Below are 56,327 nucleotides of genomic sequence, written 5' to 3' on the forward strand. Positions count from 1 at the left end.
GTCGTCGCGAGGAACCGCAGCGACTGCGCGATATTCCGAAGCCGCGCGTGCGGGGGCGATGTAGACGACGAAAGGCATCTGCGACGGCCTCGTCGGCGCGAAAACGCGCCGCGATCTCAGGATCTTCTTGCCGCGCTCGCGGCTCTTGTTTTTTCGCTGTTCAGTTTTGCGCGGCATGCCGTAGCGCCAGCGCGAGTGCCGCGAACTGAGGGCTACGCTATCGAAAAGCCGCCAAGCTCGATTTCGCCTGGCGCGCGTACGGCGCCACCGGAGATCCACAGCGGATTTCCCACGCACTCAATCTTTCCACCCGCAACAACGACACCGTCGCCATCGTTGCATGCTACGATCGGCCTCGCCGTGCCGGTGCTGTAACGCAGCAGGTCGGGCAGGTAGGTGTCCTCGTCACTAAGATGCGGGAAGAACTCGAATGGCATGAGGTCGAGGGCATTGCCGTCCGTTATCTCCTCCGGTCTGCGGCCGATGAAGAGCGCGTCGGTGGCGATCGTCGGGCCCATGAGAATGGCGCCGGCGCTGACGCCGATGAGGATGCCGCCGGAGGGCGCCCAATTGCGGAGCGGCCCGAGCATCCCGCTTCGTTTCAGCCGTTGCAGAAATTCACCGGTGTGGCCGCCCGCGAGGTGAATGGCGTCTGAGGCGAAGAGCCCGGCGATATCTTCGGCGGGATGCGGCTCGTCGAGATCGTAGAACAGCGCGAGATCGAGATCGTGTCTGCCATAATAGGATTGGCCGGCCAGAAAGAAGCTGCGGTCCGGTTCCGGGCCGGAGGCGACATAGGCGATGCGGTTTCCGCCGCCGCGGGCCTTCAGCAAGTCCACGAGCCGGAGGTCGATTGCCGAACATTCGGGGAAAAGCTGGTCGCTGTAGAATATGAGGTTGAGCAAGTAATCCTCTTGGTTTGTCAAGCGATCCGGTCAGAATGCAAAGATTGGCAAAGTCTCGGTGGCTACATGATGCCGCTTCAACTCTCGTCATACGGCTGTGTGAAGCGTTCCCCGTTGAAAGTGTGTGTACAGCATCTGCAAGTGGGCTTCATATTGTCGACGGTGAGCGTCGGGTCCACCAATGCCAGGTGCTTGTTCTCATCAACATATAGGCCGCTGTAGTATGAGCTCTCGCCGAGGCGCACATACGGCTGTCGTTCATCTTCGCTTCGGGCGACCAGCCAAAAGATGGGATCAGAGCGATCAATCCGAGCGACGGCTTCGCTGTAGGTTTCGTTCCAATCGTTGCCAACGCGTGAAAGGAGAAACCGGAACAGCGGTGTGTAGTCCAATCCATGCCGGTGGTGAGAGTGCATCGAGCCGTTATGAGACAGATCCAGTTTGACGGCCTTTGTGCCTCGTGACTCTCGCCACTCGCCGCCGTCACCGTGCCGCACACCGTGCGTTCGGGTGTTCACCTTGCGATAAAGCGGTTTCTTGCGTTGCATGCCGAGTGCTAAATGCGCCTGATAAGGGATTTCGCGTTGTTGTTGCATGACACAAGAGTGTCGGCAATGGGCGGATTTCGTTGAAAAATCTCCGCTTGCCTCAATCGGCACTGAGTGCCACCGCCGGCTGCAGGCGGGAAGCATTGCGGGCGGGGAGGAAGCCGAAGACGAGGCCAGTCAAAAAGGCGCAGGCGAAGGCGAGTGCGACGGGGCCGAGCGTGAACGAAACGGGCATGCCGAACTGGCCGGCGAGCGCTCCGGTGCTGAGACCGAGGACGACGCCGAGCGTGCCGCCGATCGCCGAGACGACCAGCGCCTCGATGATGAACTGCAGGAGGATGTCACGCTGGCGCGCGCCGGTTGCCATGCGCACGCCGATTTCGCGGGTGCGCTCGCTGACCGAGACCAGCATGATATTCATCACGCCGATGCCGCCGACGAGCAGCGAGATGGCGGCGACCGAGCCGAGAAACAGCTTCATCGTATTGGAGGTTTCGGTGAAGGCTTCGCGCACCGACGACATGTTGGTGATCTGGGTGTCCTCGCGCTTGTGCCGCTGGTTGAGAAGCGCCTGGATGGTCTGCTGCGTGATGTCGATGGCGGCCGCGTCCTTCACCTGCACGGTGATGGTGCGCACGTTGCGCTGGCCGAAGAGGCGCATGCTGCCCGTCGTCAGCGGCACGAGCACGACGTCGTCCTGGTCGTTGCCGAAGGAGGTGGCGCCCATTTCCGCCATCACGCCGATGACCTGGAAGGGGATCTTGTTGACGAGCACATACTGCCCGAGCGGATTGTCTCCTTCAGGAAACAGCGTCTTGACCACGGTCTGACCGAGGACCGCCACCGGCGCATAGGTGTCCATGTCGTCCTGGGTGAGGAATTCGCCCTGCTGTATCTTCCAGGATTTGGCGGTGGTGAACTGCGGCACCGTGCCGTTGGCACTGGTCTGGTAGTCGACATTGCCGCGCCGGACCGTGACGGTGCTGGTCAACTCGGGCACGGCGAAGGCGACATTCGGTACCTCGAGGATGGCGTCGGCATCGGCAGGAACAAGGGTGACATTGCTGCCGCCGGCGCTGCCGCGGAAATTGGCCATGCTCGGCCTGACCACCAGGAGGTCGGAGCCCATGGAGGAAATGCGGCTGAGCACGGAATCCTGCGCGCCGGTGCCGATCGCCAGCATGGCGACGACCGAGCCGACGCCGATGACGATGCCGAGCAAAGTGAGGATGGTGCGGAAGAGATTGGCGCGCAACGCCCGGAACGCCATCTTCACCGCTTCGGTGACGTCGGCGATCGCAGCCGAGCCCTCGCTCACCGTCCGGCTGAGCGCATGGGCTGCGTCCGGATTGCTGCGGCTCTTCTTGGTGCGGTCGGCGACGATGCGGCCGTCATGGATCTCGATCAGCCGGTCGGCCTGTTCGGCGACCTCGCGTGAGTGGGTGATGACGATGACCGTATGGCCATTGTCGTTCATGTCGCGCAAGAGCGCCATGACGTCGGAGCCGCTCTGGCTGTCGAGCGCGCCGGTCGGTTCGTCCGCCAGCACCACGCGGCCGCCGTTCATCAGCGCGCGGGCGATCGATACCCGCTGCTGCTGGCCGCCGGAAAGCTGGTTTGGGCGGTGGTCGAGCCGCTCGCCGAGCTTCAGCTGATGCAGCAGGGCGCCTGCGCGATCGTGACGGTCTCGTGCCGACATGCCGGCATAGACGGCCGGCACCTCGACGTTTTCCTGTGCGCTTGCGGTGGGGATGAGATTGTAGCTCTGGAAGACGAAGCCGAAGGTGCGCCGCCTGAGCGCCGCCAGTTCGTCGGTGTCGAAGCCCGACACCCGCTCGCCGTCGATGAGATAGTCGCCCTCGGTCGGCTGGTCGAGGCAGCCGAGAATGTTCATCAGCGTCGACTTGCCCGAGCCGGACTGGCCGATGATCGCGACGAACTCGCCGGCCTCGATGTCGAGCGAGACGCCATGCAGCACCTCGACGGCGAGATCGCCGTTGAAATAGGTCTTGCTGACGTGCCGGAGCGAGAGGAGCGGGGTCATGGCCGGTCTCAGAACATCGGCGGCATGCGCATGCCGCGCTGGCTGCCACGGGTGCTCGCCGCCGGGGTATCGGTGCCGGTGGCGACGACGACGGTGTCGCCTTCATTGAGGCCGCTCGTGATCTCGGCGTTGACGCGGTTGCGGATGCCGACGTCGACGGCGCGGGTTTCGGGCGCGCCCGAGGGTGTGACCACGGTGAGCTCGGCGCTGCCGCCGGCAGCGCCTGCCTTGCCACCGGCGGCGTTCGCATTGCCGCCACGCTTGCCGGCCGCTTGGCCGCCATCCTTCTCGCCGGTCATGCGCAGCGCAGCACTCGGCACGATCAGCACGTCCTTGGCTGATGACTGAACGAAGAACACCTGGGCGCTCATCGACATCATCAACTCGCCATCAGGATTGGGAACGTCGAACAGGGCGTAATAAAGCACGACGTTGTTTGCCGTGTCCGGCATCGGCTGGATCTGGCGCAGCTTGCCTTCGAAGCGTTTTCCCGGCTGGCCGAGCAGGGTGAAATAGGCGTCCATGCCGACCTTGAGCTTGCCGACATCGGCCTCAGACACCTGCGCCTTGACGGTCATGGTCGAGAGATCGGCAATGGTGACGATGGTCGGCGTCGTCTGGTTGGCGTTCAGCGTCTGGCCTTCCTTGGCCGGGTTGGCGACGATGGTGCCGCCCATCGGCGCGAAGATCTTGGTGTAGCCGAGATCGACCTTGTCGCCGGCAAGGGTCGCCTGCTGCTTGCGGATCTGCGCTTCGATGGCGTTGACGTCGGCCTCGGCGGCGGCAAGATCGGCGATTGCCTGGTCGAGCGTCGACTGGGCGATGCTGTTGGCGGCGACCAGATTGCGCTGGCGATCGATATTGGCCTGTTTCAACACGAGCTGGGCCTTCTTCGACACGAGCTGCGCCTGGAGATTGGCAAGCTCGGCCTGGTCGATCTCGATCCGGTTTTCGATGGTGGCGGGGTCGATTTCGGCAACGAGCTGGTTCTGCTCGACCTTGTCGCCGATATCGAAATGCAGGGCCTTCAACTGGCCGGAGACCTGGGCGCCGGCATCGACCGATTTGACCGCATCAAGTGTGCCGACGGCGGTGACGCTGTTTTCGATGTCGCCGCGCATAACGGCCTGGGTGACCATGGCAGCCCCGGTCGGATTGGTCGCATAGCGCGTCCAGCCATAATAGCCGGCGCCGAGGACGGCGAGGACGACGGGGATCCACAGCCAGGTGCGCGTGCGTCGCTTGCGCCGGATGGGGGTGGCACCGGGAATGAAGGTGACGTTGGGCGTCGCTTCCTCGCGTGCGGTGGTCTCGGTGCGTGCCGTCTTGCCTGTCTTGTTCATGCCCATACCCGGCCCCATACCTGGCCTTGCCAGCGCCATCGTTCCAGGCGCGATTCATCCTAGCAGCAAATAGGCACAAACGGCCGGAGCGGGAAGCATTGAGATCATTATATTATTGTAATGTTTTGGCTGCGGGGAGGCGGAGCGCTCCCCTCAACCAGGATGCCCCTGGTGTTACCCCTTCAGCCCCGAGACCGTCAGATGCGGGATTGGAACGCCGGCGAGGCGGCGGCCTGGCTCGAGATCGTCGGCGCCAGCCACCGCAGCGAGCGGATTGCAGCGATCTTCTCCGCCCGGCTGGCGCGGGGGACCGAGGCGCTCGCGGCAGTTTTGCAGCGGTTGGGTGGCGATGGCGTGAGCGAGGGCGGGGCGCGCGTCCACGCGCAAGCCTTGCTCGCCGGTTTGGAGGGGCTATCGCTGGTTCAGCTTCTGGAGCGTTCAGCGGATGATGCTGGCCGGGCGCAGGCGGTACGCATTCTGGTGCGCGGCATCCTTGGCGGCGTCATTCCAGCCCACCGGCGCACCGGCGCCTGAGGCGCGGGCGCGCTTCAAAAGCCTTGCGAGATTTGCGCTGGCCTCAGGCGGGAAGAGGGGACGCGGCTGTCCTCTGCGCTCAGGTTGCGAGGATCTGGCGACAAGCTCGCCACACTCGTTGTAGAAGATGCCGGCAGGCGGATCAGGGGTACAAACGCCGAGCCCCAGGCGCATGAATGCGGTCCTGCCTGGCAAATGCCTCCAATGACCGTTGACGGCCTGAAGGAGACTTCTTTCGTTGTTCCCGACCAATGAATATGGTTGCCTCATAGCCGAGGATATCGACCGTCATGAAACTTGCCCACATCAACTTGGTAGCCCGAAATGCGGAAGTGCTCGCAGCGTTCTACATGAATGTCATGAAATGCGAATCCCTTCGTGAACCCAAGATGGTGTCCGGGGAAAAAGTGTCGCGCGGCAATGGTATTTCGAACTCTGAGATATATACGATCTGGCTGACATTCCCCGAACTCGAACGCCCATTCTTGGAGATACATGAGCACAAGGTCACTCATGATCGAGACCAGCCAAGGGTGAATGAGCCCGGTTTCGGGCACCTGTCATTCCAGATGGAAGATATCAGCGTGGTGCTCGCGGAAATCATCCAAGCCGGCGGGGCGCAGATCGGCGAAATCACGGACTTTGGGACGCCGGATAAGCCATTTCTTATTGCTTATGCGCGCGATCCGGAGGGAAACGTCCTTGAGCTTGAGCAGATAGGTAATCGACCGAGATGCTGACGACCGCTTGTGGAGCCCAAACCGGTCATTGGGCTGCCGCAAAAATCAGTCTCGAAGCACAGGCCTCTGCGGCAGATAAATCTTGATTTCTCCCGACGTTTTCGCCCTATTGCGCAAGCAATGCGAGGTGCCGTGTTGCGAGTCTGGGGGAAGGCTCTGAAGGTGCCCCGCGAAACTGGAAGGTCTTTTCCTCTCGAAGGCCCCTTGAAACAGGATCGCGCTGATGAAGCTGGTGACCGGTAACTCGAACCGCGCCCTGGCCCAGGCTATTGCCAGCCACCTGGAACTTCCCCTCATAGACTGTACGGTCAAGCGTTTCGCCGACCAGGAAATCTACGTTCAAATCCATGAGAATGTGCGCGGCGAGGACGTGTACATTCTCCAGTCAACGAGCGCCCCCGCCGACGGCAATCTGATGGAGTTGCTGATCCTGACCGATGCACTGCGCCGCTCGTCTGCCCGCCGGATCACGGCCGTGATCCCGTATTTCGGCTATGCTCGCCAGGATCGCCGCGCCACCGGCCGCACTCCGATCTCGGCCAAGCTGGTCGCCAATATGATTGCCGGTGCAGGTGTTAACCGCGTTATCACCGTCGATCTCCATACCGACCAGATTCAGGGCTTTTTCGATATACCGACCGATAATCTTTATTCAGCGCCGGTGATGACCCGCGATATTGAAAAGCACTACGACACCAAGAACTTGACGATCGTTTCGCCCGACGTGGGCGGCGTGGCGCGGGCTCGCGCCATCGCCAAGCGCATTGGTGCCGATCTTGCCATTGTCGATAAACGGCGACCCCGCGCCGGTGTCTCGGAAGTGATGGGCATCATTGGCGATGTGTCCGGGCAAAGTTGTCTTCTGATCGACGACATCGCAGATAGCGGCGGCACGCTGATCAATGCGGCGGAAGCCCTGCTGGAGGCTGGTGCCAAGGAGGTTTCTGCCTACATCACCCATGGTGTGCTTTCCGAAGGCGCCTGTGAACGCATTGGCGCCAGCAACCTCAAGGAATTGGTCGTGACCGATTCCATTCAGGAAACCGAAGCTCACCGCCAGACCGCCAATATCCGACGCGTCACAATTGCGCCGCTGATCGGCGAAGCCCTCGCTCGCACCGCCAGGGAGCAAAGCGTTTCAACCCTTTTCAACTGATCCGGCTCATGGCGCGATTGCAACCGTCAGCCAAGATCACGCTCGTTTTCCGGGCATGCAGTGCGCAGCGTTCCCACGCGGCCCGGCTTGGCCCGTCCGTTGCAATTGGCGCTCACGCGACTATTTTCGTATGCTTCGCCACCCTCCTGTCAGTGACACGCCCGGGAGCAAGTCATGTGCCGGAATATCAAACCCTTGTTCAATTTTGATCCGCCTGCGACGAACGAGGAGATTCGTGACGCCGCGCTACAGTTCGTGCGCAAGGTGAGCGGCACGAACAAACCATCGAAACGCAATGAGGCTGCGTTCGAGCGCGCGGTCAATTCAGTCGCGGCATGCGCCCGCGAGCTGCTGGATTCGCTGGAGACTTCTCAACCCCCTCGCGATCGCGAGGAAGTCGCGGCAAGGGCGCGCGCGAGAACAGCGGCCCGGTTCGCGTAAGGGGAGTCCTGTCACGCACCGGAGATCGACGGGAGCTCTTTCACAGTCACCGCACCAGCGACGAAGCGATCTGCTTCGCATCAGGCGGGATCGCCTTGCGGTCTGGCGAGAGGGCCGCGAACCGGAATGCGAACGGCCAGCCGCGCGGAAATCGGCGGTGCTGGACTCGTTGCCGTCGACAGGGCTTAATGCTGCGCGGGGATGGCGGGATTGCCGGGGGCGATTATGGGATCACCGCAGCAGATGACTGATGACGGCGATGTTCTCGATGCTGTCGTCATCGGGGCCGGCTGGGCCGGCCTGGGTGTCAGCTATTGGCTGGCACGACGGGGCCTGCGCCACAGTGTCTTGGAGCGGGGCCGCATCGGAGAGACCTGGCGCACACAGCGATGGGACTGCTTTCGGATGAATACTCCCAATGTGCAGACCGTCATGCCGGGCGACTGCTATGACGGTCCGGATCCGGATGGTGCCATGACGGGCGAGCAGTTCGTCGCTCTGCTTGAGGATTTCGCCCGGCGCAACACGCTGCCGATCGAACCGGATACCGCGGTAAGCGAACTCGCGCACGAGAATGGCGCCTATCGGCTCACCACTTCACACGGCACGCTTTGGGCGCACAACGTTATCGTCGCAAGCGGCTGCTTGAATTGCCCGGTGCGCCCGGTCTGGGCGCCCGCGTTGTCGCCGGCTCTCCATCAGATCGACGCTTCCGGCTACCGCAGCACTGCTGATTTGCCAGATGGATCGGTACTGGTGGTCGGAAGCGGCCAATCGGGTGCTCAGATCGCCGAGGAATTGGCGGAAGCGGGCCGAAAGGTCTTCCTTGCGACCAGTCGTGTCGGGCGGCTCCCGCGGCGCTACCGGAGTCGCGACATCATGGTCTGGCTGCTCGAAAGCGGGTTTCTCGACGTGCGGCGAGAGGAGGTCATTCGACTTGCGGGACGCATCCCGCCGCGCGGTGTGCTCGGCTCGGTGCATACGATAAGCCTTCAGGCGCTGAGCGCCCAAGGTGTCGCGCTTCTTGGGCGTCTCACCGGCATCGAGGATGGCGGCAACCTCTCGTTTGCCGACGATCTCGAAGCGAATGTCCGCTTTGCGGATGAAGCCTCCGACACTGTCAAACGCCATGTCGACGACTATATCAGCCGCGCCGGGATCGATGCGCCCCCTGCCGAGCCCGACCCGGCGGAGACGGTCGCGCTGCGTCGACAGAACCCGCCGATCGGTTCGCTCGATCTCTCCCGCTCCGGCATAGCGAGCGTGGTGTGGTGCACCGGGTTCAAGGGCGATTTCAGCTGGATGAGGCTTCCCGGTGTGCTCGACAGCGCGGGACAGCCTGTTCATGAGGATGGCGTGGCCGCCCTGCCGGGCCTCTATTTCGCAGGGCTGGACTTCGCCTCCACACGCAAGTCAGGCATCATCCTGGCGATCGCCGAGGAAGCGCCTCGCCTTGTCGACCATATCGCGGGGCATTCGTGACCGCCTTCGGCATGGTCAAGAAGTTCCTGACGGTCAGGGCCGGGATCAGAGGCCGACAGATTGTCAGCCGCTGTTTTGCGCCGCCACCACCAGTGTCACGTCTCGCCCCTTGGCGACGTTCCGACTGGGCGAAGGCAATGGTCTCCAGGGATCAGCCAAGGACTTCGCTTCTGCGCGGGAATGTCTGCCATCGATTACCGCTGGAAGCAGTGCGTCCACTTCCGGCCCGAGCCAGTCGAAGATAAGCGAGGACCTGAATGTCTGCTGGTGGCGCATGGTTGCCATCGCACCAACGCCGGCAAGCGCGCAGCGGCATGCAGAGATTGCGTCGCTGTCGTGCCGGAAATAGCGGGTGTCCCTGAAACTCGGAGCGTTGGTTAAGCACAAGATCACGACGACATCCTTCTATCCCGCGGGGCGTCGAGCTCTTCCAGTTTTGCATCCTCAGCCCATGAGGATCCACATCCGCTGCCGCTGTCGAAATTTCGCCCACTCGACAAAATCGCCTTGACGCTTCCGTCGCGCTTGATTAGAACACTGCGAACCGTACCGTACGGTACTCAAATGGGTGGAGCCAGGTGCAAAGCGTTGCTGCGACAAAAGAGGCGAATGCCGGGAGCGGCCTGACCGAGCGTCAGGGTGTCGTCCTCGAAGAGGCGTTGCGTCTGCTTGTTGACGGCGGCGAGAAGGCGCTGACGACCGCCGGTGTCGCGCGGGCTGCCAACTGTTCGAAGGAAAGCCTCTACAAGTGGTTCGGCGATCGCGACGGGCTGTTATCGGCGATGATCGGTTTCCAGGCGAGCAAGGTGCGCACGCTGGATGTCGCCGCGAGCGCGCTCGACGCCGAAAGCCTGAGCCGGCATCTGGTTGTCTTCGCCAAGGATCTGCTCGAGGTTCTTGCCGGCGACGTGTCGCTGGCGCTGAACCGGCTGGCGATCGGCCAGGCGAGCCGCGAAGGCTCCAAGCTCGGCCACATGCTGCAGGAGCGCGGACGCCGGCAGATCGGGCGGCGTGCTGCCGCTCTGCTGGAGGCCGGCCGCAAGGCGGGGCTGCTCGCGTTTGACGATGCCGACGAAGCCTATGGCGCGCTTTACGGGCTGGTCGTTTCCGACTGGCACCTGAAGATGCTGCTCGGCGGAGAGGCCGGCGAGATGAAAAAGAGTTTCGGCCGCAAGGCGGAGCAGGCGGTCAGCGCCTTTCTCACGCTCTACGGCCGGAAGGTTTAACGGCGGGGGAGATCTCCGCCTGCAGCGCCGCGTGTCGAAGACACGCAAAGGTCGCTGCGGAACTGAAATTGCAGCGGCGCGTGTCGAAGACACGCAAAGGCCGCTGCAGAACTGAATTGCAGCGCCGCGTGTTGAAGACGCGCAAAGGCCGCTGCAGAAACGGAATTGCTGCATGGCGCCTGGATCGATCCCGGTTCAGGCATCGTGCAGCGGAAATACAACTGATAGCAACGGGAAGGACCATTCAAATGCGCGTCTATTACGATCGTGATGCCGACATCAACCTCATCAAGTCCAAGAAGGTCGCCATCGTCGGCTACGGCAGCCAGGGCCGCGCCCACGCGCTGAACCTGAAGGATTCCGGCGCCAAGGAAATCCGCGTCGCGCTGAAGCCGGGTTCGCCAACGGCTGCCAAGGTCGAGGCCGATGGCCTCCAGGTTCTTTCGGTCGCCGAAGCTGCCAAGTGGGCCGACCTGATCATGATGGCAACGCCGGACGAACTGCAGGCCGAAATCTACACGGCTGACATCGCCGGCAACATCCGTGACGGTGCTGCCATCGCATTCGCACACGGCCTCAACGTTCACTTCGGCCTGATCGAGCCGAAGGCGACGCTCGACGTCGTCATGATCGCACCGAAGGGCCCGGGCCACACGGTTCGCGGCGAATACCAGAAGGGCGGCGGCGTTCCCTGCCTCGTTGCCGTTCACCAGGACGCTTCGGGCAACGCCCTTGACCTCGCGCTCTCCTACGCCTGCGGCGTCGGCGGCGGCCGTTCGGGCATCATCGAAACCAACTTCAAGGAAGAGTGCGAAACCGACCTCTTCGGCGAACAGGCAGTTCTGTGCGGCGGTCTCGTCGAGCTCATCCGCGCCGGCTTCGAAACGCTGGTCGAAGGCGGCTACGCGCCGGAAATGGCCTATTTCGAGTGCCTGCACGAAGTCAAGCTGATCGTCGACCTGATCTATGAAGGCGGCATCGCCAACATGAACTACTCGATCTCGAACACGGCAGAGTGGGGCGAATACGTCACCGGCCCGCGGATCATCACGGCAGAAACCAAGGCCGAGATGAAGCGCGTTCTCACCGACATCCAGACCGGCAAGTTCACCTCGGAATGGATGCAGGAATACAAGTCGGGTGCGGCCCGCTTCAAGGGCATCCGCCGGGTCAACGACAACCACCAGATCGAAGAAGTCGGCGCCAAGCTGCGCGGCATGATGCCGTGGATCGGCAAGAACAAGCTGGTCGACAAGGCGAAGAACTAAGTTTTAGCGATCAAATGCATAGGAAAGGCCGGGGCGCATGCTCCGGCTTTTTTCGTTGCTGCAGCAAGCGATCGTCGCCGCGCCGCCGCAGGCGGGCTCGACCATTGCGCGGCGTGCTGTCGAGGAAACGGATGCCAGGATCGACGTCGGGCGCGACCACGCCTCATGGAGGCACTTGCCTAATTCGTCCCGGTTTTCGACATTGGCCCGCTACCTCATGGAAAGCGCCCCGATGAGCCCGATGAGATCGTATCTGGCGGAACTGCGCGGTTTGATCGGAAACCGCTTGCTCCTGCTTCCCTCCGTCGCCGCCGTCATCCATGACCACGCGGGCAATCTGCTGCTGCAGGAGAAATCTTCGGGCGAGGGGTGGAGCCTGCCTGCCGGCGCTATCGAGCCCGGCGAAACGCCGCAGGAGGCCGTCATTCGCGAGGTGGTGGAGGAGACCGGCCTTACGGTTGTGCCTGCAACCATTCTCGGCGTCTTCGGTGGGCGGGAATTTCGCTACACCTATCCGAATGGCGATCACGTCGAATACATCGTCACACTGTTCGGGTGCCGGATCGTTGACGACTGCGGGGAGTGGACAGACAGCGAGACAAGATCGCTTCGATATTTCGGGCCGGACGAGATGCCGCCACTCGCATTGCCTTATCCGGTTTCCACGTTTTTCTCCCAGGGATCCAATCGCCTTGTCCGTTCACCGGGACGGTGAGGAGAGCACTGATCGACGTCACGGGAGGCAAAACATTGCGGTGAGCATGACGGTGGGTCCGTTGCGGCAATGAACGTCTTTGCGGAAGAGCTTTCCAAAAACGAAGGAAGCCGGGGCGAAAACCCCGGCTTTCCCTTTTTGAGCCAATGGCCGCTGGGCCAGATTTCAGTCCAGACTCTCGGCTTGAAGCAGCGGCGGTTGAGCCTTGCTGCAAGAGAATGGTCTATCGTAGGTCGCATTTCGGGGTGGGCATGTGCCCGGCCCGGACACTATGTGCCCGGCACCGCCGTTAGTGTGTGGCGGTGAAGGTGGTAGGCGAGACTTGCAGGGCGGCAGCGATGCGCTGCAGCTTGACGGGATCGGTATCGGCACCAAGTTCGACCTTGGAGATTTCCGTTTCCGTCAGGCCTGTGGTTACCGACATATCATCGACGGTGTAGCCGTGGGATTCACGCGAACGCTTTACAGCGGCTCCGATGCTGACACGCGAAACAGTGGCGTCGGAAGCCTTATTCAGATTTTTCTTAAAGGACATGAAGTGTCTCCTTCGTTCGTCCACCGACAAGGAGTTTCGTCGGGTGAAGGGGGCCCGAAAATATCGTGCGACTCGAATAATGAGAGGCGTTCAGGCCTCGCTAATATAGTCAGGGCGATCGCCAAGGCAAGCTGGTCCCGGCATTTTTGAGTGGACAGAGCCGCTGGGCCCTTTGGCAGGCAAGCGTCTGCCGCAATGAAAAATCGTTTGGAAACCTTATGATATAGTGCCTGAGGCGACGGGTGTGCCCGCTCAAAAAAACTGGTGCGGGCATGACTTTTGCGGTGAAAGGAACATCGCCGGTGGCTGGCTTTGCGTCGTCACTGTCTGCGGAGGGTACTGCCGGGCAATCCTGCAGCAGACCCGCGCCCAGAGCAGGGAGCAGGCCTGCCCCGTGTCGGTCAGCGAAGGGGCGTGCAGCCCTTGACGTGAGGCGCCTTGACGCGGCCGGCCTGAAGGTCGCTCCAGAGGGGCAGGGACGGATCAGGCCCACCCAATGTCGCTTCGAAGGTGGCGCGGTTCAGCTTGACCAGGTTACCGGCCGAGGTGATGCTGACCAGCTCTTTCTTGCTGACAACGGCTATGCTGACATTCATGCGGCAGAAGAAGCGCTTGTCGCCGTTCGATGCGACCCAGCCATGCAGGCCGGCCTTGTTCTTGGTGAGTTTGCTGACCTTATAGCCCTGCTTTTCGAGCTGGGCCAAGGATTCCGCGTGGGCCAGACCCGGCATGAGGGTAAAGCCGATCAGCGTGGCTGCGAGCAATCGCTTGAATGAAATGGTCATTAAGTTTCAACCCCTGATTACAATATGACAACGTCTCCTACGGTCAAATCATGTCGAATACAACTTGGATCTGTCTTGTTGTCGAATGCCGAAATCCGCATTGGTTCTTCGCGCGGCAAGCAAGCGTCCAAGTGATGGGCGAACGGCGATCATCAGCCTTGCGCCCGATATTCCACAATGCTGGCACTTGAGCTCGCAACCGCATGATGCACCCGCTTTTGCCGACCCCGCATCCCCACAGGCCGTAAGGCGGCTTTCACGCCGGCCTTGCCATTCCCACGAATCCGGCTAAACCGAAATTCCGGCCACCTCAAAGGAAGATGTCATGCCGGATTTTTCCACACTTGCACTTTTTGCCGCCGCGTCGCTGGTGCTAACCGCCACGCCCGGTCCCGATATGCTGCTGATCGCTTCACGCAGCGTCAGCCAGGGGCAGGGGGCGGGGTTCCTCACCTATGCCGGAATCGCGCTCGGCACCTATTGCCATGCGCTTGCCGCCGCCCTCGGACTGTCGCAGCTGATCGCCACCGTGCCGATCGCCTATGAGATCGTGCGCTGGGTCGGCTGCGCCTATCTGCTCTATCTCGCCTTCAAGACCCTGCGCTCGCAGGCGATCGACTTTTCGCCGTCCGCGTCGCTGAAGCGGCTGTCACTCCGGCGGATTTTTGGCGAGGGGTTGCTCACCAACCTGCTCAACCCGAAGATGGCGCTGTTCGTGCTGGCGCTGTTTCCGCAGTTCATTCGGCCCGAAAACGGCGCGATGATCGTGCAGACGCTGGTGCTGGCGACGGTGCTGAACGGCATCGGCTTTCGCGTCAATGGCGCGGTGATCCTGCTTGGCGGCCGGATCCGCAGCCGGTTCACGTCGCCCACCCGCTTCAAGAAGCTGCCGCAATATCTGCTCGCCACCGTCTTTGCTGGCCTTGCCTGCCGGCTGGCGCTCGGGGCCAGGAACTAATACGCCTCGACCGATTGCCATTTTATGTTGACTCAATCAACAAACCGTTGTTGATTGAGTCAACTCATGCTGGATCATTTCCCATGGCACTCACCAACGATCACCCTGATGTGGCGGCGCTGCGCGCCTTCAACCGTCTCTACACCAACCGTCTGGGCCTGTTGAACGCCCATCTCGACCAGAGCCCGTTCACGCTCACCGAAGCGCGTATCCTCTACGAGCTTGCCCATCGGCAAGAGACGACGGCGGCCGAGCTGATGCGGACGCTTCAAGTCGACCGTGCCCAGCTCAGCCGCACGCTAAAGCGGTTCTCCGATCGCGGGCTGGTCGAGAAGTCGGACCATCCGGAGGGTGGCCGCCGCCAGCCGATTTCGCTCACCCCTGCCGGGCGCAAGGCGTTCACCGCCCTGGAGCAGAACACCCGCGAGGCGATCGGCAAGCTGCTGGATACATTGCCATCGACCGAGCGCAAGCGGTTGATCGCGGCCACCAGCACCATCAGCGAGATCCTTGAGGACAAGGCAGGCGGGGACTTAATGCTGCGCGATCTGAAGCCGGGCGATCTCGGCTGGATCATCCATCGCCAGACCGTGCTGTATGTTCAGGAATATGGCTGGAACCAGGAGTATGAGGCGCTGGCTGCGGGCATCCTCGCGGATTTCGTAAAATCCTTCGACCCGGCCCGCGAGGCCGCCTGGATCGCCGAAATCGACGGCCGCGTCGTCGGCTCGATCTTCCTCGTGGCCGGCGACAAGCCTGATGTGGCCAAGCTGCGGCTGCTCTATGTCGAGCCGGATGCGCGCGGACGCGGCGTCGGGGCGGCGCTGGTTGCCGCCTGCATCGAGCGCGCCCGCACTGTCGGCTATCACACGCTGGTGCTGTGGACCAACAGCGTGCTGACCTCGGCCCGGCGCATCTACGAGCGCGCCGGCTTCACGCTCACCGAGGAGGCGCCGCACCATTCCTTCGGCAAGGACCTGGTGGGCCAGACCTGGTCGCTCGATCTCGGGCAGGGGGTGAAACGGAAAGTGGCCGGCGAGCGATAAGAGGCACAGGTCTTCTGTCCGCGCCGCGTGGTTCCCATCCATCGTCCCGCATAGCGGGGCAACGGCGCGGGGCTGCGCCCCGGCGGCAGATCCGTTGTGGGTTGACGGCGGCCTATCCGCGTGCGGCGAAATCCTCCGGATCGGGCCGCCGCTTGGTGTTCCGGGCCGGAACCGAAAGCACCTCCGTCTGAAACGCAAGGCCGTGCCGGATGAGGGCGCGAACCCCGGAATAAGCGATCAGAGGGTTGAGATGGCGTCTGGCAAAGGCTATCTGGTGCCATCGCAAACGCCCCTCGGGCGAACTTTCTTCAGAAAACCACAAGGCGTATCCCGGCATGAGCCCAGAATTCCTCGTCACCCATTCCGGTGGCTTCCATGCCGATGAGCTCATGTCGAGCGTCATCCTGACCCGGCTGTTCCCTGAGGCGAAGATCGTGCGCAGCCGGGCGCCGGAGTGGATCACACCCGGCACCGACCGCATCATCTACGACGTCGGCGGCGCCTATGACGCTGAAACCAGGATCTTCGACCATCACCAGCGCGGCGCACCGCTGCGCGATGATGGCCAGCCCTACAGCTCGTTCGGCCTGATCTGGAAGCATTATGGCCGCGATTATCTCGCCGCCTCCGGTGTCCCGGAAGCGCATGTCGAGGCGGTGCACGCCTCCTTCGACAAGAGCTTCGTGCTGCCAATCGATCTGGTGGACAATGGCGCGCTCAGCCCCTCCGTTGCCGGGCCGCTCGCCGGACTGACGCTGCCGGCGCTGCTCGAAACCCTGAAACCGGTTTTCGACGAGACCGATCCCGGCGCCGATGATCGCGCCTTCCATTCAGCCCTCGCCATCGCCCGCAGTTTCGTCGAGGCCAGCATCGGCCGTAGCGCCGCAAAACTGCGTGCGGAAGCCGTCGTGCACCAGGCGATCGTCGATACCGGCGAGGCCCGTGTGCTGGAGCTGCCGATGGGCATGCCGTTCCGTCCCGCCATCGTCAAGGCAGGCGCCGATCACCTGCAGTTTGTCGTCCACCCGCGCGACAAGGACTGGTGCCTGACCGGCATCCGCCGCGCCGACGAGGGCTTCGAGCTGCGCGCCGACCTGCCGGCCGCCTGGGCCGGCCTCACCAACGCCGACCTCGAGGCCGCCTGCGGCGTTGCGGGCGCCACCTTCTGCCACAACGGCCGCTTCATCGCCGCCGCCAAAACCCGCGAGGCGGCGCTGGCGATGGCGGAACTGGCGGTAACGGAGGCTGTCTCTGTCGCGCAAGGGCAAGCGACGGCTGCTCAGGTGGCGTGAGCCATCGAGTGACGATTGTGGTGCAGTCCGACCACTTGCTGCCATGGGCTTGTTGAGGAAGCGCTGCACCACTCGTCGGACTTGGCCGAAGTGACCAGAAACGGCCAAGCACTCTCTGTGTCCGGCATGCGGGATACGGCTTATGTGGGGAGAGAGTTCCCGCCCGCAGCCGGCTGATGGCACCAACCTATTCGCGAAGCGGCCGCAGTATCTGCCTGTCGTCGTCTTTGCCGGACTGGCTTTCTTTCTGGCGCTTTGCAATCATTACGTCCGCAGTCGGCCGATTTCGTTGAAAAACTCGATGGATTTCCGCCCATCCGCCCGTTTTGGTCTTTTGGGCGCGGGGTCATCGGTTATCTGCCCTGCGCCTTAGCGCAAGGTATCGATGTATGCCGCGCTCATGCGGCGATGGCGCGGTATAGCGACCTTTGCGGCCTGAGTTTCGCGAGCCTCCTGAGGTTTTGGGCGGTTGCTGCCAGCAAGAATTCGTCTCGCGCACCGCACGGTCCTCTTAGCCTCAAACGCGCCATCCGCAGAATGCGCTTGAGGTGGGCAAAGAGCATTTCTACCTTCTTGCGACGATGTCGGGACTGCACGTATTCAGGTGTGGTGGCAATAGCTCGGGCAACATCGCGGGCATCCTCGTTGAGATCACGCGGCACCTTGCGCATAGGCATGTTCGGGCAGCAGCGAAGCTTTAATTCGCACGGGTCGCAGTTCTTTTTGCTGGCGCGATAGAGTCGTGTTCCTTCGCTCGTGATCCCTGATCTGGGCGTTGCATAGGTTCGATGGAACTGCTTCAATTCCTTTCCCGCAGGGCAGACGTAGCGATCATTCTCGGCCTCCCAGGTGAAGTCCGAACGCGAGAAGGTCCCGTCCGTCCGGTTCGATTTGTCGAAGACAGGAATGTGCGGCGCGATCTTCTTCTCCTTGACCAGCCAGGCCAGATTGTCGGCAGAACCATAAGCGCTATCGGCTGCCAGATAGTCTGGCTTCAAGCCGAAGCGGTTCTCGGTCCTGTCGAGCATTGTGCGGGATGCTCCGACCTCTGCCTGGCGGATCGCACGTGTCGCCTCCACGTCCAGAATGACGCCATGATCGGTATCGATCAGATAGTTGGTGGCGTAGGCGAAGAAGGCATGGCCTTTGTGGGCACCCGTCCATTGCGCTGCTGGATCGGAAGGCGAGATGAACTTCGGCGTCACCGGCGATGCCGCACCGAAAGCGGCATCATCAAGAACTGCAAGGTATTCCTGGACCGAGCGGCTGGCATCGTCTTTGACTTCCCACTCCGCACCAGGCACAGAACGCTGCTTGTTGGCGTCTGCGGCGATCAGGCATCGACGGCAAACCCTTCCGCGCCCACCAGTCCCTGGGCAAGACAGCGTTCCACCACCGTCTCGAATAGGTGCCGCAGGATGTCGCTTTGCCGGAACCGGCCATGACGGTTCTTCGAGAAGCTGGAGTGATCCGGTACCTTGCCGTCCAGTCCGAGGCGGCAGAACCAACGATAGGCAAGGTTGAGGTGGACTTCCTCGCAAAGTCGCCGTTCCGAGCGGATACCCATCGAATAGCCGATGATCAGCATCCGCATCATCAGCTCAGGGGCAACCGAAGGACGACCTGTGTTGCTGTAGAACGGCTTCAACGGTGCTCGCACGCTGTCGAGGTCGAGATGGCGGTCTATCCCGCGCAGCAGATGGTCAGCAGGGACGTGATCTTTGAGGCAGAAGTCGTAGAAGAGCTGCGCCGGAGCCGCCTGACATCCCATCATTCACCTGATCCCCTGCAAATCACTCAGAGGATTGAATCACGCGTCCCAAGTACCGGCAATACCGAGTTTTTCAACAGTATCGGCCCGAAGCGGCCATTCCGGCAAGGTCCCGAGTCAGGCAATAAATCTGGCACGAGCGAGGAAACAAGCGTAGCTTCGGAAGCTAGAGTTCCCGCCCCTGACCAACGCAAGAGCGAGGCCTTCTCTACACCTTTGGGAGAGGTGGCTATGGAAGCAGTTCGCGCAGAACGGCGGCTGGTGGCAATTCTTGCCGTCGACATTGTCGGTTATTCGCGACTCATCGAAGCCGACGAGGCCCGGACCCTGGCTGCAATCAAGGCATGGCGTTCCGAAATCTTCGATCCCTTTATGGAAGATTATCACGGACGCATCGTGAAACTCATGGGCGATGGTGCGATCGTGGAATTTGGCTCCGTCGTCGACGCCGTGGCTTGCGCAGTCGCGTCACAAAGTAAGGTCGCTGCGTGCCAAGTGGATGTCCCAGTCCAGCGTCGACTTCTCCTCCGCATGGGCATCAATCTCGGAGATGTGGTTGTCGACGAGGATGATTTGCTGGGCGATGGCGTCAACGTCGCGGCTCGCCTTGAGCAGATGTGTGAGCCAGGGGGACTTTTCGTATCTGGCACTGCTTTCGATCACTTGCAGGGCAAGTTCGAATTGCCGCTGGAATTTATCGGCGAGCAGCATGTGAAGAATATCCAGCGGCCCGTCCGTGTCTACCGGGTGAGGTTCGAGGGAAATACTCGGCTGCGACGCTTCAACCTCAAAAGCTTTCGCCGTTGGAGAATCCCGGCTGCTTTGGCCTTCCTGCTCCTGATAAGCGTTCCAGCAGTTTGGCTGGCCCAAACGCGCGAAAGTGCTGACGCGGCGTCCGTTGCGCGGATGGCTTTTCCGCTACCCCAAACGCCCTCCATCGCCGTCCTGCCATTCGACAATCTCAGCTCTGATGCGGGGCAGAGCTATTTTGCCGACGGGATGACCGACGACTTGATCACCGAACTCTCAAAACTGTCTGGCATCTTCGTGATCGCGCGCAACTCGACCTTCACCTACAAGGGCAAGCCCACCAAAGTTCAGCAGGTGGCCGAGGAACTGGGCGTCCATTACATCCTGGAGGGCAGCGTACGTCGAGAGGGAAACCATGTTCGTGTCAATGCCCAGTTGATTGACGCGATCGACGGACATCACCTCTGGGCCGAGCGCTATGATGGGGAAATGAGCGGCGTGTTCGGGCTGCAGGACAGGGTGATCGGACAGATCGTTTCAACTCTTTCAGTGAAGCTGACGAGTGCCGAGCGAAGCGTGGCAGCGGTGCCGGAAACGACGAATCCGCAAGCCTACGATTCGCTGTTGCGGGGTTGGGATCATCTTCGCCGGGACAGCGAGGCCGAAACGGCCACGGCCTCCGACTTCTTCCAGAAGGCGATCGTACTCGATCCAAACTATAGCCGCGCCTATGCGTCACTGGCAGCAGCAAACTGGCGGACGAGCATCTTGTCCTGGGATTTTTACCGTCGGGAGACCGCTTCAAAGAACCTCATCAGAAATCTAGCAAAGGCTATGGAGAAGCCGACGCCGCTTGCCTATGCGATATCGGCGCAGGTGCTTGCGCAGCAGGGTCGCTATGACGAAGCATTCACTGCCATCGACCGGGCGATGAAGCTTGCGCCGAATGATCCTGACAACCATGTCGGCCTGGCGCGGATTCTCAACGCGAAGGGACGCGCAACTGAGGCGGAACAGCAGGCCCGCCTGGCGATGAGGTTCGATCCCCATCCCTCGCGTGCAACGCTGCGCATGCTCGCAGTCTCGTTCTTTTCCCAGGGAAAATATGTCGAAGCCGTCGACACCTTTGAACGCGTGATCGGCAAAAAGTCCGATCTCCGGGCAGATTACGCCACCCTGATAGCAAGCTACGGACATCTCGGGCGCACTGACGGCATTCAGACGCTGATCGACCAGTATAACACGCTGGCCATGTCCTTCTTGGGCGATCCGCTCACCGTCCAGGAAAGTGCTTATGATTGGTATGGTAGCGCATTCAGCTACCATAGGCCTTACATCACGCGCCTGCAGGAGGGACTCCGCAAGGCCGGATTGCCCGAGGGGGCTGGCACAGACCTCGCCCTTGACGACTACGTGAAGTTTATGGCGCTGACCAAGGGCGAACTCAGTGTCGACAGAACCATAAAAATCGATGTCACGGAAGCAAAGGCGCTGCTCGCACGCGGCGTGCCCTTCATCGATGTGCGTGCTTCGCTTAACTATGACAATGGCCATATCCCCAAGGCCATCAACCTATCCCTCGTCACCGGCCTATCAAAGGAAAGCCTTGCCATGGTGGGGGGAAAGGAAGGTGAGGTCGCCTTCTATTGTCAGGGCAAGAGTTGCACCTATGCCGCTTATGCTTCGGCCAAGGCGATCGCCTGGGGTTACACGCACATCTACTATTTTGCCGGCGGTTTTTTGGAGTGGGACGACGAGGGCTATCCACTTGTAATCGAGGTCAAGAGATAGATTGAGCAAGAGCCACATGAAACCATGTGGCCACCAAACGCAATCCGGATCATTGTGACCACCTTTGGCGCAATCCAGTCGTTCAATGTCTTGCAGAGATGACCTTCACACGTGTTGTGACCCGAACGGTTAGCTGCGCTACTTTCGCAAACAGTCTGTATGTCTTGAATGTGCCGAGCCAGGCACGCAAAGTGCTTCCCGGCCTCTCACTCCACCAGCCCCGCCTTGCGCAACCCTTCCACTCGACGCTCAAAATCATCCGGGTTGCGGAAGGGCAGGACGCGGCGGCGGCGGGGGATGGAGAAATTGGGGTTGAGTTCCAGCGCGCGGTTCCAGGCCTGGCGGCTTTGGTCCAGATGGCCGAGATGGCCGTGGCAGGAGGCGAGCAGGGCAAAGGCGGTTTCCGAATGCGGGTTTCGCATCAGTCGGGCCTCGATCGCCAGGATCGCCGTTTCGTAAGCGCCGAGCGAAAAGTGGGCGTCGGCGAGGAACTGTAAAAGCACTTCGGGATAGAGCGGGTCGAGCCGCATGGAGATGTCGAGTTCGTCGAGCGCTGCCTTCGGTTCGCCGGAGAAGATCAGCGCATGGGCGAGCGCCATGTGGAGCTGCACCGAGTTGGGCGCCAGCGCCAGCCCCAGATGCGCCTCGTCCCGCGCCCGGTCCAGCTCTCTCATCCACATGCAGGCGACGCTGAGCGCGCAGTGGCAGTCGGGCTGGTCGTCCGCCATCGCGACTGCCCGTTCGGCAAGCGCACGGCCGGTGCTCAGCGACTGCTCGGGATCGGCGCTCCAGTCGTTGATATAGTCGAGCACATGGGTGAAGGCGATGAGCGCATGGGCGGCGGCATAGTCGGGGTCGATGGCAACAGCGGCTTCGGCGAGGCTGCGTGCGGCAGCATTGGCGAGCAGCGTGTGCGCAGACGCCTGCTCGCGGCCGCGCAAGAGCAGCTCGTAGGCCTTGACGTCGACCGGGCGGCCGCCGGCAAGCGAGCTTTTGTCGCCGCCGGTCAACTGGACTTTCAGCGCAGTGACGATCTCCCGCGTCAGTTCGTCCTGCACCGCGAAGATATCGGTGAGATCGCGGTCGAAGCGATTGGCCCAGACGTGGCCGCCATCGTTGGCGTCGATCAATTGCGCGGTGACGCGCACGCGGTTGCCGGCCTTGCGCACGCTGCCTTCGAGCACGTAGCGCACGCCGAGCGCCTTGGCGACCTCAGGCACGGACACCGCCGCGTTCTTGTAGACGAAGGACGAGTTGCGGGCGATGACATGCAGCTCCGACAGCCGGGAAAGGTCGGTGATGATGTCCTCGCTGATACCGTCGGAGAAATATTCCTGCTCGGCATCGCCGCTCATGTTGTCGAAGGCGAGCACGGCGATCGAAGGCTTTTCCGGCAGGCGGTACGGGCTCGGCGGCTGCGCCTTTGCCGGCGTCGGGGCAGGGGCGGGGCCATTGGCCGCGCGGGCAACGCCGATCTCCAGCGCGTAGATCCGGATCGGCTCGACGATGTTCTTCAGCTGCGTGGCACCAAGGTCGGTTGCCGTAAGGTCCAGCCGCGCCTTGACCTGACGGTAGGCATCCTCGGAAAGGCAGATCGCGCCGGGGCGGGCGATGCCTTCCAGCCGCGAGGCGATGTTGACGCCGTCGCCCATCAGGTCGCCGTCGCTTTCCTCGACGACATCGCCGAGGTGGATGCCGATGCGGAACTCGATGCGCCGGTCCTCGGGCACGCCGGCGTTGCGCTCCAGCATGGCGCTCTGCACCTCGATGGCGCAGCGCACGGCATCGACGACGCTGCGGAACTCGATGAGGCTGCCATCGCCGGTGCGCTTGACGATGCGGCCGTTGTAGACGGCGATGGTGGGGTCGATCAGGTCGCTGCGCAGCGTGCGCAGCCGCGCCAGGATACGCTCCTCGTCGGCGCCGGCGAGCCGGCTGTACCCGACCACGTCGGCGACAAGGATGGCCGCAATTTTTCGCGTATCGCTCATGGCAGCTCCGACCTGATACCAACCTGCACCGATATTGACCTCCTGCGCCGGAGCGATTTTGTTCTCCGGCAAGAAGACAACCGGAGCCGGACCCAAGCGGTCCGGTAAGGATTGTCGACGCCATCAGCGGGCCAAAAGTGTCCGGCCCTTCGGGTGGGCCGCCTGTCGACCACCGGCCGCGTCGCAATCCTTAACCGATGCCAAGGCATCGCTCCGAGGTCTGCTCCTCGCCGGATGACCGCACACGGTCCCACGCAATCGGTCATATCAGCACAGACTGATATGACGCAGATTACCACAGCGGCAAGGCGGCCGCCTCTCGTCTCTCTACCTCATCTTTAGAAGTTGCCTATCGCACCAAAAGTGGCACACTTCCCGCCTTGTATGGCTGAAGCCAGCATATTCAAATGATGGGGTCTATCGTGACACTTGCAATCAACGACATCGCACCGGATTTCCAGGCGGAAACCACGGAAGGCAAGATCCAGTTTCACGACTGGATCGGCGATTCCTGGGCCGTGCTGTTCTCGCATCCGAAGGATTTCACGCCAGTCTGCACCACCGAGCTTGGCTACATGGCCAAGATCAAGCCGGAATTCGACCGGCGCGGGGTAAAGATCATCGGGCTCTCCGTCGATCCGCTCGACCGCCACGCCGGCTGGGTCAGCGACATCGCGGAAACGCAGGGAGCCACGCCGAACTTTCCGATGATCGCCGACGTCGACTACAACGTGTCGAAGCTCTACGGCATGCTGCCGGCGCCGGTATCGGGCGACCCGACGCAGCGCACCGCCGCCGATAACCAGACTGTGCGCAACGTCTTCGTCGTCGGGCCGGACAAGAAGGTCAAGCTGATCCTGATCTATCCGATGACCACCGGTCGCAACTTCGACGAGGTGCTGCGGGTGATCGATTCGCTGCAGCTGACGGCCAAGCACAAGGTGGCAACGCCGGTGAACTGGAAGAACGGCGAAGACGTGATCATCGCCGGCTCGGTCAGCGACGAGGAAGCCAAGCAGAAGTATCCGGAAGGCTGGCGCGCACCAAAACCCTATATCCGGATCGTGCCGCAGCCGAAGTAATCGCGGGAGGCGGCCTGCCGCGCCCGCGCCACTGCATGACGCCCTGGGCCGGAGCCGGTCTCGGCAAGGATCATGCAGCCGCTTCTTGAAGTACGAGACATCCCGCGGATGAGATTTGTCCCGCGGGATGCAGCGGGCTTGCACTAAAGCGCGTCGCGATCTCTAGGATTCGCTTGCTGCGCTTTACGCTCTTGTTTTTGCGCATGTCGTCATCGCAAAACCGCTGAGCACTTTTGCGCGACATGCTCTAGGGAGAAACCGATGATCTTCCGCCAACTCTTCGACAGTACGTCCGGCACCTATACCTACCTCATTGCCTCCAGGCAGGGGGGAGAGGCGCTGATCATCGACCCGGTTCTGGAAAAGGTCGACCGCTATCTGCAGCTGGTGCGCGAGCTTGACCTGAAACTGGTCAAGGCGGTCGACACGCATCTGCATGCCGACCACATCACCGGGCTCGGGGCGCTGCGCGATCGCACCCATTGCATCACCGTCATGGGCGAGCAAACGGCGGCCGATGTGGTTTCGATGCGGGTGGCCGAGGGCGACCGTGTTTCGATCGAGGGCCTCAGCCTCGACGTGCTCTACACGCCTGGCCATACGGACGACAGCTATTCGTTCCTGACGGGTGGGCGGGTGTTTACCGGCGACACGCTGCTCATCCGCGGCACGGGGCGCACGGATTTCCAGAACGGCGACCCGCGCCAGCAATATGATTCGATCTTCAACAAGCTCTTGAAGCTGCCCGACGACACCCTGGTCTATCCGGCCCACGACTATAAGGGCGACACGGTCTCGACCATCGGCGAGGAAAAGCGCTTCAATCCGCGCCTCAAGGTGCAATCGGTCGACGAATATGTCGACCTGATGAACAATCTCAACCTGCCGAACCCGAAGATGATGGATGTGGCAGTGCCGGCCAATATCCATGTCGGCCTGCATCAGGACGAGATCGCCGCCAAGGGCTGGGCGGTTTCGGCGGTGGAAGCCCTGGCGCTCAGGGGCCGTTCGGATGTCGCAATCGTCGATCTGCGCGAGAAGGCGGAGCGGGAAAAGCACGGCGCCATTCCCGGTGCGCTGCACGCACCCTATCCGGAACTGCGGGAAAACATCGGCGCTGGCGGCATGCTGCATGAACTGGCGCTTGCGACGGGCAAGCGCATCGTTTTTTATTGCGCCTTCGGCGAACGCTCGGCGATGGCGGTCCAGGCGGCGCAAGCCGCCGGACTGATCAGCGCCTGCCATATCGAGGGCGGCATCGATGCCTGGAAAAAGGCAAACGGGCCGCTGGTGCGCTAAGGCGCCGCGCGTCGAACATGACGCGCGAACGACGCTGTAACGCTTTAAAGTTACTGCATGATTTCTCCTTGGATCGGATCCGATCCAAGGGCTGATCCCTAGCCAGCTCGGAATGGCGGCCGGTCCGGGAATAGGTGAGATGTTCCCTGTTTGCTTGAGGGCGCTACGCCTTGCCCATGAACTGGGAGAGGGCGGCGAAGTCGTCATGCAGATGGCCCGATGCAATCGCCCGGCTGAAGATCGCGTCATAACCGTCGACTACGGTCCGATCGATGCTGCGCGCTTCCATCAGGTCCTTGAGATGCTGGAACGCGCCGTAATGCGGCGAGATCGACGACAGCGTTTCCGCGTCGCTGGCAAACCGTCCGGCACCGGTCCGCTTGATCAGGTCGGCGACCAGCCCTTCGACGACGGGCGCGGTCGCCTTCCATTGGCGTCCCAGTTCGCCAACGTCGATGTCTTCGGCTCGGCAGACGGCGATCGCGTGCAGCCCGCCGAAGAGCGCCCCCCACATCAGCGCGAGGAGGGCGCTATCGAGCGCGTTGGCGCGCCCCGGTTCGGTGCCGATGTGCTGGACATTGCCGCCGAGCGCGCGAAACACAGTCTCGTTGGCGGTGAAGGGTTCAAGCGCGCCCGATAGCAGGATCGTGCCCGCATCGGTGCCGATGAAGTCGGGCGTCGCCAGGATGGCGCCATCGATGTATTGGGCGCCATGGGTCGCGGCCCACCCGCTGGTTTCGCGCGCGCCCTCAGGCGTCCCCGAGGTCAACTCAACGATCAGCTTGCCTGCCAGGCCGGGCGCAACGTCGTTTGCGCGCAGCAACGCTGCGGTGGCGGCATAGTCGCTGACATTGACGATGACGATCTCGGACGCGTCAATCGCCTGGCGGACGGTCGGCGCTAAGGTGGCGCCGAGTGCCGTGAGCGGCTCGGCTTTCTCCCTTGTCCTGTTCCAGACCGTGGTGCGATACCCGGCCTGGAGCAGGGCGCGCGCCAGCGCCGATCCCATGCGTCCCGTTCCCAAAACACTCATTGATGGCTTCATTGCAAAACTCCATATCCGTTGGCGCGACGCTTTTGCCGTCGCTGGCCAGAGGTATGGTGGCGCCGGACGTGCGCAATACGCACCGGCCGGTAAGCGCTTACCGTGGGGTAAGTGCTTACTCCCCGGATAGTAAGGAGGATATCGTGAACCCGACCATGGAAAATTGCGGCTTTGCCACCGCACTCAAGGCGATCGAGGGCAAGTGGAAGGTCGATATCCTCTGCGAGCTTGGAAAGGCGGCGCGCCGGTTTGGCCGCCTACGCCAGTCCATCCCGGCGATCAGCGAAAAGATGCTGGCCCAGCCGCTGCGCGAGCTGGAGGCGGATGGACTGGTCGATCGTACGGTTTATTCGTCGCTGCCGGCAAAGGTTGTCTACTCCCTGACGGAGCGCGGCGCGGCGCTCAACGTTGCGGCCGCCGCCTTGTGTCGTTGGGGGGAAGAGGGCGGTCGGCATGGCAAGGGTTCAGTGGCCGTCGTCGACGATGCTGTGGTTGCCTGAGGCGGTTGGGGTGACCGGTGCGAACATTGGGCAGGGACAAGCTGAGCATGCCCCGCCGCTTCCGATGATTTTTTCGTGCCTGTTACCCTGGGAACACCTCCTGGCAGATCGCTCGGCTAATATCCAACACATGCAAGGCAAAGACCTTTGCCAAGAGCAATGCGAACCAACTGATCGCCTCCCAGTCAGCTGGTTCACGTGATCCCAACGAGCCTCCCCGTTGGTGATCCGCATCTGCCAAAGACCCGTCGCGTGCTGACCGCGGCGGGTCTTTTCTCGTTTGGCCGTGGCGTCGCGACAGATCACGCCTGAACGGCGCTGCGACGCTTGAAAGCTGCCGTGGATTGCTCCCTGAGCCAGATGCCAAACGAAGGAGCATGCCGTCGATGATGTCGCGGTGGCGGCAATGGGCCGCATGCCAACGCCTTGCTGCGGTTGCACTCTTGCTTGACACCCATTCTCATGCTGCCACGATCCGGCCGCCGGTTTCTGCCCCCGGTGCTGTCGACCACGGTTCCCAAGGAGAGTGTCATGAAGACGTGCCTGCGTGCTGCTGCCGCAATCGCTGCATTTGCTCTGGCCGGCGAGGCCGTTGCCGGCATTCCGCTGGTCAATGCTTCCTGCCCTGGCAATATCGAGGTGCACGCCGATGAGGGCGGGCCGATCTATATCAACGGCAAGGAAGGCAAGCTGAAGAAATTCAACGACAACTACTTCGAAGCCAAGGGCGGCGGGGTGACGATTTCGCTCAGCGTCAACCCGGACGGTTCGCCCGCCGTCTCCTATACTGGTAAGGGCGGAGCCAACGGCATCTGCACGATCAAGTAGGCGCATCTGCCGGCAGGCAGCGCCGCTCGCCGAGGAATGCATCGCGGGCGCGGACGCCACGCCCGGCCGACAAACCAACCCAGCCGCGTGCCCGGTCAAGGCTGCCATCGGCCGGGCGGGATGCGCGCAAGTTAGGCCATCGAAAATGGTGTACGGAGCCCTTACGTATTTCCGTAGTCGATCTTGCTCCTTGCTAAGAACACAATGTGCCTGTAAAGGGTCTGCCATCGATCTTGCTTGCTGAGCTTTGTTTTCTCGCCGACCGGCGTTCAAGCTGACCTTTCCTATCAAAATCGATCTTACTGCCTTGTCCGGCCCAAAGTCGGGAGGCGAACTTTTGATTGAAAGGAATTTCTTATGAATACTGGAACCGTAAAGTTCTTCAACACCACCAAGGGTTTTGGCTTCATCGCTCCGGACGACGGCGCAACCGACGTTTTCGTGCACGCTTCTGCTGTTGAACGCGCTGGCATGAGCTCGCTCGTTGAAGGCCAGAAGGTCCGTTTCGACATCGTTCGCGATGCACGTTCGGGCAAGAGCGCTGCCGACAACCTGTCGGCTGCGTAATCACCGATATTTCGTCTCTGGTCCTTGACCACGGATGTACTGGCACTGGCCATTGAGACGATATTGAGAAGGTCGGGATTTCCCGGCCTTTTTCTTTGGGCGCTTTTCAGCCCGCAAGACTGCGACGCGTGGCGATTGCCGTCGTCACAGACGACCGCGCCCTCGGGCTCGCCCGTCTGCCTGCGCCCTTGCCGTCGTGGCGCGTGTTCAAACAAATCCCGTTGCCACCGTTCACAAGAGGCGATGCCGCTCCAGCGTTTCGCGGCCGCGCCGCGATTTGACGGCGCTCTCGTTCGCACCCTTCTGCTCGTCGTCCGACAGGGTTTTTGGCTTGCGGAGAGACGGTTTTCGCGTCGGCGGCTTGGTGATGGGCACCATGGCCGGCGCGCCTTTCCACTGGAGCAGCTGTCTCAGTTTTCCGTAATAGGTCATGGCGGTTCCTCGGTTGGAGCATTTCCAGGAAAAGTGCGAAGCGGTTTTCCGTCCGGAAATGCGTAAAAACAAACAGATAGAGCGTTTCCGAAGCGATCTAGTGGCGGGGCATGCCCCACTCGATCGGCTCCAGGTTTTCCTCTTTGCTGACGCGGTCCTGGCCAAGTTCGTCGTTGCGAATTCTGTACTGGGGCTGGCTGTCGCGAACGGGCATGATGGCGGTGATGCGGTAGGTTTCCGCGGCAATCGGCGAGATATGGCTGCGATCCCTGAGACGGACCGATAATCCAACGGCGAAGCGATGTGCGGGCATTGGTTCTTGACCTCTTCAGGGTTGGGGTGCCGGGACGAAGGCATGCTTGGCGCGGTCGATAGCGATGATGCGATCGAGCTCATCCGGCGCGATTGCGACCATGCGCATGCGATGGTCATTGTCCGCGGTTGCCGGCACCTTGATGAAGGTGGCGACGCGATGATAGGCGAGCCACGAAATGCCTTCGATCAGTTCCTCGTCATCATCCACCTCATAGTCTCCAGCCGCGAGCACTCCTTCGACATCCGGCAATTGGAAGGGTTCACTGAAGTGGACGGTGCGGTGCTTGGTTCGGCTGAACATGACGTCTCCTTCTAAAGCGGGCCGCGATCTCCGAGGGGCGCTTATTGCGTTTCAAGCTCTTGTTTTTGCGCATGCCGTGATCGCAAAACCGCTACGCACTTTTGCGCAATGTGCTCTATCGCCGGCATTTGCGCGGCGTTGCGACTACAGCGCCGCGCGTCTTATTAGACGTGCAAAGGTCGCTGTAGCCCTTTGAGTGGCTGCATGTTTTCATCCTTAAATCGAATAGGATTTAAGGAAACAGGCAGTAGGACGATCTGTTTCGACTGCGTCAGAGCCGCAGGTTGCGGGCGGCGATGCGCCCCTTTTCGTCTTTCCAGATCTCGAAGCGGAAAGTCTGCCCGGGAAAGATCGATTTGATGCCTGACCTATAGAGCGCCCGCGCATCGACGTAGACTGCGCGACCACCGTCTTCCGGCTGAACGAAGCCGTAGCCGCGATTGAAGTCGAAACGCATGATCGTTCCTGTGATCATGTCAGCACATGGGCGTTCGAGGGATGTCGAGCGTGCGCGGCGCGCACACTTCAACGCTCGATATGGGGAAAGATGGCGGGTCGAGAGCCTCTGACGCCGCGAAAAGCCATAATGGCCAATGTCGATAAGATACTGTGAGCTTTAATTGCGTCTAACGCAAGGTCGCCACGAATTCGACCAGATGAGTTGCAATCGCGTTCCTGTTCGCGTCATGCGTCAATTGTCCGGGGGATCGTTCTTGTTCGTTGCTCATCTGCCGGCGGGCTACCTGCTCAGCCGTTTCATCGCGCGTGGTAGACCGACTCAATCCGGCGCGATCATTGCCACAGGGATTGTCTGTTCGGTGCTGCCGGATTGTGATCTCGCCTATTTCTATCTGGTCGACGGCCGGCGAACGGCGCACCATGACTATTGGACGCACACGCCGCTGTTCTGGCTGGCTGCCGCAGCAGCTCTGGCGCTGGCGTTGACGCTGAGTGGCAGGCGCAATCAGCTCATTCTCGTCAGCGTCGGGCTCGCGAACGTGCTGTTGCATCTGCTCCTGGACTCGGTCGCCGCCGATATTCGCTGGTTCCATCCGTTATCGGATCTTCGCGTGAACCTCGTGCACGTCCAGGCGCTCTACAAACCCTGGTATCTCAACTTCCTCTTCCACTGGACCTTCATGGCCGAGCTGCTGATCGTGGTTTCGGCCGCCGTCGCCGCCACGCTCGACTGGCGGCGATGGCGCGGCCGGGTGGCTGCACTGCCTGCGGTCAAATAACGGTTGGACCATAGCTCGCCAGCTCTGGGGACAACTGCCGGCTGATAGAGAAAATCACAGCCATTTCAACGTCCGGTGTAACCGGGCGTTGACGGATGTCGATCCTGTAGGCATCCTGCCGGCCAAAGAAGACAGGGCGGCGGAAAACGGCGCCGGGGCCGGTAAGCGGCCCGGATACAGGAACAGTTGCATTCGATGGGGTGCGGGTACGCCCGCTCCCGGGGTGCGGGTACGCCCGCTGCCTGTGCCGCTTTCAATACGCATTCGCAAGTCATTCAAGTCGATCGGTCAATGCTGTTCGGAGGGGACTGTGAAGAGACGTCTAGAGTTCTGCATGTCTGCTTGCCTGGTGCTTCTGCTCGGCTCCGCTGCCCCCGTGATGGCGGCGGATCTGGTGATCGCCATGCCCAACTGGCCGTCCGGCCAGGCGACGGCCAATATCCTCAAGGTCAGCATTGCCAAGAAATTCGGCCTTGATGCCGAGGTCAAGGAGCTCGGCACGCTCAACGCCTTCGTCGGCTTCGAGACCGGCGATGTCGATATCCAGCCGGAAGTCTGGCAGCCCAATTTCGGGGACATCGTCAAGAAATATGTGACAGACAAGGGTGTGGCAACGCTCAGCGCACGCAGCGTGCCCGCCTGGCAGGGGCTCTGTGCCACGCCGGAGGCGGCAGCGACGATCAAGACGATCGCCGACCTTAGCGACCCCGAGAAGACCAAGATCCTCGACACCGACGGCGACGGCAAGGGCGAGCTCTGGATCGGCGCGCCGACCTGGCTTTCGACCGGTATCGAGCGCACCCGGGCCAACAGCTATGGCTATGGCGCCAACCTGACGCTGTTCGAGGCGGAAGAAGAGGTGGCAATGGCAGGGGTTGACGCGGCGATCGCGACGGCGCGGCCGATGGTGTTTTACTGCTATGCTCCGCACCACGTCTTCGAGCTGCACAAGATTGCGCGCATCGAGGAGCCGCCGCACGATCCGGCCAAGTGGAAGATCGTCGGTGCGGATGACCCCTTGTGGATCAGCAAGTCGACGGCTGCGACCTCCTGGGACGCGGCGCATTTCCAGATCGCCTACGCCACCGGCTTCGGCAAGAAACATCCTGACATCGCCAAGTTCCTGGATCAGGTCGATTTCTCGCCGGAAGAAGTGACGAAGATGAGCTACGCGCTGGAGGTCGAGCGGCAGGCGCCGGCCGACTACGCGAAGAAATGGGTGGACGACAACACGGCACGCATCGACGGGTGGGCGAAACCATGACGACAACACCGGATCGAAACGCAGCCGATGCAGGACGCGCCAGGTTCATGACCCGGGCGCGCAAGCTCGGGCTGGTGATGCTGGCCGCAGGCGTTTGTCTCGGCCCCCTGGTGGCGCTGGCGCAGACCCAGATCTATGACGCCAGGACCAAGAAATGGGTCAACTACGACAAGAAGAAAGCGCGGCAATATTTTGCCCGCAACAATCAGCTGCCCGAGGCCTTTCGCCGGCAGGTGGTGCCGTTCCGCACGGCGGAAAAGCCGGGCACGATCATCATCGACGGCAACCAGCATTTTCTCTATCTGGTCCAGCCCGGCGGGCAGGCGATCCGCTACGGCATCGGTGTCGGCCGCGAGGGCTTCGGCTGGGCCGGCATCGTGCGCGTCGGGCGCACGGCGGAGTGGCCGACCTGGACGCCGCCGGCCGAAATGGTGGCGCGCGATCCGAACGCTGCGAAATGGGCGGCAGGCATGCCCGGCGGCCCGGACAACCCGCTCGGCGCCCGCGCGCTCTATCTCTATGAGGGCGACCAGGACACGATCTACCGCATCCACGGGACGGTGGAGCCCTGGACCATCGGGCTCGACGTGTCGTCCGGCTGCATCCGCATGAACAATGATGACGTCACCGACCTGCACTCACGCGTGGAGGTCGGGGCGAAGGTGATCGTGCTGATGCAGGGCGCGGCACTCTACAAGGGTGTTTGACGAGACAAACCGGCGGCAGCGAACCTGACGGCGTGTCGGGCAGGTGCGTCTCGCAGGCGTGATGAAACCGGACTGTTTAGGAAATTGCGTTGCGACAGGTGTCTGATCTCAGCCTGCCTTTGAGACAAGGGTAGGCCGGGCAGCAAGCCACAGGATCTGGAAGGGGAGGACTTTTTGTGATCGAGGGGACGATGCGTTCAAGGAACTTGTTTGTCGCGGCAGGCGTTGGCCTTGCCATTCTCGGCGGCTGCCAGTCGGCGCCCCCGAAGCCGGAGGAAATGGCGCGCACGAGCTTGCAGACGGCGCCGGCCGATCTGCAGCTGATCTGCGCCAATGCGGCGGCCGGCACCGCCAAGGTCGATAGCAGCAAGGTTCTGCCCACAAGCTCGCGCCAGCTGGACGCGACATCCTACAGCGTCGATCTCGACGCCGGCGGACGAAAGTTCAACTGCATCGTCGACACCAGCGGCAGCGTGAAGTCGGTCCAGCCGGCCGCCTGACGCACGGCGCGTGAGGACGGATCAATGCTTCCGGCCTTATGTTGCCTCCTATCGACGACCCGAAACCGCCCGCGCGGTTTCGGGTCGCGATCGTTCGGCGCAACGCGCCGGCGGCCCGCAATATAGGGCGCAATGGTTCTTGGTCGCGCCTCGAATTTCCGCATGACTTCTCCTGGAGGTGGCGCCAGCTCAAGGCGGTGCAGCGCGCGCAACCATCAATCCGCTTGATGTGACAAAGGGGGCGATGCCCCAACGCGCCGCCACGTCGCATTTCCGTTAGCGATTGACCGTATGCGGCAGTGGAGAACGCCCTTTCCATGCGAAAACATGCGCTTGCGGATGGAGGCCATGCGACATGACGACGATACCGACGCTGATCGGCTTTCTGGCGATCGTGACCTGGTCGTTCCTTGCGCTTCTTTCCACCGCTGCCGGGCCGATCCCGCCGTTTCAGCTGGCCGCGATGACGTTTCTGCTTGGCGGGCTTGTCGGAGCCTCGAGCTGGGTCTTTCGTCCGGCCGCAATCAAGTCGCTGCGCCAGCCATGGCAGGTCTGGGCGCTCGGCACTGCCGGGCTCTGCATCTACCACTGCGCCTATTTCTTCGCGATCCAGTCGGCGCCGCCGGTCGAGGTGAGCCTGATCGCCTATCCGTGGCCGTTGCTGATCGTGGTGTTTGCGGCATTCCTGCCGGGCGAGAGGCTGCAGTTGCACCACATTCTCGGCGTGATCCTCGGTCTCGCCGGCGCCATTCTGGTGATTACCAAGGGCGGCAGCGTCGGGCTGGCCGAGGGCGTGAAGCCTGGCCATCTGATCGCCCTGTTCTGCGCCTTCGTCTGGTCCGGCTATTCCGTACTGTCGCGCCGGTTCGGCCAGGTGCCAACCGATGTGGTGGCGGGTTATTGCCTGATCACCGCAGTCGTTGCGCTTGCGCTGCATCTGACACTGGAAACCACCGTCTGGCCGGAAACGTCGGTGCAATGGGCCGCGATCGCCATTCTGGGCGCTATACCGCTCGGAGCGGGTTTCTACGCCTGGGACTATGGCTGCAAGCACGGCGACATCATGATCCTCGGCGCTCTTTCTTATGCCGCGCCGCTGCTCTCGGTCATCGTCCTGCTGCTGGCAGGGTTTGGCATGTTCCATTGGTCGATCGCGGTCGCCTGCGTCATGATCACGGTCGGGGCGATGCTTGCCGCCAAGGATATGCTTTTCAAGCCACGGCGGACGGCACGTCAGGCAAAACCGAAATTCGAGCGCGGACGCTAACCCGGTGAGCTTTCAGCAAGACTGAGGGTCGGCCTGCGGCGATCATTGCCTGTACGGTGCGGCGGCCATCGGGCCCACCTGAGCTTTAGCCTATCGGGAGACGTTCGTGGCCGGACTGGTCGGCGCGGCCATGTAACGCAACCAGCCAGCCTGGGGACGGTTGCGAGCCATGACTGTTACCTCCGCGATACTCTTTCTGGTTGAGGTTTCCGTGGAATTTGACTGGTTATCCGTTTGTGCGTTGCAGTATTTTTCTGTTGCGTTGCAAGATTGTGTTTCTGAATTGACGTTGATCAATAAAGTATATTTTCCTGAAAAGCTTTCCATTGGAACAAAATTATGCTCTCATAGGTTTAGTGGGAAGGAGGATGTACCATGCCAAACATTCTGGAGCACTTTGCACTTTTCGATGCGCTGATCATCGGCGCGATCTGCACGCTTCTGATCCTGAGTTACTTTAGTCGCGAAGCCTGAGATAAGGTTTTGGCTTGAACTGTTCGCGTCGTTAGAGCGGGTCGCCGGCCTTTGCTTTCTGGTGCTGATCCGCCCGTGCCCCTACAGCGCCGCGCGTTTTATTTAGACGCGCAAACGTCGCTGTCGCACTTTGAATGGCCGCAAGTTTTTATCCTTAAATCGAATAGGATTTAAGGAAACAGGCAGTAGCCGCGCAAAGCGGCAGTTGCTGCGGGCGGTACAGTCCTCCTGAACGCGTGGTCCTTTCATTTTTCGATCGATGGTGCTGACCGACGCGCGGAGTGTCCGTCTGCGTGCGCAGGAGGGAAGCAGCCCGCTTCGAGGCGTTGCGTGGTCAGCCGTGGCCGTCACATGCAGCCAGCGGGTCGGCTGGTTGTCGTAGCCGCCGCCGTCCGCTTCTTCGATGTGGATGTTCGACCATCCGGCCCATTCGAAACAGGTCCGGAGCCAGGCTGCCGAGGGATAGTTGAAGTAACGGCCGAAGCGGTCGTGGCCTTCCCGTTCGCCCGCCTTGAAACTCGCCTGCAGCAGGCCGCCCGGCCGCAAGGCCCTGTGCACCCGCACCAGCACGTCAGGCAATTCGGTGCGCGGCACGTGCAACAGCGAGGCTTCCGCCCAGATGGCGTCGAACCTCTGGCTCCACTCGATGTCCTGAAAGGTGACGATCTCGACCTTGCGGCCGATCCGCCGCTCTGCCGCGCGCGCCAGTTCCGCAGATCCGTCGCAGGGCGTGACTTCGAGCCCTGCCTCGATCAGATGCAGGCTGTCGTGGCCGCCACCGCAGCCGAGATCGAGCACAGCGGCACCGGGCGAAAGCCGGGCGATGAAGGCGGCGAGACGATCCGTCGGCGGTTGACGGTCGCGTGCCGCATAAGTCTCGGCGTTGTCGCGGTAGAAGGCCATGGTATCGTCGCGTGTGCTCGTCACTTGGTATTCCTCTTACTGCATGTTTCCTTAAATCCTATTCGATTTAAGGATAAAAACATGTGGCAATTCAAAGTGCTACAGCGACCTTTGCGCATCTAATAAGACGCGCGGCGCTGTAGGCTGCCTCGACCTGTCGATCAGCGAAGACTCCGTCGATCCTTCCCGTGTTAACATGATGGAACTGTGGGAATCCGAAGCCGCCCTCAGGGCTTGGAGAAAAATAGCGAAGCCGCCCAAAACCGATGTGAAATTCGATGCAGGGAATGTGCGCAAACATGAGATCAGCCATTCGGGGCCGCCGTTTTGACAGTGCAGCGACGCTGCAGGCTGATTGAAATCGAGGAAAGCCAAGATGATGAAACTCTATGGATTGGGTCCGACACGTTCGCTTCGTGCCCTTTGGGCGCTTCAGGAGCTTGATGCGGACTTCGAGTTCGTGCCGGTCAACCTGCTGGGCGGCGAAAACCGTCACCCCGATTTTCTGCGCCTCAACCCCGCCGGAAAGGTTCCGGTACTGGTCGACGGAGACCTGGTGCTGACGGAATCCGCCGCGATCGTGTTCTATCTGGCCGAGAAATACGCCGACAAGGGGCTGATGCCCACCGACTTGAACGAGCGGGCGCAGGCCTATCGCTGGACGCTGTTTGCCGTCACCGAGCTGGAGCAGCCGCTATGGCGGATCGCCAAGCACACATTCCTATACCCCGAAGACAAGCGTCTGCCCGAGGACATTGCGCTTGCCAAGGAGGAGTTTGTGGCGATGGCTGAGGTGCTCGAGCGTCACATGGACGGGCGTACGTTCGTCATCGGCGACCGCATCAGCATCGCCGATTGCGTCACCGTCTATGTCATCGACTGGGGCAATGAGGTCGGGCTGATCGACGGGTTCCCCAATCTCAAGGCCTATCTCGAGCGAATGTATGCGCGCGCCAAGGCGCCGCCGCGGATCGCCGACGCTCTTGCAAGCCTCGAGGCTGCGGGCTGATTGCTGCATAATCCCTTAAATCGGATTCGATTTAAGGATGAAATTATGCAGCAAGTTTAAAGCGTTACAGCGTTCTTTGCGCGTCATATTTGACGGGCGGCGCTGTAGCGGTGTTCGCAGGGCAGGAGGCCCGGACCCGAAGGCCCGGACCTCATGACCCGGCGCTATTTGCTGCCGGAAGCGGACAGCTTGTTCATCACGTCGTCGAGGTTGAAGCTTGCCGGCTTCTGGCGGATCGGGAACTCCTGGAAGCTCGACAGCCAATTCGCCACGATCGCCTGCGACGGCACCACCACGAAGGCTCGGGCGAAGTACCAGGATTCGTATTCGATCGACTCGTCGCCGCGCTCGAATGGATCGGCCCTCAGGTTGAACAGCTTGGGCACGCGGAGCGTGGTGAACTCGTCGCGCCAGACGCCGATGCCGGTGCTTTCCTGTGCCTTGAACACGACCTTCCAGTCCTGGAAGCGCACGGCGACCAGTTCGCCGTCGTCGTTCCAATAGAGGAATTCGCGCCGCGGCCCGTCCTTCACCTCGCCGCGGAAGAAGGGCATGAGGTTGTTGCCGTCGAGATGCACCTTGAAGGTCTTGGTACCCGCCTCGTAGCCGGCCTTGCATTTGGCGACGATATCCGGCTCTCCCGCGGCCGCGCAGAAGGTCGGGATGAAATCGTAGTGCGAGAACATGTCGTTGTAGACGGTGTTCGGCTTGATCACACCAGGCCAGCGGATGCAGGTCGGCACGCGGTAGCCGCCTTCCCAATTGGTCGCCTTTTCGCCGCGGAACGGGGTGTTGCCGCCATCCGGCCAGGTCATCACTTCGGCGCCGTTGTCGGTGGTGTAGATGACGATGGTGTTTTCGACGAGGCCGAGATCGTCGAGCTTCTTCAGGAGTTCGCCGACCATGCCATCATGTTCGACCATGCCATCGGCATAGACGCCCTTGCCGGTCTTGCCTGCGGACTCGGGTTTCAGGTGGGTGTTAACGTGCATGCGCGTGGAGTTGAAGTAGCAGAACCACGGTTTCTGGGCATTGTTCTGCCGATCGATGAAATCGAGCGCTGCGACCAGAAACTCGCCGTCGACCGTTTCCATGCGTTTCTTCGTCAGGGGACCGGTGTCTTCGATCCGGCCATCGGCATAGGAGTGGATGACGCCGCGCGGGCCGAAGCGTTTGCGGAACTCGGGGCTCTTCGGATAGTCGGGGTTCTCAGGCTCTTCCTCGGCGTTGAGATGGTAGAGGTTGCCGAAGAATTCGTCAAAGCCATGATTGGTCGGCAGGAATTCGTCCTTGTCGCCCAGGTGGTTCTTGCCGAACTGGCCGGTCGAATATCCTTGCGCCTTAAGGAATTCGGCGACCGTCGGGTCCTCCGGCTGCAGGCCGACATCGGCGCCGGGCAGGCCGACCTTGGTGAGGCCGGTGCGGATCGGCGACTGGCCGGTGATGAAGGCGGCGCGGCCGGCGGTGCAGCTCTGCTCGCCATACCAGTCGGTGAAGACAGCGCCTTCATTGCCGATGCGGTCGATATTGGGCGTGCGGTAACCCATCATGCCGCGGTTGTAGATGCTCGGGTTGAACCAGCCGATATCGTCGCCCATGATCATGAGGATGTTCGGTTTGGCGCCTGCGGCGGCGGGTTGGGCGGATTGCTGCGCGACGGCCGGCGTCGCCCCACCTGACGTGGTCAGCGCCGCTGCCGCAAGCGCACTGCCGGCAAGCAGAAGATTGCGCCGGCTGACGCCAAGGGGATGTCCGTTCTGCTGCTGATCGTCGTCGGGATGCGTGCTCATGGCGTCTTTACTCCACGTCGTTGAAGGGTCGGAAATGCTGCCTGGGTCTGCAATCGGTGGACGAACGGAAGTCTGCGCCCCGTGCGTGAGGCGGACAAGGATGTAACAGTAACATCAGGGCTACGAAGGCCAGTCTCGTTCGGTGGAACGGTGGGTTACGCTCCGTCACTCAATTGACGTCAAGTGAGATGGCGTGAGGCAGAAATTGAAGCCGATTTAGGTCAATAACATTGACATAAATTAGCCGCCGTGATCCTGTCGAAGCACAATGAGAATGATTGCGGGACGAAGCCTGGAGGCGCTGCCCCGCTCCAATAATCCTTGAGGAAACGACCCAATGCTCGACTGGGACCATATATTCGCGACGCGCGCCAGCAGGATGCGCGCCTCGGAAATCCGCGAACTGTTGAAACTGCTCGACCGCCCCGACATCATCTCGTTTGCCGGTGGCATTCCCGATCCCGAGCTGTTTCCGGATGTGGAGTTCAAGGACGCATATGCGGAGATCTTCTCCGGCCCCGCCGTCAGCGCTGCGCTGCAGTATTCCGTCAGCGAAGGCTACAAGCCGCTGCGTGAATGGCTCGCCAAGCAGATGGAAAAGATCGGCATTCCAGCCGGTGTCGACAACATTTTCATCACCTCGGGTTCGCAGCAGGGCCTCGACTATATCGGCAAGCTGTTCCTGTCGCCCAACGACACGGCGCTCGTGACCTGGCCGACGTATCTCGGCGCGCTGCAGGCGTTCAACGCCTATGAGGCGCATTATGACCAGCTGAACCCGGGCGGCAACCGCACGCCTGCGGCCTATGCCGAGGCCGCGAAAGCCGCCGGCGGCCGCGTCAAGTTCGCCTATCTCTCGGCCGACTTCTCCAACCCGACGGGCGAGACGGTGGACCGGGCAGGGCGCGAACGGGTGCTCGACCTTGCCGAAGAGCTCGACATTGCCGTTATCGAAGACGCCGCCTACCAGTCGCTGCGCTACGACGGCGAGGCGATCCCGCCGATCCTGGCGTTGGAAATCGCCCGCAAGGGCGACATCAACCACACCCGCACCGTCTATTGCGGTTCGTTCTCCAAGACGCTGGCGCCGGGTCTGCGCGTCGGCTGGGTCTGCGCCTCGGAAACGGTGATCCGCAAGCTCGTTCTCTTGAAGCAGGCGGCCGACCTGCATTCCTCGACCATCAACCAGATGGCGATCTGCACGGTTGCCGAGCGTGGTTTCGACGCGCAGGTCGCCAAGATCCACAGGGTCTACAAGCACCGCCGCAGCGCCATGCTGGCAGCCCTTGAAAAGTACATGCCCGATGGCGTGACCTGGACCAAGCCGGAAGGCGGCATGTTCGTCTGGGTGACGCTGCCCAAGGGCATGGACGGAACGGCGCTTCTGGCGAAATCGCTGGAGACGGCCAAGGTCGCCTTCGTGCCCGGCCGCGCCTTCTTTGCCGACGGTTCGGGCGAGAACACGCTGCGCGTTTCCTTCTCCTGCGCCAACGACAAGATGATCGAAGAGGGCATCCGCCGTCTCAGCGATCTCGTGCGCGGCGAAGCCGCGGCACTGGCGGCCTGACGGTAGCCACCCGGTTTCTCCTAGAGAGGCGCGTCCGCGGAAACGGGCGCGCCTTTTTTGATTTGATGGGAAGAGCCCCTCACTCTTCCTCATCCTCGCCCTTGTGACGGGGATCCAGCGATCCGACGTCTGTCGGATCGAAAGACCTTTCCGTCCAAGGACTTGGACTGACTGGACTCCTGTGACAAGCACAGGAGTGAGGGTTCCTCGCTAGGCCGTCCCAGCGATCTGTCGAGGACAATGCATGGCTTGTCAGCAATCCCGCCTGAATTTGCTGAGCTTTGTGGTGTCTCTTCCGCTTTGAGCGGAGCGGAAACGGCCGGGCTGGTGACGGCACAGGAATGCTGTTTAGCGGGACACGCTTTGGCTGGCCGCGATTGGCCCCGCCCGCCCTGAATCTGTCGTTACGCCGCCATCGTAACTGTTACGTTCTTCTGTCATCTCCATCGATGTGATCTTGTGATCGAGCATTCCAGGAGCGGACGATGCCACGATACACTATTCTAGCTACTGGCCTGACTGCGGGCCTTCTCGCCCTTTCGACGATGACCTCAACCACTGTCGCTGCCGACGCGCGCGATCTGGCGCGCGCGCCCTACACCAAGGGATATCTGTCGCCGGACAGCGTCACCGCGCTGCAGAAAGAGTTGATCTTCCAGCGGGCGGTGCAGACCTATCTCTGGGCGCTGCCGGCGCTCAACATGTACGGCATGAAGGAAGGCTCGGAGGCCAAATTCGGCAAAGGCTACAATGTCCTGCCGATCTTCAAGAAGCGGCTTGATGCCAAGACGCTGATCACCACGCCCAATTCCGATGTGATCTATGGGCTCGGCTATCTCGACCTCAAGCAAGACGGGCCGATGGTGATCGAGGTTCCGCCCGGACTTCAGGGGATCCTCGACGATTTCTTCCAGCGGCCGATCCCGTCTGAAGGCGAGATCGGCGGACGCAAATGGGCGGGTGATGTCGGGCTGCCCGGACCGGACCAGGGCAAGGGCGGAAAGTATCTGATCCTGCCGCCGGACTATGAGGGCGGAATTCCCGACGGCTACTTCACCTATCGCTCCGGAACCTATGGCGTCTTCGTCTTCTGGCGCGGCTTCTTCAAGGACCCGAAGCAACTGGAAGAGCCGGTGAAGGTGATGGAACAGACCCGCATCTATCCGCTCGGCAAGGAGGCGACGGCGAAGAAGATGGAGTTCCCCGATGCCTCAGGCGTGGCGGTCAACATGCTCTATCCGCAGGATGGCGCGGCCTTCGACATGCTGGCGCGCTTCGTCGAGCACGAATATGTCGACCCCAAGGATTTCGAGATGCGCGGCATGGCCGCCGATCTCGGCATCATCAAGGGGCAGGCGTTTGCGCCCGACGAAGAGATGCGCAAGCTGCTCGACGATGCGGCCAAGACCGCCTCGCGCATGGCGCATGGCCTAGGCTATGGGCCGACCTCGTTGAGATATTACGAGGACCGACAGTGGCTGAACCCGTTTTCGACCAATGCCGATTTCACCGCCGACAGCTACAACCAGCTTGATGCCCGCTCCAGCTTCTTCACCTATGCCTATTCGACCAGCCCGGGCATGGCGATCAACATGGAGAATGTCGGCGCCAAATATCCCAATGCCTTCAGGGACGCCGACGGCGACTATCTCTCGGGCGACGTGAACTACAAGCTGACCCTGCCCAAGGATATCCCGGCCAAGATCTTCTGGTCGGTGACGGTCTACGATCCGGTCACCGGATCGGGCCTTGACAACGGCCAGCCGTTCCCCTCGCTCAACACCATGGACAAGCCGGTCCAGAATGCCGACGGCTCGACCGATATCTATTTCGGGCCGAAGTCGCCGGGTGAGGGGAAGAACTGGATCGCCACGATTCCCGACCAGGGCTTCTTCACGATCCTGCGCCTCTACGGCCCGACCAAGGCCTTCTTCGACAAGAGCTGGAAGCCCGGCGATCTGGAGAAGGTCAAGTAATCCACGGTCTGCCAATCGGCGCCCGTCGCTTCATTTCCCTGGGAATTTCTTATGGTCACCACCACAACCCATCGCCCGATCCTGGCCGTGACCGCGATTGCCGCGATCCTTGCTGTTCGCCAAGCAGCGGCAGAACCGGTACGGATCTCGCCCGCCTGGGCCACCTCCATGCCCGCCGGCCCGGTTTCAGGCACGCGGATCACCGCCGACTATGCAAAGCTCGTCGTCAGCGATGCCTATTTCTGGGCATGGCCGATGGTCAACATGTTCAATCGGCGGCTGGCCTTTTCCAAGATTCCGCAGCGGATCTATTCCGGTGCCGCCCCGATGGCGCCGATCAACAGCCTGACGATGCTGACGGACTATATCGAGCCGGATGAGCGGCTGGTGGCCTGCCCGAACCAGGACGTGGTCTATGGCGCAGGGCTGCTGGGGCTCGACCAATCGCCGGTTGTCATTCAGGTCCCAGACTTCAAGGATCGCTTCTGGGTCTATCAGGTCGTCGACCTCAGGACCGACAGCTTTGCCCAACTCGGCAAGATGTATGGCACGCAGCCGGGATTCTACCTGCTCGTCGGGCCGAACTGGCAGGGGGAGGTTCCCAAGGGCATCACCAAGGTTTTCCGCGCCTCGACCAACACCGCCAACGTCATTCCGCGCGTCTTCCAGGACGATACGCCTGAGGACAAGGCAGCCATCCAGGAGGTGCTGAAGGGCATCACGCTCTATCCGTTGTCGGAATTCGACGGCACGATGAAGTCGGTCGACTGGAGCACGGTCAAGAAGGTGCCGGCCTCCGGTGACGGATCGGCGGAAACGCAATGGGTGGTGCCGGAGAAATTCATCGACGAGTTGCCGCTGGTTCTCGCCGATGCGCCGCCCTTGCCGGGCGAAGAGGCGCGCTACGCCCAGGTGCTTGCGGTCGCTGAAGCGGCCAAGGCCGACCCGGCTATTCGCAAAGCGGTGGACGAGGCGGCTGTGGAGGCAGAGGAGCGGCTGGTCAAGCCGCTGTTCCAGTTCCGCAACTACGGCCTGCCCTTGACGCACAATTGGACGACGACGTCGAACAACGCGGCGTTCGGCACGGACTATTACACCCGTACGGCCGTCGCCAAGTCGAACATCTTCGTCAACGCGCCATCCGAGACCAAGTATTTCTACCAGGATCTCGATCAGGCGAGCGCACGCCTGAACGGCAAGAACAGCTACACCGTGACCTTTGCCAAGGGCGAAGCACCTGCGGTCAATGGATTCTGGTCGTTGACGCTCTACAACGAGCACCACTTCTTCGAGCCGAACGATATCAAGCGCTATTCTCTCGGCACCAAGAACAAGTCACTGAAATACAATGCCGATGGATCATTGACGATCTACGTCCAGTCCGAGCCGCCGAAGGAGGACCTTCGCGACAACTGGCTGCCGGCGCCGGAGGACGGGGATTTCTCGCTCTACATCCGCGCCTACTGGCCAAAGCCGACGGTTGTCGACGGCACATGGACGCCGCCGGCGGTCGACAAGGCGGGATAGAGCCTTTCCAGGAAAAGTGCGAAGCGGTTTTCCGTCGGGAAATGCGCAAAAACAAACAGATAGAGCGTTTCGGCGACGCCGTTTGGTCCGAACGCTCTAGAGGCGCTGTCGCTCTTGGTAGCGCGTTCAGAACGCGTTGCAGAAGGGCGGCATGTCGGCTACAACGGGCGAAATGGTCGGGCGCTGTCCGGCCACGTAAGCGTTAACGTCACTCAACGCGTATGATCGAACGGCTCTCATGTTTCGATCTGCGCGACTGTGTCCTGCGGATCGAGATTTGCGAGCCCCCAGAGGATACAGATGGACAACAGCCAACCCTCTTTCCACAGTGCTTCCACCCCAAGGATCGAGCGTGTGCGTCACGATCTCAAGCGACGCACGCTCACTGTTACCGATGTCGAGCGGATCACGCCCGGCATGCTGCGCATCACGCTCTCTGGCGATGACCTTGCCGATTTCGTCAGCCTTGGCGCCGATGATCACGTCAAGATCCTGGTGCCTTCAGCCGAGGGCACGGAGGAGCGGCGGGACTATACGCCGCGCCGCTACGATGCCGCCGCCCGCACGCTGGTGCTTGATTTCGCGCTGCACGAGGCCGGGCCGATCACGGAGTGGGCAATGAACGCGCGCCCGGGCGATGGCTTGAGCGTCGGCGGCCCACGCGGCTCGGCGGTTATTTCCAACGTCGAGCGCTGGCTGCTGATCGGCGACGAGACAGCGCTGCCGGCGATCGGTCGGCGGATCGAGGAGGCCACTGCCGGCGCCCGTATCACCAGCATTGCCGCCGTCGCTGACGCTGCCGAGCAACAGGCGTTCGAGACGAAGGCCGACCTGACGTGCCACTGGGTCTATCGCCCCTTGCATCAGGCGACCGACGCCTCGGCGCTTCTCGCCATCCTTAGCTCTGTCGTCATCGAGCCCAACACTTTCGTCTGGGTCGCGGCCGAAGCCTCGGTGACGCGGGCGATCCGCGCGCATCTCACCGAGGAACGTGGCTATCCGCTCTCCTGGATCAAGGCATCGGGATATTGGGTCAAGGGCAAGGCGGATAGCACGGAGAAGTTTGAGTAACCGCCACGGGGCGGGCCGTTCGCTTGAAGCGCGCCGCGAGCTCCGGGGTGTGCTTGCCGCGCTTTAAGTTCCGGGTTTTTCACATGTCGTCATTGCAAAACCGCAGCGCATTTTTGCGCGACATGCATTCGGGAAAGCTGGGTCAGGCGGCGCTGGCGAGCTTGAGGCGAAGCGCATCGAAATCGTGCACAAACCAGAGCGCATTGCCCTTGTTGGTTTCGCGAACGAAGTCGCCAAGCGCCTTGCTGCTTTCAAGCGCCCCAGAGATATCGCCGACGATGGCGCATTTCATGCGGTAGTTCACGAACTTCTGGAAGACCTCGCCGGCGACGCGCGTGCTGAGGTTGAGGAAATCCGGGCCGAGGCGCGTGACCGGGATCGCGAGCATATCGGCACTATGGGCCCAGGCATCGCCAAGAAAATCATTGGCGTCGCCTGCGACCCGCAGCAGGCCGCCTTCGTCTGCGCATCTGAGAACACGCGTATTTCCGATTTCGACGAGCTGTTCCATGGCGAAGGGCATAGCGAGGAAAGACGGAGGTTGCAAGATTATGCCTTACACGTAGTCGCCGGCGACCGACCGTTGATCGGGTCGGCGCCGGCGCCGGCCTCCTCAGCGGCGGCGATGGATCAATTGCGCCAGCAGCGTCAGGATAGCAAAGGCCAGGATGACGATGACGCCGGGATAGAGCATGGCGAGTTGCGTGCCGGGCATGATCGCGGCGGTGACGACGGCAAGTCCGCAGGCGCCGCCGACCTGCAGCGAGCTGTTGAGCAGTCCGGCGGCCAGCCCCTGTTCCTCGTCTGCGACACCACTGGTCCCGACGACCATCAGCGCCGAGATGCTGAGCGCAAAGCCAATGCCCCAGAGCAGCGATGCCGGCAGCAATACGGTCCACAGGTCAGGCGTCGGGCCGATCCGCAGCATCAGGAGATAGCAGGGCACGAAGGCCACAAGTCCAACCATCAACACGCGACGGACGCCGAAACGGTTCATCAATGCCCCCAGTTTCGGCCCGAGGATGACCACCATGAGACCGGCCGGCAGGAGCATCAAAGCCATATGTATCGGTTTCCAACCCTGGAGGTTCTGCAGATAGAGAGCGATCAGGAATTGAAAGCCCATCGCGCCGCCATAGAGCAGGGCGGCGCTGACATTGGCGGCTACTAGGCCGCGGTTGCGAAAGATGCCGAGCCGGATCAGCGGCTGCTCGACATGGTGCTCGATCAGCAGGAAAGTGATGAGCAGCAGGGCGGAGAGCGCAAGGCCACCGGTCGTGCGCAGCGAGGTCCAGCCGGCATCGGCCGTCGAGGCGACGGTGAAGACGAGCAGCAGCATGCCGGCGACGAGGGTGACCGCGCCGCCGACATCCGGCCGCAGGCGCTCGGCGCGCGGCGCATCCGGCGGCAGGAAGCGCAAAGCAGCCAGCATCAACAGCACCGCGATCGGCGCCGGCAGCACGAAGATGTAGCGCCAGTCCAGCCCGGCGAGCAGCCCGCCGACGAGCAGGCCGGAGGAGTAGCCCGAAGCCTCGAAGAGGTTGAAGATGCCGAAAGCCTTGTTGCGGTGGGGGCCTTCCGGGAAGGTCGTGGTCAGCAACGACATGGCCGCCGGTCCGGTGAAACCTGCGGTCATGCCCTTGATGAAGCGCGAAACGATCAAAAGGATCGGGTCGTTGGTGACCATGCCGAACAGCGACACCACGGCAAAGACACCGAGCCCGACGACCAACACACGCCTGCGGCCGAACAGATCCGCACAGCGCCCGCCCAGAAGCAGGAAGCCGCCGAAGGCGAGGATATAGGCGCTGACCAGCCATTGTGCGGTGGCTGCACTGATACCGAACTCATGCTGGATTTCGGGGATCGCTACGGCAATCATCGAGATATCGAGCCCGTCGAGCAGGATCACCCCGCTGAAGATGAAGAGCGCTACCCAAAGGCGCGCCGGCCAATGCAGCGCGTCGTTCTGACCGGGCGCAAGGGCAGCGCTATCTGCCCGCCCATCGCTCGGGGTCAAGCCAACTGACATATGTTCACTCCATGGAAATTTGGGCGCCGCGAGACGGAAATCTGCGGTCCCGATGGCTTCGATCATCAATGCTTTCGATCATCACCGATTGATCGCTCATTGAAAAACAAGTAGTTCTCGATGCATTGTTAAATGGAGCTTGAAGATCCATGAGCCGAATGCTGCCAGGAACCCGCGCGCTCAGAACCTTCGAGGCTGCCGGTCGCCATCTCAATTTCACCCGTGCGGCCGACGAAGTCGGGCTGACGCCGGCGGCGGTCAGCTACCAGATCAAGGAAATCGAGGATCAACTCGGCCTCGTGCTGTTCACCCGCACCAGCCGCAGCATCCAGCTGACGCCGGCCGGCGCCGTGGTGTTCGAGGCAGCGGTCCAGGCGCTCGAGACGCTGCAGCGGGCGGTCGGCCGTGCGCGCCGGATGGCGCGCGGCGCCCAGCAGTTGCGCGTGTCGCTCAGCCCGCGTTTTGCCACCAACTGGCTGTTGCCGCGGCTGTCGCAATTTCGTGCCGCCAACCCGACGATCGAGCTGACATTCGACATCAGCGACGAGGTCAGGGATTTCGACGCCGACGATGTCGATATCGCCATCCGCTTCGGCTCCGGCCGTTATGCGCAGACGCGGTCTGAGCGCCTGTTCGAGGCGGTGATCGCCCCGGTCTGCAGCCCGAAGCTGATCGCTGCCAGCGGACGGCCGAAGACGCCACGCGATCTCTTCGCTCAGACGCTTTGCCATGTCGAATGCTATACCGAAGGCATGCTGTGGCCGAACTGGCGCATGTGGATGGCGGCTGCCGGCATCGATGATTTCGACGACAGCCGATGCGTGGCCTTTACCGACACCAGCCATGTGGTCGAGGCCGTTATCGATGGTGGCGCTGTCGGCCTTGTCGATCTCGCGATGATCCGCAACGAACTTGCCGAGGGACGGCTGGTGCAGCTGTTCGACATCGGCGTCAGCGTCGCCGAGGACTATGCCTATCACCTCGTCTATCCCGAAAGCTCTGGCCAGGATCCGCGGGTTCTGGCGTTTTGCGACTGGATGCTGGGCGAGGTTGGCCAGGGAGCGAAACCGGCGGCAATTGCCTCCGTAGCAGCCGGCTGACGCTGCTGCCTCGACAGGTGCTTTCGCCCGGTTCTCCTCGTTGCGCCACCCGCAAAAGAAAAACGCCGCGTCTCGTCGAGAGGCGCGGCGTCTTGCTGCCGAGGTCGTTGTAGCGGTATTTGCGCAGGAAGCAGCTTGCGCGATCGAAGGGATCACGAGAGGAGGGCGGCAAGGCGCCACCCTCCCGCGGCTTCAATATTCCTGGCTGGTCGGCCGGAACAGGATCTCGTTGATGTCGACATCCTCCGGCTGGCTCATGGCGTAGACCACGGCGCGGGCAAAGCTGTCGGCGGGGATGGCGATACGCTCGTAGAGCGCGCGGACATTCTCGGCGACATCAGTCTCGGTGACGCTGTCGGGCAGTTCGGTCGCGACCGCCCCCGGCGAGATGATGGTGGTGCGGATATTGTAGGGTTTCACCTCCTGCCGCAGCCCCTCGGAAATCACGCGTACGGCGTGTTTGGTGGCGGCATAGACGGCACCGCCGGGGCCGACCTTGTGGCCGGCGACCGAGGAGACGTTGATGATGTGGCCGCTCTTCTGCTGCTTCATGTGAGGAAGTGCAGCACCGATGCCGTAGAGCACGCCCTTGAGGTTGACGTCGATGGTGCGGTCCCAATCCTCGACCTTGCAGCGCTCCAATGGCGAGTGCGGCATCAGCCCGGCATTGTTGAGCATGACGTCGATGCGGCCATGGAGCCGGACGGCGTGATCGACCAGGCGCTTGACCTCCTCGAACGACGTTACGTCGGTCTGAACGGCAGCTTGCTTGCCGAGCGATAGCTCGTCGGCAAGCGCCCGCAGCCGGTCGATGCGGCGCGCGCCCAGCACCAGCCTGGCGCCGTCACCGGCAAGCCGCCGCACCGTCGCTTCGCCAAGGCCGCTGCTGGCGCCGGTGATGACGACCACCTTGTCCTTGATATTCTCTGTCATTGTTGCCTCTTCTTCAGCGGCCGACGCGCGCCTGCAGGTGGGCCGGATAACGATCGCCCTCGATGGTGACCTTGGCGAGCGCATCGTCGATTTCGCCGCGATCGTCCGAGGTCAGCCGTACGGCCGCGGCGCCGATGTTTTCCTCGAGCCGGGGCAGCTTGGTGGTGCCGGGGATCGGCACGATCCAAGGCTGTTGCGCCAGCAGCCAGGCGAGTGCTACCTGCGCCGGCGTTTTTCCCTTGCGGGCAGCGATCTGGCCCAGGAGATCGACCAGCGCCTGATTGGCCTTGCGCGCCTCCGGCGTGAAGCGCGGCACGACATTGCGGAAATCCTTGGCGTCGAAGGTGGTGTCGGCGTTGATGGCGCCGGTCAGGAACCCCTTGCCGAGCGGGCTGAAGGGTACGAAGCCGATGCCGAGCTCTTCGAGCAGCGGCAGGATTTCGGCCTCCGGTTCGCGCCACCACAGCGAATACTCGCTCTGGAGTGCAGCGACCTTCTGTTCCGCATGGGCCTTGCGGATGGTCTCGGCGCCGGCTTCGGAAAGGCCGAAATGCCTGACCTTGCCTTCGCTGATCAGCCGCTGCACCGTGCCGGCCACGTCCTCGATCGGCACATTGGGATCGACACGATGCTGGTAGAAGAGGTCGATGACGTCCGTCTTCAGGCGCTTCAGTGCCGCATCGGCGACCGTGCGGATCTGATCCGGCCGGCTGTTCATGCCGCTCTGGCCACCTTGGTTGTCAAAGTCGAAACCGAACTTGGTGGCGATCACCACCTTGTTGCGCATCGGCGCGAGCGCCTCGCCGAGCAGTTCTTCGTTTTGGTAGGGGCCATAGGCCTCGGCGGTGTCGAAGAAGGTGACGCCGCGCTCGAACGCGGTGCGGATGAGGGCGATTGCCGCTTGCTTCTCCGTTGCCGGGCCATAGCCGTAGCTGAGGCCCATGCAGCCGAGGCCGAGGGCGGAGACTTCAAGGCCGCTTTTGCCGAGTGTGCGCTTTTCCATGGGGCTTTTCCTTGTCTCGAATGATGATGTCTTTGGGCTAGAAATGGCGCACACGGCCGGGCTGGCGAGGGCGCTCCGGGAGATGGCGATCAGTCGGCCCTGATTTCGGCGCCATAGTCCGCATCGCTGACCTTCTCCATCCAGTCGACGACCTTGCCGTCGAGGGCTTCGGCGATCGCGACATGGGTCATGGCGGCGGAAGGCGAGGCGCCGTGCCAATGCTTCTCGCCCGGTTCGAACCAGACGATATCACCGGGGCGGATTTCCTCGACCGGACCGCCTTCGCGCGGGACGCGGCCAAGGCCGGATAGGACGATCAGTGTCTGGCCGAGCGGATGGGTGTGCCAGGCGGTGCGGGCGGCGGGCTCGAACGTGACGGTGGCGCCACCGACGCGGGCAGGGGACGAGCCGTTGAAGGGGGCATCGATGCGCACCGTGCCGGTGAAATAATCCGCCGGTCCCTTGGCCGAGGGCTGCGAGCCGCTTCGTTTGATGTTCATGGCGTCGATCCTTTGCAAATGGCGACGCGGCCGTGGTCGGGCCTGACGTCGTCGCTGTCGTCACTACAGCGCCGCGCGCCTTATTGGACGCGCAAAGGTCGCTGTAACACTTTGAATTGCTGCGTGTTTTTATCCCTAGATTGAATAGGATCTCAGGAAACATGCAGCAGCAATTTAGGGCGTGGGATTGATCAGGATTAGATGGTAAATATCGCACGAGCTTATGAGGGGAATTCATGAATGCCGCGCCAGCCGATCAATGACCTCATCGCCTTCCTTGCTGTAGCAAGGGAACGGAGCTTTACGAAGGCGGCAGCGCAGCTCGGGGTCTCACAGTCGGCGCTGAGCCACACCATCCGCGGGCTCGAGGCGCGGCTGGGCTTGAGGCTCCTGACGCGCACGACCCGCAGCGTCTCGCCGACCGAAGCTGGCGAGCGGCTGCTGGTGTCGATTGGGCCGCGCCTGGATGAGATCGACCAGGAACTGGCAGCGCTCAGCGCGTTTCGCGACAAGCCGGCGGGTACGATCCGCATCACCGCCGGCGAGCATGCGGCCGATCGCATCCTCTGGCCGGCGCTGGAGCGGCTCTTGCCTGATTATCCGGATGTTCATGTCGAGGTGATCGTCGACTACGGCCTGACCGATATCGTCTCGGAGCGCTACGACGCCGGCGTGCGCCTCGGCGAGCAGGTGGCCAAGGACATGATCGCCGTGCGCATCGGGCCCGACATGCGCATGGCGGTGGTCGGCGCACCCGCCTATTTCGCCACACGGAAAATGCCGCTAATGCCGCAGGACCTGACGGAGCACAATTGCATCAACTTGCGCCTGCCGACCCATGGCGGCATCTATGCCTGGGAATTCGAGAGGCAAGGCCGCGAGGTGAAGGTGCGGGTCGAGGGCCAACTCGTCTTCAACAACATCGCGCTCAGGCTGAACGCGGCCCTTGGCGGGCTGGGCCTGACCTACCTGCCTGAAGATGCCGTCGCGCCCTATCTCGCCTCGGGCCAGCTGGTGCAGGTTCTGGAAGATTGGTGCCCGCCCTTTGCCGGCTACCACCTCTATTACCCGAGCCGCCGGCAAACGTCGCCCGCATTTGCATTGATTGCCGACGCGCTGCGGTATCGGGGTCCGCGTCACAAGTCATTCCAGCAGGCGTGATCGTTGAAACTTTTCAAGAGCTACACGCAAAGAGCGCCCGTTGCCGGACGCCCTAAGGTTGCCTCAATGCCTTACGATTGGCAGCGGTGCCCAAAAGCAAGCAGCCACGTTCACGTTATCAATTTTTCGGCGATTCCAAGATTAATGAAGGGTTAATCCACCGAATTATTTGATTGCCGGTGCAATCCAGGCGACAGCGCCGATAGTATTTCGCCCGTTTCCATTAGAAAGCCGCAGTTGCTCGCTTTTCTCCTGCGCGCAAACTCGTGTTGAAGCCGTTGCAGCGCAGCCTGTTGGGCGCTGCTATAAACGGCGTCCTTCCGCGCTTGGCTTGGTAATTCCTGTTAAACATAAGGAGATTGCTATGAAAACGGAGATTGCAATTGGACTGACGCTGGCGTTCTCGACCCTCCTTGCAACCGGTGTGATGGCCCAGACCAAATACGGTTCAGAAGCCGGCTGGGACATTCTCGTGAAGGACAACATGGGGCCAGGATGCTTGATCACAAAATCAAACGCAGACGGTACACAAGTTCAGATGGGCATCGATGCAACGGCCGCGCTGCGTGGCTACATGGCGCTCTACACCAAAGCTGATGCTAATGTTGCTGCAAACGAAAAGCTTGCGGTCCTGTTCGATGTCGATGGCCAGCAGTTCAGCGGCGAGGCGAAGGGCCAAGCCATAGACGGCTATCGCGGCGCGTTCGTATGGGTCAACAATGCTGACTTCATCTATGACCTGGCCAAGAAGAAGGCTGTGACGATTACGCCCCAGGGCGGCAATCCCATTGTCGTAAAATTGGCCGGAACCGACGCAGCCTTCAAGGCCCTGAGGGCTTGCCAGGCCGCTCAGTAATCACGCCCTGACAAGCTCGAATGGACCGCGAGCGGGAGCGTGGTGCATCTGCGCATTGATGATGTCGCGTGCGTTGCTACAGCGCCGCGCGTCTTATTAGACGCGCAAAGGTCGCTGTAGCACTTTGAATTGCTGCATGTTTTTATCCTTAAATCGAATAGGATCTAAGGAAACATGCAGTAGCGCATTCCCGGCATTCCAAACTTACCGCCTGATGGCGTTTCGACCTATTCCCGAGCCCCGGTGCTGAGTGGTTGGTTCCGACGAACCGTTCCGCTCAGGGCGGAGCGCGCGACTTGCTCTCCCTCATTCCGGCCGTGTACCGGCATCCAGCGACTTGGCGGCTGTCAGGTCAAAAGACCTTTCAGCCCAAGGACTTGGGCTGGCTGGATTCCGGCACAAGGCCGGAATGAGGGAGTTTTTAGGCAGTCAGTGGATTTAGATCTTTCCGCATCACAGATGACTTTGCGTCCGCAGCTCCGCTGCGGCACCCTCAGCCTTCCCGCCGGATCGTCGGTTCGGGCGAACCCTTCCACTCGAAGGTGATCGTTTGGCCCTGGCGGATGTTCTGGATGACGGCGGGGCGGAAGACGGCGATGCATTCGCCTGAGAGGTGACGGGCGGAGGGGTAGATCAGGCCGTTGCCGCCTTCCGCGTAGACAGTGGCGGCGAGTGCCTGACCGGCCGGATAGGCAAGGGTCGGGTCGGAGTCGAGATAGGTAGCATCGGTTTCGCCGCGGACATCGTGGAAACGGCAGGTGAAGCCGGCGATCAGCTCGCGGTAGGCGCCGATGTCTTGGAACATACCGGCGTCGGCAAGCGCGCGGGTGCGGTGATAGACGATCTCGGCCTGGCAGGTTTCGAGCGCGGTGTCGCCGAAGGCGCAGTACCAGGCGCCGCGGTCCTCGTTGTTGAAGCGGTTGCCCGGCGGGCGGGCGTGGCAGAAGGCGGCGTTGATCAGCGACCAGCCGTAGCCGAAGGATTCGTTCAGAAGCTCCGCCGGGTTGACACCGGCGGGTAGCGCCAGCGGGCTCAGCCGCGCGGATGTCAGCGCCTCCAGCCGGTTGAGGATCTCGATGTCGTCCTCGTCGTCGCAGAGCGGCTTGACGGCCGGCTCGTCGATATAGGCGGTCGAGATCAGCCGGATGGTGGCCGGATCGGTAAAATCGATCTCGGCGATCATAGGCCGCCGCGCAGGCCATCGAGATAGCGGCGCACCTTCATCATCGCGGGTATGCCGCCCTCGATCATCAGGTCGACCGGCGACTGGCCGTCGAAGACCGGCCCGGTGTTGACCGCCTTTGGCCATTGATAGGTCAGCGGTCCGTTGAAATAGAGCCGCAGGCCCTTGAAGATGCCGACGATCAGGCTGGCACGCATGCGCTTGTCCTGGTCGAGCTTGCCCTTGAAGTCGCCGGCCTTCATCCGGTTCCAGGTGGCGATCGGCACGTCGAAGAGCTGCGACGCTTCCCGGTTGGTCAGCTTCCACAGGTCGCAGGCCTTCACCACCGCCCTGACGATGACGGCTTCCTCATGTCTTGCCGCGTCGCGGTCGGGGGCAAGAACCGGCTGTGCGCTGGGCATGAACGTCTCCTATGAAATCCCGTGCCGTATCATATGATATAAAATGGGGGTTTTGAGCTGGAAGTCAAGGGGAGGTGTGGTGTCCGACAGCGACGCGTGGCCGGGTGGGTTCTCGCCGGGCTCTCGCAGTTTTGCCACTCACTGCTGTCGCAGATTGGCCCCTCACCCTAACCCTCTCCCCGCAGGCGGGGAGAGGGGACGCGGTACAGAGTGGGTTGCAACTCGGCGATCCCTCTCATGGTGATCGGGAGGCTTTGGTATGGCGCGATGTGAATGGGTAGGGCGCCGCGGGTTTCCTTCTCCCCGCATGCGGGGAGAAGGTGGCCGGCAGGCCGGATGAGGGGCAACGCGCTTCGCCGCGTTGGCAATAGCGTGCTCTCACACATGCGGGCCCAGCAGCGAAAGATCGGCTTCGCCAAGTCGGTCCTTGGCGCTGCGCAGCTGGTGCCAGTAGGGATAGATGACCGGCGGCAGACTGACGGCGTCGAGCAGTTCGCGCTCCTCATCGGTAAGCTTGAGGCTTGCGGCGGCAAGGTTGTCGCGGAACTGCTCCTCCCGGCGACCGCCGATGATGACGGAGGTGACGCCCTTGCGGTCGATCAGCCAGGCAAGGGCGATCTGGGCTGGCGAGACGCCGCGCTCGCCTGATATCGCTACCAGCATGTCGACGATCTTCCACAGCCGTTCTTCGTCGCGGATCGGCGGCTCGTTCCAGCCGGCGAGCTGGCGGGTACCCTCCGGCGTCTGGTTGCGCCGGTGCTTGCCCGACAGCAGGCCGCCGGCAAGCGGGCTCCAGACGAGCACGCCGAGGCCCTGGTCGATGCTGATCGGCAGCAGTTCGTATTCGGCCTCGCGGGCTTCGAGCGTGTAGTGGATCTGCTGGCTGACGAAGCGGTGGCGGCGGTCGAGCGCGCTGATGCCGAGCGCCTTCATGATGTGCCAGCCGGAATAGTTGGAGCAGCCGATGTAGCGCACCTTGCCGTGGCGAACGAGCGTGTCGAGCGCCTCCATCGTTTCTTCGAGCGGCGTCTGGCCGTCCCATTCGTGCACTTGGTAGAGATCGATGACATCGGTCTTCAACCGCCTGAGGCTCGCTTCGCAGGCGGCAATCAGGTGGTGGCGGGAGAGGCCGCCGTCGTTCGGGCCCGGCCCCATGTTGAAACGCGCCTTGGTGGCAACCAGCACGCCGTTCTTGCGCTTGCCGGCGAGGATGTCGCCGATAATTTCCTCCGAGCCGCCGGTGGAATAGATATCGGCGGTGTCGATCAGGTTGACGCCGGCATCGAGGCACATGTCGACATAGCGGCGCGCCTCGTCGAGACCGACATTGCCGACCTGCGCGAACTTGCCGCCGCCACCGATCGTCATCGTTCCCATGGTGATCGTCGAGATTTTCAGGCCGGAGCGGCCAAGCAGTCGGTATTCCATCTGGCTTTCCTCTTCCCTGTGGTGTCGGCCTTTGCTGTTGGGTGACAAATTAGGGGCGGAGCGAGGCGGAACAAGGTGACGGTGCGGATGAGGCGTCGGCTCCGCGTCGAACGGGAGAACGTCCGCGCGTGCGGCGCCGCAATGCTACTTATAATAGATGCATCGCTTGATCGGGCAATGCCTTGTATCATGGCGGGCGGAGAGGCGTTGGAAGGGCGGGCAATGAGCAATCACTATTGTCTCGGCCGGATCGATTTCGGCGTGGGCAGTTCGGCCTTCTGGTGCCTCGATACGCCCGGAACGCTGGTCGTTTTCCTGCACGGTTTTACCGGCGCCGCGGAGGCGACGTGGCACAATGCCAGTGCCTATATCCGGCGGGATGCGCTTTTTTCCTCTGCGGACGTTCTCTTCCTCGGTTATGACAGCGTGCGCAGCCGGGCGCGTGTGATCAGTCGCTGGGTGCTCGATCTGTTTCGCAAGCTGCTGGCCGAGCCGGCCGAATTTTCCAATCGCTACATCTATTACGGAGCGCAGCGGCAGCCCTTCATCTACGACCGGGTCGTCGTGGTGGCGCATTCGCTGGGTGGCGCGATCATGCGGCAGGTGGCGCTGGATCTCGCCCGCGCCAACGACGCCTATGCGGATCACATCCAGCTTCTGCTCTTTGCGCCTGCTCACAAGGGATCGAACGCGCTGCACAACGCGGGCGGGATGATGGTGGGGCACGGGATACTGGCGGCGCTGCGA

At 61.9% G+C, this 56,327-nt stretch carries 54 protein-coding genes and 2 pseudogenes (2 of these 56 only partly in view); 33 read left to right on the top strand and 23 right to left on the bottom strand.

Annotation, left to right across the window (positions count from 1 at the left end):
- Positions 1–64 carry the final stretch of a DUF1127 domain-containing protein gene (locus tag C6558_RS39620; RefSeq protein ID WP_128090489.1) on the top strand. The gene continues 185 nt to the left of window position 1, outside the view, so 64 of the gene's 249 nt are visible here — the last part of the coding sequence; its start codon lies beyond the left edge, outside the window; its stop codon occupies positions 62–64.
- A gap of 148 nt (positions 65–212) precedes the next feature.
- Here C6558_RS39620 and C6558_RS08675 read toward each other — a convergent pair whose 3' ends face one another.
- The 4 genes from C6558_RS08675 to C6558_RS08690 form a co-directional block, all read right to left on the bottom strand.
- Positions 213–905: a Type 1 glutamine amidotransferase-like domain-containing protein gene (locus C6558_RS08675; protein WP_207207599.1), complete on the bottom strand. Its 693-nt coding sequence runs from the start codon at positions 903–905 to the stop codon at positions 213–215.
- Between the two features lie 77 nt (positions 906–982).
- Positions 983–1,501 (bottom strand): hypothetical protein, encoded by a 519-nt coding sequence (locus tag C6558_RS08680; protein WP_225906317.1) that lies wholly within the window; start codon positions 1,499–1,501, stop codon positions 983–985.
- A 52-nt stretch (positions 1,502–1,553) separates the two neighbouring features.
- Positions 1,554–3,497, bottom strand: a complete 1,944-nt coding sequence (locus tag C6558_RS08685; RefSeq protein WP_107027145.1) for a MacB family efflux pump subunit — start codon at positions 3,495–3,497, stop codon at positions 1,554–1,556.
- 8 nt (positions 3,498–3,505) lie between these two features.
- Positions 3,506–4,840, bottom strand: coding sequence for an efflux RND transporter periplasmic adaptor subunit (locus C6558_RS08690; protein WP_025427598.1), 1,335 nt, complete (start codon positions 4,838–4,840; stop codon positions 3,506–3,508).
- A 201-nt stretch (positions 4,841–5,041) separates the two neighbouring features.
- On the opposite strand from C6558_RS08690, the gene C6558_RS08695 reads away from it, so the two are divergent.
- The 8 genes from C6558_RS08695 (at position 5,042) to C6558_RS08735 (ending at position 12,402) form a co-directional block, all read left to right on the top strand.
- Complete coding sequence (locus C6558_RS08695; protein WP_025427597.1) at positions 5,042–5,374, top strand: TetR family transcriptional regulator C-terminal domain-containing protein; 333 nt, start codon at positions 5,042–5,044, stop codon at positions 5,372–5,374.
- Positions 5,375–5,664: 290 nt separating this feature from the next.
- Entirely contained in the window at positions 5,665–6,114 is a 450-nt protein-coding gene (locus tag C6558_RS08700; RefSeq protein ID WP_057211159.1) for a VOC family protein, read from the top strand.
- A 223-nt stretch (positions 6,115–6,337) separates the two neighbouring features.
- Entirely contained in the window at positions 6,338–7,270 is a 933-nt protein-coding gene (locus C6558_RS08705) for a ribose-phosphate pyrophosphokinase (RefSeq protein ID WP_025427595.1), read from the top strand.
- 174 nt (positions 7,271–7,444) lie between these two features.
- The gene (locus C6558_RS08710; protein WP_025427594.1) at positions 7,445–7,711 is read left to right on the top strand and encodes a DUF2277 domain-containing protein; all 267 of its coding nucleotides are present in this window, start codon (positions 7,445–7,447) and stop codon (positions 7,709–7,711) included.
- Positions 7,712–7,936: 225 nt separating this feature from the next.
- Complete coding sequence (locus C6558_RS08715) at positions 7,937–9,193, top strand: NAD(P)/FAD-dependent oxidoreductase (protein ID WP_245449146.1); 1,257 nt, start codon at positions 7,937–7,939, stop codon at positions 9,191–9,193.
- Positions 9,194–9,771: 578 nt separating this feature from the next.
- Positions 9,772–10,419, top strand: a complete 648-nt coding sequence (locus C6558_RS08725) for a TetR/AcrR family transcriptional regulator C-terminal domain-containing protein (protein ID WP_107027146.1) — start codon at positions 9,772–9,774, stop codon at positions 10,417–10,419.
- Positions 10,420–10,667: 248 nt separating this feature from the next.
- The gene (ilvC, locus tag C6558_RS08730; protein WP_025427588.1) at positions 10,668–11,687 is read left to right on the top strand and encodes a ketol-acid reductoisomerase; all 1,020 of its coding nucleotides are present in this window, start codon (positions 10,668–10,670) and stop codon (positions 11,685–11,687) included.
- 37 nt (positions 11,688–11,724) lie between these two features.
- On the top strand, positions 11,725–12,402 hold the full coding sequence (locus tag C6558_RS08735) for an NUDIX domain-containing protein (RefSeq protein WP_245449147.1): 678 nt from the start codon (positions 11,725–11,727) through the stop codon (positions 12,400–12,402).
- A 289-nt stretch (positions 12,403–12,691) separates the two neighbouring features.
- Here the strand turns inward: C6558_RS08735 and C6558_RS08740 are convergent, their stop codons facing one another.
- Together C6558_RS08740 and C6558_RS08745 are read right to left on the bottom strand one after the other, a co-directional pair.
- Positions 12,692–12,937: a helix-turn-helix domain-containing protein gene (locus C6558_RS08740; protein WP_025427586.1), complete on the bottom strand. Its 246-nt coding sequence runs from the start codon at positions 12,935–12,937 to the stop codon at positions 12,692–12,694.
- Positions 12,938–13,338: 401 nt separating this feature from the next.
- Positions 13,339–13,722, bottom strand: a complete 384-nt coding sequence (locus C6558_RS08745) for a hypothetical protein (protein ID WP_025427585.1) — start codon at positions 13,720–13,722, stop codon at positions 13,339–13,341.
- A gap of 325 nt (positions 13,723–14,047) precedes the next feature.
- On the opposite strand from C6558_RS08745, the gene C6558_RS08750 reads away from it, so the two are divergent.
- The 3 genes from C6558_RS08750 (at position 14,048) to C6558_RS08765 (ending at position 17,018) form a co-directional block, all read left to right on the top strand.
- On the top strand, positions 14,048–14,680 hold the full coding sequence (locus tag C6558_RS08750; RefSeq protein ID WP_107027147.1) for a LysE family translocator: 633 nt from the start codon (positions 14,048–14,050) through the stop codon (positions 14,678–14,680).
- A gap of 83 nt (positions 14,681–14,763) precedes the next feature.
- Positions 14,764–15,726, top strand: a complete 963-nt coding sequence (locus C6558_RS08755) for a helix-turn-helix domain-containing GNAT family N-acetyltransferase (RefSeq protein ID WP_025427583.1) — start codon at positions 14,764–14,766, stop codon at positions 15,724–15,726.
- 335 nt (positions 15,727–16,061) lie between these two features.
- Complete coding sequence (locus C6558_RS08765; protein ID WP_107027148.1) at positions 16,062–17,018, top strand: MYG1 family protein; 957 nt, start codon at positions 16,062–16,064, stop codon at positions 17,016–17,018.
- Between the two features lie 398 nt (positions 17,019–17,416).
- Here the strand turns inward: C6558_RS08765 and C6558_RS08770 are convergent.
- Positions 17,417–18,792, bottom strand: a pseudogene (locus C6558_RS08770) (transposase).
- Positions 18,793–19,020: 228 nt separating this feature from the next.
- Here C6558_RS08770 and C6558_RS08775 point away from each other — a divergent pair.
- Positions 19,021–21,330, top strand: coding sequence for a rhodanese-like domain-containing protein (locus C6558_RS08775; protein ID WP_025427580.1), 2,310 nt, complete (start codon positions 19,021–19,023; stop codon positions 21,328–21,330).
- Between the two features lie 206 nt (positions 21,331–21,536).
- On the opposite strand, the gene C6558_RS08780 is transcribed toward C6558_RS08775, so the two are convergent.
- Complete coding sequence (locus tag C6558_RS08780) at positions 21,537–23,321, bottom strand: adenylate/guanylate cyclase domain-containing protein (protein WP_057206253.1); 1,785 nt, start codon at positions 23,319–23,321, stop codon at positions 21,537–21,539.
- 422 nt (positions 23,322–23,743) lie between these two features.
- Between C6558_RS08780 and C6558_RS08785 the strand changes: the two genes are divergently transcribed.
- The gene (locus C6558_RS08785) at positions 23,744–24,403 is read left to right on the top strand and encodes a peroxiredoxin (protein WP_025427578.1); all 660 of its coding nucleotides are present in this window, start codon (positions 23,744–23,746) and stop codon (positions 24,401–24,403) included.
- Positions 24,404–24,664: 261 nt separating this feature from the next.
- The gene (locus tag C6558_RS08790) at positions 24,665–25,702 is read left to right on the top strand and encodes an MBL fold metallo-hydrolase (protein ID WP_025427577.1); all 1,038 of its coding nucleotides are present in this window, start codon (positions 24,665–24,667) and stop codon (positions 25,700–25,702) included.
- 163 nt (positions 25,703–25,865) lie between these two features.
- Here the strand turns inward: C6558_RS08790 and C6558_RS08795 are convergent, their stop codons facing one another.
- Positions 25,866–26,747 carry an NAD(P)-dependent oxidoreductase gene (locus tag C6558_RS08795; RefSeq protein ID WP_057206190.1) on the bottom strand — a complete coding sequence of 294 codons (882 nt, stop codon included), beginning with the start codon at positions 26,745–26,747 and terminating at the stop codon, positions 25,866–25,868.
- Between the two features lie 143 nt (positions 26,748–26,890).
- On the opposite strand from C6558_RS08795, the gene C6558_RS08800 reads away from it, so the two are divergent.
- The 3 genes from C6558_RS08800 to C6558_RS08810 all read left to right on the top strand — a co-directional run bounded on the left by C6558_RS08800 (position 26,891) and on the right by C6558_RS08810 (position 28,642).
- Positions 26,891–27,247, top strand: coding sequence for a helix-turn-helix domain-containing protein (locus tag C6558_RS08800; protein ID WP_082523501.1), 357 nt, complete (start codon positions 26,891–26,893; stop codon positions 27,245–27,247).
- A gap of 531 nt (positions 27,248–27,778) precedes the next feature.
- Positions 27,779–28,075, top strand: coding sequence for a hypothetical protein (locus C6558_RS08805; RefSeq protein ID WP_025427574.1), 297 nt, complete (start codon positions 27,779–27,781; stop codon positions 28,073–28,075).
- Between the two features lie 357 nt (positions 28,076–28,432).
- Positions 28,433–28,642 (top strand): cold-shock protein, encoded by a 210-nt coding sequence (locus tag C6558_RS08810; protein WP_025427573.1) that lies wholly within the window; start codon positions 28,433–28,435, stop codon positions 28,640–28,642.
- Positions 28,643–28,873: 231 nt separating this feature from the next.
- Here C6558_RS08810 and C6558_RS39625 read toward each other — a convergent pair whose 3' ends face one another.
- The 4 genes from C6558_RS39625 to C6558_RS08830 form a co-directional block, all read right to left on the bottom strand.
- Positions 28,874–29,074, bottom strand: a complete 201-nt coding sequence (locus C6558_RS39625) for a hypothetical protein (protein WP_025427572.1) — start codon at positions 29,072–29,074, stop codon at positions 28,874–28,876.
- Positions 29,075–29,171: 97 nt separating this feature from the next.
- Entirely contained in the window at positions 29,172–29,387 is a 216-nt protein-coding gene (locus C6558_RS08820) for a hypothetical protein (protein WP_025427571.1), read from the bottom strand.
- Positions 29,388–29,402: 15 nt separating this feature from the next.
- On the bottom strand, positions 29,403–29,690 hold the full coding sequence (locus C6558_RS08825; protein WP_025427570.1) for a hypothetical protein: 288 nt from the start codon (positions 29,688–29,690) through the stop codon (positions 29,403–29,405).
- 271 nt (positions 29,691–29,961) lie between these two features.
- A complete protein-coding gene (locus C6558_RS08830; RefSeq protein ID WP_057247483.1) occupies positions 29,962–30,147 on the bottom strand; it encodes a cold-shock protein in 186 nt (61 codons plus the stop codon).
- A gap of 256 nt (positions 30,148–30,403) precedes the next feature.
- On the opposite strand from C6558_RS08830, the gene C6558_RS08835 reads away from it, so the two are divergent.
- From C6558_RS08835 to C6558_RS08860, 5 genes are all read left to right on the top strand, one after another.
- A complete protein-coding gene (locus tag C6558_RS08835; RefSeq protein WP_084815346.1) occupies positions 30,404–30,928 on the top strand; it encodes a metal-dependent hydrolase in 525 nt (174 codons plus the stop codon).
- Between the two features lie 334 nt (positions 30,929–31,262).
- On the top strand, positions 31,263–32,192 hold the full coding sequence (locus tag C6558_RS08840; protein ID WP_207207598.1) for a glycine betaine ABC transporter substrate-binding protein: 930 nt from the start codon (positions 31,263–31,265) through the stop codon (positions 32,190–32,192).
- A 47-nt stretch (positions 32,193–32,239) separates the two neighbouring features.
- Complete coding sequence (locus C6558_RS08845; protein ID WP_038577200.1) at positions 32,240–32,899, top strand: L,D-transpeptidase; 660 nt, start codon at positions 32,240–32,242, stop codon at positions 32,897–32,899.
- 191 nt (positions 32,900–33,090) lie between these two features.
- The gene (locus C6558_RS08850) at positions 33,091–33,399 is read left to right on the top strand and encodes a hypothetical protein (RefSeq protein ID WP_051509209.1); all 309 of its coding nucleotides are present in this window, start codon (positions 33,091–33,093) and stop codon (positions 33,397–33,399) included.
- Between the two features lie 355 nt (positions 33,400–33,754).
- Positions 33,755–34,666, top strand: a complete 912-nt coding sequence (locus C6558_RS08860) for a DMT family transporter (protein ID WP_107027150.1) — start codon at positions 33,755–33,757, stop codon at positions 34,664–34,666.
- A gap of 816 nt (positions 34,667–35,482) precedes the next feature.
- Here the strand turns inward: C6558_RS08860 and C6558_RS08865 are convergent.
- Positions 35,483–36,043, bottom strand: a pseudogene (locus tag C6558_RS08865) (class I SAM-dependent methyltransferase); the annotation flags it as partial.
- 160 nt (positions 36,044–36,203) lie between these two features.
- Here C6558_RS08865 and C6558_RS41545 point away from each other — a divergent pair.
- Positions 36,204–36,374: a hypothetical protein gene (locus C6558_RS41545; protein WP_371412251.1), complete on the top strand. Its 171-nt coding sequence runs from the start codon at positions 36,204–36,206 to the stop codon at positions 36,372–36,374.
- Positions 36,375–36,419: 45 nt separating this feature from the next.
- Positions 36,420–37,052, top strand: a complete 633-nt coding sequence (locus C6558_RS08875) for a glutathione S-transferase family protein (protein WP_025427562.1) — start codon at positions 36,420–36,422, stop codon at positions 37,050–37,052.
- A 164-nt stretch (positions 37,053–37,216) separates the two neighbouring features.
- On the opposite strand, the gene C6558_RS08880 is transcribed toward C6558_RS08875, so the two are convergent.
- Complete coding sequence (locus C6558_RS08880; RefSeq protein WP_025427561.1) at positions 37,217–38,842, bottom strand: arylsulfatase; 1,626 nt, start codon at positions 38,840–38,842, stop codon at positions 37,217–37,219.
- A 337-nt stretch (positions 38,843–39,179) separates the two neighbouring features.
- On the opposite strand from C6558_RS08880, the gene C6558_RS08885 reads away from it, so the two are divergent.
- The 4 genes from C6558_RS08885 (at position 39,180) to C6558_RS08900 (ending at position 44,983) form a co-directional block, all read left to right on the top strand.
- Complete coding sequence (locus C6558_RS08885) at positions 39,180–40,409, top strand: PLP-dependent aminotransferase family protein (RefSeq protein WP_107027151.1); 1,230 nt, start codon at positions 39,180–39,182, stop codon at positions 40,407–40,409.
- Positions 40,410–40,894: 485 nt separating this feature from the next.
- Entirely contained in the window at positions 40,895–42,385 is a 1,491-nt protein-coding gene (locus C6558_RS08890) for a DUF1254 domain-containing protein (protein ID WP_038576223.1), read from the top strand.
- 51 nt (positions 42,386–42,436) lie between these two features.
- Positions 42,437–43,912, top strand: coding sequence for a DUF1254 domain-containing protein (locus C6558_RS08895; RefSeq protein ID WP_025427558.1), 1,476 nt, complete (start codon positions 42,437–42,439; stop codon positions 43,910–43,912).
- A gap of 300 nt (positions 43,913–44,212) precedes the next feature.
- Positions 44,213–44,983, top strand: a complete 771-nt coding sequence (locus C6558_RS08900) for a siderophore-interacting protein (protein WP_025427557.1) — start codon at positions 44,213–44,215, stop codon at positions 44,981–44,983.
- A gap of 142 nt (positions 44,984–45,125) precedes the next feature.
- Here C6558_RS08900 and C6558_RS08905 read toward each other — a convergent pair whose 3' ends face one another.
- Both C6558_RS08905 and C6558_RS08910 read right to left on the bottom strand, forming a co-directional pair.
- Positions 45,126–45,530, bottom strand: coding sequence for a DUF4180 domain-containing protein (locus C6558_RS08905; RefSeq protein WP_234907744.1), 405 nt, complete (start codon positions 45,528–45,530; stop codon positions 45,126–45,128).
- Between the two features lie 66 nt (positions 45,531–45,596).
- Positions 45,597–47,015 (bottom strand): MFS transporter, encoded by a 1,419-nt coding sequence (locus C6558_RS08910; RefSeq protein WP_081788907.1) that lies wholly within the window; start codon positions 47,013–47,015, stop codon positions 45,597–45,599.
- Positions 47,016–47,164: 149 nt separating this feature from the next.
- On the opposite strand from C6558_RS08910, the gene gcvA reads away from it, so the two are divergent.
- Positions 47,165–48,115: a transcriptional regulator GcvA gene (gene gcvA, locus C6558_RS08915; protein ID WP_025427554.1), complete on the top strand. Its 951-nt coding sequence runs from the start codon at positions 47,165–47,167 to the stop codon at positions 48,113–48,115.
- Positions 48,116–48,307: 192 nt separating this feature from the next.
- On the opposite strand, the gene C6558_RS08920 is transcribed toward gcvA, so the two are convergent.
- The 3 genes from C6558_RS08920 to C6558_RS08930 all read right to left on the bottom strand — a co-directional run bounded on the left by C6558_RS08920 (position 48,308) and on the right by C6558_RS08930 (position 50,551).
- The gene (locus C6558_RS08920; RefSeq protein ID WP_025427553.1) at positions 48,308–49,048 is read right to left on the bottom strand and encodes an SDR family oxidoreductase; all 741 of its coding nucleotides are present in this window, start codon (positions 49,046–49,048) and stop codon (positions 48,308–48,310) included.
- Between the two features lie 13 nt (positions 49,049–49,061).
- Positions 49,062–50,051 carry an aldo/keto reductase gene (locus C6558_RS08925; protein ID WP_107027152.1) on the bottom strand — a complete coding sequence of 330 codons (990 nt, stop codon included), beginning with the start codon at positions 50,049–50,051 and terminating at the stop codon, positions 49,062–49,064.
- An 89-nt stretch (positions 50,052–50,140) separates the two neighbouring features.
- Positions 50,141–50,551, bottom strand: a complete 411-nt coding sequence (locus C6558_RS08930) for a cupin domain-containing protein (protein ID WP_107027153.1) — start codon at positions 50,549–50,551, stop codon at positions 50,141–50,143.
- Between the two features lie 240 nt (positions 50,552–50,791).
- Between C6558_RS08930 and C6558_RS08935 the strand changes: the two genes are divergently transcribed.
- Together C6558_RS08935 and C6558_RS08940 are read left to right on the top strand one after the other, a co-directional pair.
- A complete protein-coding gene (locus C6558_RS08935; RefSeq protein WP_025427550.1) occupies positions 50,792–51,712 on the top strand; it encodes a LysR family transcriptional regulator in 921 nt (306 codons plus the stop codon).
- Between the two features lie 364 nt (positions 51,713–52,076).
- Positions 52,077–52,568 carry a hypothetical protein gene (locus tag C6558_RS08940; RefSeq protein ID WP_025427549.1) on the top strand — a complete coding sequence of 164 codons (492 nt, stop codon included), beginning with the start codon at positions 52,077–52,079 and terminating at the stop codon, positions 52,566–52,568.
- A 493-nt stretch (positions 52,569–53,061) separates the two neighbouring features.
- Here the strand turns inward: C6558_RS08940 and C6558_RS08945 are convergent, their stop codons facing one another.
- The 3 genes from C6558_RS08945 to C6558_RS08955 form a co-directional block, all read right to left on the bottom strand.
- Entirely contained in the window at positions 53,062–53,751 is a 690-nt protein-coding gene (locus C6558_RS08945; protein WP_025427548.1) for an RES family NAD+ phosphorylase, read from the bottom strand.
- Entirely contained in the window at positions 53,748–54,152 is a 405-nt protein-coding gene (locus C6558_RS40625) for an antitoxin Xre-like helix-turn-helix domain-containing protein (protein ID WP_025427547.1), read from the bottom strand. Before C6558_RS40625 ends, C6558_RS08945 begins: the two co-directional genes overlap by 4 nt.
- Before the next feature lie 378 nt (positions 54,153–54,530).
- Entirely contained in the window at positions 54,531–55,580 is a 1,050-nt protein-coding gene (locus C6558_RS08955; protein WP_025427546.1) for an aldo/keto reductase, read from the bottom strand.
- 222 nt (positions 55,581–55,802) lie between these two features.
- Here C6558_RS08955 and C6558_RS08960 point away from each other — a divergent pair, with 222 nt between their 5' ends.
- Positions 55,803–56,327, top strand: the 5' portion of a protein-coding gene (locus C6558_RS08960; RefSeq protein ID WP_025427545.1) for an alpha/beta fold hydrolase. Its footprint extends 285 nt past the window's final position; the window shows 525 of its 810 coding nt (coding positions 1–525); the start codon lies at positions 55,803–55,805; its stop codon lies beyond the right edge, outside the window.

Origin of the sequence: Ensifer sp. NM-2 (genome assembly GCF_003024455.1) — a bacterium.
Taxonomy (GTDB): domain Bacteria; phylum Pseudomonadota; class Alphaproteobacteria; order Rhizobiales; family Rhizobiaceae; genus Ensifer; species Ensifer canadensis.

Bases quoted from the DNA above. Each gene is read 5' to 3' on its own strand.
- C6558_RS08680 (WP_225906317.1), bottom strand. From the start codon at position 1,501: ATGCAACAACAACGCGAAATCCCTTATCAGGCGCATTTAGCACTCGGC.
- C6558_RS08685 (WP_107027145.1), bottom strand. From the start codon at position 3,497: ATGACCCCGCTCCTCTCGCTCCGGCACGTCAGCAAGACCTATTTCAAC.
- C6558_RS08690 (WP_025427598.1), bottom strand. From the start codon at position 4,840: ATGAACAAGACAGGCAAGACGGCACGCACCGAGACCACCGCACGCGAG.
- C6558_RS08695 (WP_025427597.1), top strand. From the start codon at position 5,042: ATGCGGGATTGGAACGCCGGCGAGGCGGCGGCCTGGCTCGAGATCGTC.
- C6558_RS08700 (WP_057211159.1), top strand. From the start codon at position 5,665: ATGAAACTTGCCCACATCAACTTGGTAGCCCGAAATGCGGAAGTGCTC.
- C6558_RS08705 (WP_025427595.1), top strand. From the start codon at position 6,338: ATGAAGCTGGTGACCGGTAACTCGAACCGCGCCCTGGCCCAGGCTATT.
- C6558_RS08710 (WP_025427594.1), top strand. From the start codon at position 7,445: ATGTGCCGGAATATCAAACCCTTGTTCAATTTTGATCCGCCTGCGACG.
- C6558_RS08715 (WP_245449146.1), top strand. From the start codon at position 7,937: ATGGGATCACCGCAGCAGATGACTGATGACGGCGATGTTCTCGATGCT.
- ilvC (WP_025427588.1), top strand. From the start codon at position 10,668: ATGCGCGTCTATTACGATCGTGATGCCGACATCAACCTCATCAAGTCC.
- C6558_RS08735 (WP_245449147.1), top strand. From the start codon at position 11,725: ATGCTCCGGCTTTTTTCGTTGCTGCAGCAAGCGATCGTCGCCGCGCCG.
- C6558_RS08740 (WP_025427586.1), bottom strand. From the start codon at position 12,937: ATGTCCTTTAAGAAAAATCTGAATAAGGCTTCCGACGCCACTGTTTCG.
- C6558_RS08745 (WP_025427585.1), bottom strand. From the start codon at position 13,722: ATGACCATTTCATTCAAGCGATTGCTCGCAGCCACGCTGATCGGCTTT.
- C6558_RS08750 (WP_107027147.1), top strand. From the start codon at position 14,048: ATGCCGGATTTTTCCACACTTGCACTTTTTGCCGCCGCGTCGCTGGTG.
- C6558_RS08755 (WP_025427583.1), top strand. From the start codon at position 14,764: ATGGCACTCACCAACGATCACCCTGATGTGGCGGCGCTGCGCGCCTTC.
- C6558_RS08765 (WP_107027148.1), top strand. From the start codon at position 16,062: ATGAGCCCAGAATTCCTCGTCACCCATTCCGGTGGCTTCCATGCCGAT.
- C6558_RS08775 (WP_025427580.1), top strand. From the start codon at position 19,021: ATGGAAGCAGTTCGCGCAGAACGGCGGCTGGTGGCAATTCTTGCCGTC.
- C6558_RS08780 (WP_057206253.1), bottom strand. From the start codon at position 23,321: ATGAGCGATACGCGAAAAATTGCGGCCATCCTTGTCGCCGACGTGGTC.
- C6558_RS08790 (WP_025427577.1), top strand. From the start codon at position 24,665: ATGATCTTCCGCCAACTCTTCGACAGTACGTCCGGCACCTATACCTAC.
- C6558_RS08795 (WP_057206190.1), bottom strand. From the start codon at position 26,747: ATGAAGCCATCAATGAGTGTTTTGGGAACGGGACGCATGGGATCGGCG.
- C6558_RS08805 (WP_025427574.1), top strand. From the start codon at position 27,779: ATGAAGACGTGCCTGCGTGCTGCTGCCGCAATCGCTGCATTTGCTCTG.
- C6558_RS08810 (WP_025427573.1), top strand. From the start codon at position 28,433: ATGAATACTGGAACCGTAAAGTTCTTCAACACCACCAAGGGTTTTGGC.
- C6558_RS39625 (WP_025427572.1), bottom strand. From the start codon at position 29,074: ATGACCTATTACGGAAAACTGAGACAGCTGCTCCAGTGGAAAGGCGCG.
- C6558_RS08820 (WP_025427571.1), bottom strand. From the start codon at position 29,387: ATGCCCGCACATCGCTTCGCCGTTGGATTATCGGTCCGTCTCAGGGAT.
- C6558_RS08825 (WP_025427570.1), bottom strand. From the start codon at position 29,690: ATGTTCAGCCGAACCAAGCACCGCACCGTCCACTTCAGTGAACCCTTC.
- C6558_RS08830 (WP_057247483.1), bottom strand. From the start codon at position 30,147: ATGCGTTTCGACTTCAATCGCGGCTACGGCTTCGTTCAGCCGGAAGAC.
- C6558_RS08840 (WP_207207598.1), top strand. From the start codon at position 31,263: ATGTCTGCTTGCCTGGTGCTTCTGCTCGGCTCCGCTGCCCCCGTGATG.
- C6558_RS08845 (WP_038577200.1), top strand. From the start codon at position 32,240: ATGACCCGGGCGCGCAAGCTCGGGCTGGTGATGCTGGCCGCAGGCGTT.
- C6558_RS08850 (WP_051509209.1), top strand. From the start codon at position 33,091: ATGCGTTCAAGGAACTTGTTTGTCGCGGCAGGCGTTGGCCTTGCCATT.
- C6558_RS08860 (WP_107027150.1), top strand. From the start codon at position 33,755: ATGACGACGATACCGACGCTGATCGGCTTTCTGGCGATCGTGACCTGG.
- C6558_RS08875 (WP_025427562.1), top strand. From the start codon at position 36,420: ATGATGAAACTCTATGGATTGGGTCCGACACGTTCGCTTCGTGCCCTT.
- C6558_RS08880 (WP_025427561.1), bottom strand. From the start codon at position 38,842: ATGAGCACGCATCCCGACGACGATCAGCAGCAGAACGGACATCCCCTT.
- C6558_RS08885 (WP_107027151.1), top strand. From the start codon at position 39,180: ATGCTCGACTGGGACCATATATTCGCGACGCGCGCCAGCAGGATGCGC.
- C6558_RS08890 (WP_038576223.1), top strand. From the start codon at position 40,895: ATGCCACGATACACTATTCTAGCTACTGGCCTGACTGCGGGCCTTCTC.
- C6558_RS08895 (WP_025427558.1), top strand. From the start codon at position 42,437: ATGGTCACCACCACAACCCATCGCCCGATCCTGGCCGTGACCGCGATT.
- C6558_RS08900 (WP_025427557.1), top strand. From the start codon at position 44,213: ATGGACAACAGCCAACCCTCTTTCCACAGTGCTTCCACCCCAAGGATC.
- C6558_RS08910 (WP_081788907.1), bottom strand. From the start codon at position 47,015: ATGTCAGTTGGCTTGACCCCGAGCGATGGGCGGGCAGATAGCGCTGCC.
- gcvA (WP_025427554.1), top strand. From the start codon at position 47,165: ATGAGCCGAATGCTGCCAGGAACCCGCGCGCTCAGAACCTTCGAGGCT.
- C6558_RS08920 (WP_025427553.1), bottom strand. From the start codon at position 49,048: ATGACAGAGAATATCAAGGACAAGGTGGTCGTCATCACCGGCGCCAGC.
- C6558_RS08925 (WP_107027152.1), bottom strand. From the start codon at position 50,051: ATGGAAAAGCGCACACTCGGCAAAAGCGGCCTTGAAGTCTCCGCCCTC.
- C6558_RS08930 (WP_107027153.1), bottom strand. From the start codon at position 50,551: ATGAACATCAAACGAAGCGGCTCGCAGCCCTCGGCCAAGGGACCGGCG.
- C6558_RS08935 (WP_025427550.1), top strand. From the start codon at position 50,792: ATGCCGCGCCAGCCGATCAATGACCTCATCGCCTTCCTTGCTGTAGCA.
- C6558_RS08940 (WP_025427549.1), top strand. From the start codon at position 52,077: ATGAAAACGGAGATTGCAATTGGACTGACGCTGGCGTTCTCGACCCTC.
- C6558_RS08945 (WP_025427548.1), bottom strand. From the start codon at position 53,751: ATGATCGCCGAGATCGATTTTACCGATCCGGCCACCATCCGGCTGATC.
- C6558_RS40625 (WP_025427547.1), bottom strand. From the start codon at position 54,152: ATGCCCAGCGCACAGCCGGTTCTTGCCCCCGACCGCGACGCGGCAAGA.
- C6558_RS08955 (WP_025427546.1), bottom strand. From the start codon at position 55,580: ATGGAATACCGACTGCTTGGCCGCTCCGGCCTGAAAATCTCGACGATC.